We start from the raw sequence: 57,671 nt of genomic DNA on the forward strand, positions 1-57,671 counted from the left end.
TTAAGCATCTACAAGGCGACGTTAAAGTATGGAAACCAGGTATGACAGCAATGGTTAGCTCTAACCAAGGTCGTCATCAGGTTACTATTGTTAAGGTTGGTCGTTTTAACGCAGATTGTGATTTAAACCACCCATTTGCGGGCAAAACACTCACGTTTGACGTTGAAGTTGTATCTGTACGTGAAGCAACAAGTGAAGAAGTTTCTCACGGACATGTGCACGCTGAAGGCGGCTGTGGTCACTCTCACTAGTTAGCGATAAAGGAAGTAAGTATGTCTAAAGTTGCAGTAGTTACAGGTGGTACAAAAGGAATTGGTCTAGCCGTTGTAAAGCGTTTTCTAAGTAATGGCTATAAAGTACATAACCTTGATATAGAGCCAAGCGAAACTGGTATATTTCATCAGTGTGATGTAAGTGATGTATCGGCGGTACAAAGCTGTATCAACGCTATCTGTGAACAAAGCAAACGTATTGATGTACTTGTTTCTAATGCTGGAAAACACTTAAGCGCAAATATAGAAAGCACCGACGAGCAAACTCTCGATGCACTTTTTGCGCTTAATGTTAAAGGCGCCTATGCCGCAGTACAAAGCGTATTGCCAAGCATGAAAGCGCAAAATAGCGGCGCTATTATATTAGTCGCATCCGATCAAGCAATTATAGGTAAGCAAAACTCTTTTGCGTATAACCTAACAAAACATGCTCTTGCCTCAATGGCCAAAACAACGGCGCTTGATTACGCGAGCTTTAATATTAGAGTAAATGCGGTATGCCCTGGCACAATAGAAACCCCGCTATTTCATAACGCGATAGATGCGTACTGCGCAAACAGTGGCGCAAATAAAGCTGAAATAGTTGCCGAGGAAGCAAGTCTTCAACCGCTCAACCGATTAGGTCAAGCCGATGAGGTTGCTGCCCTTGTAAGCTTTTTAGCAAGTGATGATGCCAGCTTTATTACTGGCAGCCTACAAAGTATTGACGGTGGTTACACTGCCCAATGAGCATGCAAATTATTGACCCTCATGTGCATTTTTTTAATCTTGCCGAGGGGCAATATACTTGGCTACAAGGCGAAAACCCACCAGCATGGCCTAACCTAGAAAAAATTAAACAACCAATAAGTGCAAAGCAACTTGTTAAAAGTACTGATTTTGAACTTGCGGGTATTGTGCACATTGAGGCTGGGTTTGATAATCAATCACCTATAAACGAGTTAAACTGGCTAAGCTCGCATTTAAAAAACCTTTCATTTAAGGCTATTAGTTACAACCAAATTGATGCGCCCGCAGAGCAATTTAATCACGCGCTGAATGCACTGGCTCATTCAAGCTTTTGTGGTATAAGAGATATAACCGAAGAAGATGATGCAGTGAGACTAAAAAGCCCTCATTGTATTAATAACCTTAATTTATTGGCTACAAATAAACTGCATTTTGAAGCTCAATTTGATATTGAAAATAGCGAAATAACCAAACAAATAGCTTACTACGCTAAGCAGCTACCGCAGCTTCAAATTATAATTAATCATGCAGGACTGCCAAGTAATTTAAATGACTGGCAACAAGGTGTTGAGTTACTTGCTCAGCACGACAACATAGCAATTAAATTCTCTGGTTTTGAATTACTTAGGCTCACCAGTGAGCAACAAGCCGCGTGTTTTAATTTTCTTTTTAATCACTTTGGCCAGCAGCGTATTATGTTTGCTAGCAACTTTCCTGTGTGCCAAATAAATACAAGCTACAACACCCTATGGCACTCCCATAAGGCGTTATGCTCAAACGATAAGACATGGCATGACCTTAGCTATGCAAACGCTAAGCACTACTACCAAGTTTAAGTAAAACTAGTTATATTAAACTCTCTTTTTATAATAATACGGCCAATTTATGAAAATGTACTTTTTACTAATCGTTGTATTTTCTGCGTTTTTTCTCAATGGCTGCATATCTCAAAATCCAGACCCTACACCTAAGCTGCAACATGCTCTACTGGCAAAGCCAAATAAAACAGCCGTTAGCAAAGCAATTAAAACACTTGTACATATACAAGAAACTCAATTAGCTGAGAATGTATTTACTACCAGCAGCACAGTAACCCTTAGCAATGTGGATGGTAATAATATTATCGACACGCAAAGTCGCAATACACCCGATCAGTTTGAATTGATGATTAAAGGCAAGCAATGCTATATACGCCACCTTGATAGTAAAGCCACTATTGAGCTTAAAGACGTAGAATGTAGAATTAACGAGTTATAACAAGCTAAAACTTTACCAAACAAGTAAAAGCCGGTAAGTGACTAATCACTTACCGGCTTTTTAATGCATGACCTAAAGTTAGGTTAAAAGGCTATTATTTTATTTCTACGCGTTGAGAACGCATAACAATCTCATCATTTAATTCAATACCCAACCCTGGCTCTTCTGACACTTCAAAGAAACCATTTTTAGGTTGTGGGTCTTGTAAACATAACTCGCGGTTCCACTTTTTAATCGCATAAGTGTGGTGCTCATGAATCAAAAAGTTAGGGATAGCCGTTTCTAAGTGCAGTGATGCTGCTGTTGCAACAGGCCCGCCACATACGTGAGCTTGAATACGCACATCAAAGATATCTGCGTAATCACATACTTTTTTAGTTTCGGTAAAGCCACCACATAAACCAATATCAGGTTGCAGAACATCAATACTTTGATCTTCTAAGTACGGGCGCACACCCCAGCGATTATACAAACGTTCACCACCAGCAATTGGCACATTAACTTTATCTGCTACTTTTGCATGTAATGAGTGGTTTAGGTAGTTAACTGGCTCTTCAAAGTACATACAGTCAAATTCTTCTGCAATTTCACCCAACTGAATGGCTGTTGTCACGCCTGGTAAACTGTGGCATTCAAAAATAATGTCTACTTCGTCGCCTACTGCTTCGCGAATAGCTTGCATGCGCGCACGGTATAGCTTCATTTCAGTACGTGAAATTATTTTTGTACGATCGTAATAAGTATTGCCGTCTTTATCGTACTGAATTGGATCTACTTTTACTGCATCGTAACCTTCGGCCATCGCCTTTAAAGCCGCTTCTGCATATTCTTGCGGTTGTACTAGCGCTTTAAATTCGCTATCCCAGTCAAACTGTAATTGCGATGCGTAAGTGCGTAGTTTGTCGTTAACTTTACCGCCTAATAACTGGTATACAGGTAAACCAAGCGCTTTACCTTTTATATCCCAAAGTGCGGTATCAATTGCGCTCATTGCAGCATATACAACAGGTCCGCCGCCTAAACCCCAAAAGCTCTCACGTAACATACGAGACCATAGTTTTTCTGTTTGAAATGGGTCGTGGCCGATTAAAAAGGCGTCGGCCATTTCTTTAATCATAGCCGCTGCAGCACTGTGACCTAAATCGTATGCAAGGCCCGCTTCGCCAACACCACTAATACCTTCGTCAGTATGAATTCGTACAAACACAGGTGTCCAAGAAGGTCTATCAGGACAGTGAATATCAAATACTTCAACGCGATTTACTTTCATTAAAATTCCTTATTAACCGCTATGGGTTATTTTGCAAAACTAGGGTCAAGTCGATACGCTTTACGTAACATCGCAGGCCACGCAAGTTGCCCGCCAGTGCTGCCACTGTGTACTACGTTTGCTTGATTATAAATATTGTCGATTATAGGTTGCGGTACTTCAATCACCTCTTGCGAGCTTGATTGTAGCGCTAGTTGAATTTCACACGCTCGCTGTAAATCATAAAAGCGCATAAACGCATCGCCTACCGTTGGGCCTACCGTTAAGCCACCGTGGTTTACCAATAACATATGGTTAGTGCTGCCCAAATCATCTTGCAGCACTTTTCGCTCGTCGTCGTTTACTGCAAGCCCTTCGTAGCCATGATAAGAAAGCGATGGCAATGAAAACATTGAATATTGGCTAAGCGGTAATAAACCATTTTTTTGTGTAGCGACTGCGATTGTTTCTTTGGTATGAAGGTGAATAACACAATGAGCGTCTTCGCGTACCTCATGAATCGCACTGTGAATAGTAAAACCAGCTGGATTAATACTAAATGGCGTATCGTCAATAATGTTGCCGTCTAAGTCTACCTTTACTAAATTAGAGGCAGTTACTTCATCAAAGGTTAAACCAAACGCATTCACTAAGTAGTGGTCGGTACCAGGCAAACGTGCTGATAAATGCGTATAGATTAAATCCCCCCAACGAAAGTGCTCTACCAGTCTATAACATGCGGCTAAATCAACACGAAGTTGCCACTCTTGTGCTGATACTTTATTTTTTAAATCGAGTTGGGGTAAATCAAACATAATGAGCCTTTTAAAAACGTACATTATTAACCTGTACGAACAGATGTTTAGAAGTCTAAAGCAGTCTCTATTTTATAGCAAACACCAAACAAAACAGCCACACTATTGTGTGGCTGTTTGTAAAACTAAAATACCAATTGCATTAAAATGGTATAACTGCGTAAATTATTTTACGTTAGCTAGGTAATCTGCAATTGCTTCAAACTCTTCATCAGTTACCGTTGCAACCATTGCTTTCATTGCCATGGTCATACCGTTATTACGTGCACCTGACTTAATATCTTTCATTTGCGCTACTAAGTAGTCTTTGTTTTGACCGTTTAGTTTAGGGTACATACCCATAATTGGTGCTTTACCTTCAGCGCCATGACAAGTTTGACAATTCTTAGCGGTATAAAGTGCAGCGCCATCGGCAGCTGCTGCATTAAACGAGAAGCTTGCGGCTAAAGTAATACCCGCGCCTAATAGTAGTGTTTTCATCTTGCTCATTGTATTTACTCTTCTTTTTTGACGGTTAGAAAAACTGTTCTATTGATTGTAGTAAACAATCAAATAAAAAGCATACGTACGAAACGACGCTAGACGATCAACTTAACCAAAAACCGCTAACTCGTTTCTATCTCACTTTTATATACTTTAGCAAATAAAAATGAGCTTACCCTTAATAACTATTACCACACTATATCATCTGGTACTTCAAAGTCTGCGTATGGGTCATCTTCATCTTTTGGTTTGTTTTCTGGCTCTACATGAAAAACAATATACTTTTCGTCAACTTCAGCCACTTTGCGTGCTGGTTCGTCGTCTAATACGTAAAATTGCCCTTCTAGTACACAAATAGCTAAACGACCGCCCGATAACGCTTTTTGCGTTTTCTCGTTCACGTCGATATTTTTTACTTTGTTTTGATAAGTAAAATTAAATGTGCGCTCACCACGAATAGCATCTTGGTTGTGGTGTTCTAAAATTTGTTTAACACGCGCTTCTTGTTCGCGCTGCTTTAAGCTCACTTGGCGTGTTTGGTTAAGCTCTTCAGCTTTTTTTTGCTGCTCTAGCTTGGTTTGTTGAATATGCTTTTGCAGATCACTTGGGTTGCTAGTAGCCCCTTTCTTTTGCTTTTTTTGTTGCTTACGCTTTTCTGATTTAGCAACTTTAGCATTATGCGATGTTGTTAATCCTGCTTGAAGCAATTGGTCTTGTAATGAACCCATGACTTTGTTCCACTAAAAACTAATATTATCGCTATTTTAATCACCAACGAGTTCAAATAACAGCGCTATCGACATTAATCTAGCAAACTAGTTAAAACAAACCATGATATAGCGCAATGACTATGGTTTTAATTATGAATTAAAACCAATTTTTAATACAATACCAGACAACCAATCAGCAAATGCACAAGCCATATAATGCGTTTACCTCATCTACTCGTTTGCTCGGTATTTATATTTTTTGTGCTTTATGCACCGCAACCCCTACTTAGCCTTTTTGCGAGCGAATTTAATGTAGCACCTGCGGTAGCTGGCAGCTTAATGACTGCAACTATGCTGCCCTTAGCCATTGCCCCGCTCGTTTATGGTTTATTTTTAGCAAAAATAAATCCACTACTTATATTACGTATTGCAATGGTGCTTTTAGGCCTTAGCTGCTTACTTTTTATTTATGTACCTAGCTTTGAGCTTTTATTATTAGTCAGATTTTTACAGGGTTTAACGCTCCCCGCAGCTTTAACAGCAATGACTAGCTATATAGGCATGAGTTATAGCGCTGATACACTTCAAAAAAATATGACCCTATATATTGGTAGCAGTATAGTTGGTGGTTACTTTGGACGTGTGCTTGCCGCTTTGTTTAGCGACTTATGGAATTGGCAGAGCTTTTATTACGTAATTGCTTTTATGCTTCTTTGCTTAGCTTTGACAGTTAAGCATTCCCGCTTTACAAACCCAGCTAAACAGTCGCAGCTCTCCCCACTCGATTACATTAAACAACTTAAAGAAGGCGCTGTACTTAAAGTTTACGGCGCCGTTTTTTGTATGTTTTTTTGTTTCGCTGCACTGCTTAATTACTTACCGTTTATATTACAAAACACGTTTTTAATTACCAATACTCGTGACATAGGTTTAGTTTACAGTGGTTATTTAATTGGTGCCCTCGCCTCTATTGCTGCACCTTGGTTACTTAAAAAAGTCCCTTCGCCTTGGCACTTATTAACTGCGGTATTTAGTTTTTATAGTGTGAGTATTATTTTATTAATGAGCCATCAGCTTAGCTTATTTTTAATCGCATTTACTTTGTTTTGTGGTGCTATGTTTGTGATTCATTCAACTGCCGCACCGCTCGTTAATAAAATAAGTAAAGCCCCACCAAGTGTAACCAATGGCGGATATGTATCGTTTTATTACAGTGGTGGCGCATTGGGGTCGTTATTACCCGGTGTGGTATACCAACATCATGGGCAAACAGCGTTTATGTTTACGCTGCTTGCGGTTTGCTTATGTGGTTTATCGTTAATTATGTGGGCTTATTTTGAGGGTAAAAATACAACGCGCGGTTGATGCTTTGTGTAATTAAAAAATGTTTCTAAATCAGCTTTACTAAGCAACCATGTTTGGGTGTTTTCAAACGGATGACAATGAAACAAATCACCGTGCCAAATATCTTGGTCAACCCATAAGCTCACTTCGTTTTGCTTATCATTTAAAAGAGCCAACATAGATACACACCCAGGAGCCACTTTTAAATATTTAGCTAGCCGCTCACTCGATGCGAACCCTAAGCGTGAAAGCCCTTGTTGCTTTGATAGTGCCTTTAAGTCGAGCTGCTTATTGTGCGCTGTAATAACTAAAAAGTGTCGCTTGCCTTCGTTATCGCGTAAAAATAGGTTTTTAAGACGAGTACCTGGGCGCTCAATCATAAACTCATCTGCCGCTAAGCTAGTATGTAGCGGCGGATGCTCTATTACATCATAGTTAATATCTAGGTGCGCCAAAAGCTCTGCTAACTTAGTTTTATCAGCCAACATATTACAAACAACGCCCTCTTAGTTGTACACTCAAATCTCGCCATAAAACATCATTAACTTCATGCTTGTTGTCGCAATACTTACGATCTTTTAGCTCCTGATTTAATAATTCAACTGCTTGGTCTTCTAGCTGTAACTTCAGAATGCTCGACTCTTCAAAATGCTCTTTCTCTATATACTGCTTAACCTCACCACGACTTGGTCTCTTATTAGAACCACGGTCAAGGTTAAAGTTTTCACGATGCTTAGCTTTTACCGAAACAACATAAGCAAAAAGCTTATTGCCTTGATCATCTTGCTTTTCGTGAAACTGTTTATTATTTATTTCAAAAGGCGGCTCATCATTTGAGGCACAGCCAGCGAGTAAAACCATAAGCGCTAGAACACATTTTTTCATTGTTTTTTATCGTTTTAGTTTTGAATTAAGCCGAGTCTAACAAAAATTGACGTAAACAGTGAAAATTTACGAAAAAATACTTGACCAAATTTATAAAAAAACTTAAAGTTCGTCCCGCTTGGAACTCAGCAGTCAAGCAGTTACATTATATGTAACTTAGGAATGTGGGGCTATAGCTCAGCTGGGAGAGCGCCTGCCTTGCACGCAGGAGGTCAGCAGTTCGATCCTGCTTAGCTCCACCACTTTCCTACTCCTTTTCAAATTCGTTCTACTCTTCTATTTTTCCACTGTTTTTATTATTTTTTGACACCCTAATATTCTAATTTTTCATTCTATATAATTTTAAATTTATCCATTCAACTTGTGTCTTTACAAGTTCTTAGCTATACATAATGTCACACATTAGTACTTTAGGCTTAACATGGACAACCCTAAGCGTTCAACGCTAAAAAAGCTAGCTGCAATAGGTTTAACAGCTGGTGCAATAACACATGCGCCTTATGTTTTTGCCCGAAAAAAAGTCACATTAAGAGTGCTTGGTACGCATGTAACACTCCAAGAGGCTATCCGCAAGCAAGCGATGAGTGACTTGGGTATTAATATAGAGTTTACTCCCGCAGGCAGCGCTGCTGTTTTGCAAAAGGCATCAATGGACCCTAGCTCCTTTGATTTATACGAACAATGGTCAGACAGCATTAATGTGCTTTGGGATGCAGGTTCCATTCAGCCAATAGAAAAAAAACGACTCACCTACTTTAACGAGATAAATCCACTTACTAAAACGGGAAAACTAACCGAAACTGCAAGTATTGGTGCAGGTGATTCCCCCTATAAATTATTAAATGTTCAACCCGATGGCACATTAAGCGCACAAGAAAGCGATCATCTTAGCTTTTTACCTTATGTGCATAATGTTGACTCTTTTGGTTACAACACCGACTTTATTAAGCCCGGTATAGCATACGAAACAGAAAGCTGGAGTTGGCTGCTTGATGACGAGAACAGAGGTAAAGTAGCTATTGTAAATGCGCCTACCATTGGATTATTTGACCTAGCCCTAGCAGCACAAAGTAAAGGGCTTATAAAATTTAACAATATAGGTGCAATGACCCGCCCAGAACTTGATAGATTGTTTAGTATATTACTCGACTTTAAACGCCAAGGTCACTTTAGTGGCTATTGGAACTCGGTTCCTGAGTCGATTGAATTTATGAAAAGTAAACGAGCCCATATAGAAAGCATGTTTTCGCCTGCAGTTTCTGCATTAAACAGCCAAAATATTAATGTACGATTTGCCGCGCCAAAAGAAGGCTACCGAGGCTGGCATGGTGTTATGTGTTTATCGTCACAAATACAAAGTAGCGCAAAAGATGCAGCTTACGATTATATGAATTGGTGGCTTTCAGGCTGGCCTGGTGCATTTATTGCTCGCCAAGGTTATTACATTAGTAACCCGCAGCGCTCTAAACTACTCCTATCTCAGTCTGAATGGGATTACTGGTACGGTGGAAAAGCAACAAACATAGATTTATTAAATACCAATGGCGACGTAGCAGTAAAAGCAGGTGGGCAACGTAATGGCGGTAGTTACCATAAACGCTTTAGTAATGTAGCAGTGTGGAATACAGTTATGCCAACCTATGACTACAGCCTGCAAAAATGGTATGAGTTGATTAGCCGATAATGATAATAAACTCAATTAAATCAAAAATAATATTAGCTCTGTGTTCGCTGATTGGATTACTTCTTTTACAGAGCTATTTGTTTAACTATTCGCAAACGTCTTTACTTAACTTGCAAAAATCGCAACATAACGCGCTTATTCAAAGTGAAGCTGTAACTAACTTAGAAAACGATATTATTTCCCTGCAAGGGCATGCAGTTTCATTTATTGACAATGCAAATGAAAATACGATTACCAAATTTAATTTTTACTTAAATAAGGCAAATCTAAATCTCGAGCAGCTAAAAACAAACACTCAAAACCAGACCCCTGAGTATCAAAACTCACTAATACGCCTTGGCGAGTATTTAAGTAATTACCAAGATACATTTGGCCAAGTTGTCGTAAACAGACAAAAACGCGAACACCTTTACATTACTCAGTTCAAACAACCTATTGATGACTTACAAGTAACAATTAGTGATTTAGAAGGGTCTTCAAACAATGATAATAAAGTTATTTTTAACGATGTTTTACTCACAATAAGTAATTTAAAACATGCAATTATAAGCTACCTCTATAAACCTAATTTTGATGAAGCACAAAATGTAAAACAAAACTTAAATCACTTACATAAAAAACTAACGAGCACCTCTGTAATAAATGAATCCCTCTCCAATAAAACAACAAGCTTAAAACAAGCTTATAACCAACTTGTATTACTCACCCGTAGCTACACTTTTTCTGTAAATGTAGTGCTTACAGGCATAGAAAACGAATTGCTGTATTTAACTAATGAAATTAAAAACATAGAAAAAAATAAACTAATCAAAACAGAAGAGCTACTAAGTAGCCACTTAACAAAAAATACAGAACAGGCAAATATATTTGCCGTTTTAATTATGTTAATCATTTTATTTTTAAGCTATTTTATTTTTAGATCGGTTATAAAACCAATTACTCAGCTCACTTTATTACTTAAAGATATGAATAGCGAAAAGCCAGTAACTATTTCAAATAACAGCCAAAATCAAACTGAAATAGCATCGGTAATAAAAGCAGCTAACGCTTTATATTTAAAAAATAAGCAAACCAAAGAGCTACTCAATGAAACCCGCGTATTAAATTCCCAAATGGAAGCAATGAATGCCGACCTGACGAGTGCCATGGAGCAAACCGATAAAGCCAATAAAACAAAAATAGATTTTGTAGCCAATATGAGTCATGAACTTCGCACCCCAATGAATGGCATATTAGGTATGTTGCAACTTTTACAAAGCAGCGAGCTTCCCTCAAGGCAAAAACACTACGCAGATAAAGCTTTTTCAAGTGCTCAAAATTTATTGCAGATTTTAAACAATATTCTGGATTTTTCTAAGCTAGAATCGGAAAAAGTTCAGTTAGAGCAAATCCCTTTTACCTTACATACTATAGTTTCTAACGTTCAAAATTTATTCTCAACAAATGCCAAGCAAAAAGGTTTGTTATTAAACTTTACTTTACACGTTGATGCAGGGCTTGAACTTATTGGCGACCCAATGCACTTAAGCCAAATAATAAATAACTGTGTAGGTAACGCAATTAAGTTTACTGAGCATGGTGAAATATCATTAATTATAGAAGCGACATCTCAACACGAAAAAACAATAAACCTTCGCTTTAGTATAAAAGACACGGGTATTGGGATGACTGAAGAGCAATCAAAAATTATATTCCAGTCTTTCTCGCAAGGTGATTCAAGCACAACAAGAAAGTATGGTGGGACCGGTTTAGGACTCACTATAAGCAAACAATTAACTAAATTGCTGGGCGGAGATATACAAGTAAGGAGCACGATTAATCAAGGTAGCGAGTTTTTCTTTACTCTACCCTTTACTTTATCTGAGCAACAAAAGCTTAAAAAACACGCCTTATTAATTAGCCCTGATAATGAGCAAATTAAAAAATTAATGGACTTACTAAGTGGTATAGACATAACGACAGAAACAACAAAAGAACCATTAAGAGCCATTGCAAAAATGTCTCAGCCTAGTAGCCCATTTAGTATTGTAATAATGTCGATAGAAAAAAAAGAGCTCAACGATAACTTTATTTTACAACAACTGTACGCTCAAAATAAAAACGTTAATGAAAAATTGACACTTATTTTATTAATTACCGATGAAGAGTCTCCAGAACCAATTGCAAAAAATGAAAATATAAACATTATAATTATTGGTAATAAAAATAGTGAAGTAGAAATTTTAAGAGCACTCGCACCAAATAATTTTAAAGAAAAGCAATTAAAGCCCCATCCTAAATTCTCGGGTTTTAATGCATTAGTTGTTGACGACAATAAAATTAATCAAGAAATAGCTTCCGCTCTTTTAGCCAGATTAGATATGACCGTGATCATTGCTGATAATGGACATGATGCATTAGATAAAATAGAGACAAATGACATCGATATTATTTTTATGGATGTTCAAATGCCAGTTATGGACGGACTAGAAGCAACAAGCATATTAAGAGAGCGAGGCTACAAAACTCCTATAATTGCTATTACGGCAGCCGCAGACCCTAATGATAAAAAAGCAGCATTTAGAGCCGGTATGGATGACTTTTTAGTAAAACCGATTATTTTTGATGCACTTTACAAAAGTATAGAAAAGCATCTGCAAAGTAGTGAACCTCTGAGCACTATAAACCTGCCATTAGCAAAAGAAAACCTAGAAAACAATGACAAATTGTTAACTAAATTATTTACTCAGTTTGTCAACGATTACAATGACTTTTCGACTAAAGCTGATATATTAATCAAAAATAGAGAGTTAGAAAGCTTAATTCGACTAGTACATACACTCAAAGGACTGGCCGGCACATTAGGCTTTGAGCTACTGCAACACAGCGCGCAAAGTGTTGAGAAAAGCTTAATAGATAAGAAAAGTATTAACTTATCTCATTTTAATGAACAATTAACACTTACACTTTTTGCTGTAAAACAATTTTTGATAGCTGACAGCTTTAAAAAAGAACATATACAGCAACATCAACTAGAAAACGAAGACTCGGTTATTGATAATATATACTCATTAGCATTAACGGCTCGCCCCGTACCTAGCAGTTTGGTTAGACAGCTAGAAATGAATCAATATGAGAGAGGCCACTCCCTATTTAAGCTCAAAGAAGCAATTGATCATTTTAACTACGCGTTAGTAATTGAGCTTATTGATATGTATAGAAACGATAATAAAAATTAGGCATAACCACTAACCTGAACTAGATTTAATATTGTAAAGAACGCAGAGAAGGACAGATAGTGCATTCAAATTACCTCGCAAACAGTAATGGATTAACCACAGAACAAAAGCATAAACCTTTAATTCTTATTGTTGATGACGAACCTAGTAATTTACACGTATTAGTAGAAGGACTTTTAACTGACTACGATGTACGTATTTCTACTAGTGGTGAGCAGGCTTTGATCTTTATTGAGTCAACTCGGCCTGACTTGATTTTATTAGACATAATGATGCCAGGCATGGACGGCTACGAAGTATGTAATATACTCAAAGCGAAACAAAATACCAAAGGGATCCCTGTCATATTTGTAACAGCGCTTACCGAGGAAGAGTCTGAAGAAAAAGGCTTCGCGATGGGCGCAATTGACTACATACACAAACCTTACAAGCTAGCGCTCGTTAGAGCACGCATTCGCACTCATATTACCGCTCAAGGCATGCTAGATAGGCTTATAGAAAAAAACTTTGACCTGCACGACAAGCTACTCGAAATAGAGTCTCTTGCGAAAGAGCTTAGCCAGCGAGAAGAAGAATTAAAAGAACTCTCATCAAAACAAAAATTATTTTATCAAGCCCTAACGGGAACCGCTGATGGTGTTGTTATTGCCGATAGTAATGGCAAAATTATAGCCGTAAACCCTTCATTTTGCCGTATAACCGGTTACTGTGAATCAGACTCACTGCAAATGCAGTTGCACGATATTAAACAAAACAACCACCCTAGTATTAGCTTTGACCAAGTATGGGAACATGCGAATCAAGCAGGCTATTGGAGTGGTGAGCTTGTAACCAGACGAAAAAATGGCGAACTTTATCCAGAGCTACTAACTCTCAGTTTGGTTAAAGGCGATCAAGATACTAACGTGCACTATATTGGTGTATTTAGTGATATTTCGAGCGTTAAAGTAACCCAAGAAAGAATTGACTACCTAACATGGCACGATGACCTTACAGGTTTACCAAACCGAAATGGTTTTTTAAAGCAGTTAGAGCAGCAACTTCAGGTTTGCAGTACCGAAAATAGTTATGCCTATATCTATATTATTGACATAGACAGCTTCCACTCAATCAATGATGGATTAGGATTACTCGCTGGCGATAACATATTAAAAGAATTAACTAAACGAATCCATACTCACGTGAGTAAAAAAGATGTTATTGCTCGCTTAGGTAGTGATGAATTTGCAGTACTATGTACAGTTGAAAAAGGTGTGGGCAGAGCTAGAGCTCAAGCAATGGCTGAAAATAAAGCCCAAGAGCTACTTGCAAGTGTAAACCATCCATTTGTCGTTGCTGAACAAGACGTTAGCTTAACAGTAAGTATAGGCACCTATATTTTTCCACGAGAAGATCAATGGGAAAGTGCTATTGAGACTATTCGTAACTGTGAAGCGGCCTGTTACAAGGCAAAAGAGAAAGGCGGCAATAGAGTTACCTTTTTTGATACTTCATTTGGCGAGCAAGCAAAACGCCGTTTTGAAATAGAACAAGATTTACGTAAAGCTATTTTAAATAATGAGCTATCGCTATATTTACAATCCCAATTTGATCGAAACCAAACTCTTAAGGGCGCTGAGGTTTTATTAAGATGGGAGCACCCTCAAAAAGGCTTTATTAGCCCTGGTGAGTTTATATCTATAGCGGAAGAGTCAGACATAATTTATGATTTAGATTGCTGGGTAACTTCAAATGCACTTGAAATACTAACGCAACTTGGTAAAACCCACCCTGAGTTAAACTTATCAATTAATATAAGTGGCAGGCACTTTCATGAAGCGCGTTTTTTAAACTTTATTAGCCAACAGATACAGCAACATAACATTAATCCTCAACAACTCACTATTGAGATAATTGAAGGTACGTTACTTAATCATATGGAAGCGGCTATTGAAGCTGTTCACTTTCTCAAGAAGCTAGGTATTAGAGTATCAATTGATGACTTTGGTACTGGATATTCGAGCTTAACCTACCTAAAACAATTACCAATACAAGAACTTAAAATTGATCGTTCTTTTGTTTTAGAGGCTCCTACCGATAACAACGATAAACTAATTATTGATATGATTGTAAGCTTAGGTCGTTTATTTGAACTCGAGATAGTTGCTGAAGGCGTAGAGAACCAGTCCCACTTTGATTTACTACAGGAGTATCCTGAGGTTATTCTGCAAGGCTATTATTTGCATAGACCAGAACCTGCAAGTGATTGGTTAAAAAAGTTAAAGTAACTGTAGCGTGATTTATAAACTAAAAAGCCGAGCATAAATATGCTCGGCTTTTTATGGACTTGATTTTTGCGGTTACTCGCGAACTTGGCCAACTCCATTAACTAAATACTTTTCTGTCGTTAGTGATTCGAGGCCCATAGGACCGTATGCATGTAGCTTGGAAGTAGCTATTCCAATCTCTGCACCTAGGCCCAATTGTGAGCCATCAGAAAAACGAGACGATGCGTTAACCATTACTACAGAAGCATCAACACTACGTTGGAATAACTCTGCAGCAGCTTCATTTTTAGTACAAATTACTTCTGTATGGTTTGATCCAAACTGTGCAATGTGTTCAACCGCTGCCGTAAAGTTTGGTACAACGCGAATAGCGATTTCTAGGTCTAGATATTCTTCACCAAATTCGTTATCAGCTAGGACTGTTGCGTTATCAAAGTATTTAGCTGCAAAGCTGTCAGCATTTATTTTTACACCTTCTTGGCGTAATACAACTGCACACAAATTTAAAAACTCATCTGCCACATCTTGATGCACAACTAAACCTTCTAGTGCATTACAAACACCGGTACGCTGGGTTTTACCGTTAAGCAGTAAGTTAAGCGCAATTTCTAGGTCGGCATCTTTATCTACATATAGATGACAAACGCCTTTGTAATGCTGAATTACTGGGATCGTACTGTTTTCAGTAACAAAGTTAATTAAACCCTCGCCGCCGCGTGGAATGATTAAATCAATGCTTTCGCGTTGCTGCATCAGTTCCATTAACAGCGCACGGTCTGGATCTGGAATCACTGAAATAAGTGATACCGGTAAGTTGTACTTCTCAAGTACGCTGTGCATTACACTTGCGATAGCTTGTGAACTTCTAAGTGCTTCTTTGCCGCCACGTAAAATTACGCCATTACCTGACTTAAAACATAATGCACCAGCGTCTGCTGTCACATTCGGGCGTGCTTCGTAAATCATACATACAACGCCAAGAGGTACGCGCATTTTGCGAATTTTAATACCATTTGGGCGCTCAGTAATATCACGCAGCTGACCAACAGGATCATCAAGGCTTACGATTACTTCAATTCCTTCAGCCATTGCTTCAATACGCTCATCGTTTAACGTTAAGCGGTCGATCATTGAGGCAGCTAAGTTATTGTCGCGTGCTGCGCTTAAATCACTTTCATTTTCTTTTATTATAAATGCTTTTTGCTCTCTTAGTACCGCTGCCATTTCAACTAGTACTTTGTTTTTAGTCTCGGTATCGAGTAAAGCAAGTGTATGTGCAGCTTTAGCTGCCTGACGTGAAATGTCCGTAATTAAACTCATGACTTCTCCAATAATGCGATATGTTTTTCAGATATAACTGGTCCAATTGAATCCTGCATTTTTTCGCTGAATTCACTCTGTTCGTTGTCTGCAATAAAGTTTAACAAACAGCTACTATAATTTGCGGTCGCTTTAGCTAAACGCGTACCGTCTTCACTACGTACTAAAATGGTATCACCCACGGCAAATTCACCGTGAACTTCCATGATTTCGTCACCACGAATACATCCACTTTCACCTTCAAGAGATTCATCAAATGATCCATCAACAACAACTTCACCTTGCTCATTTGCTGTATGTGTCATCCAATGAATAGAGTCCTGCATCGGTTTTTCGTACGGTAAAAATACACTACCTGGGTTTTCTCCAGCTAGCAGTTTTGTAAATGTTTCTTCTTTAAAGCCATTTATAATATAAGTCGCTATACCATGTGACGTTGCTTTTTCTGCCGCTTCTATTTTAGTTTTCATACCACCAGTACCTACCGCACTTGTAGCACATCCTGCCATAGCATAAATAGATTCATCAATTGATTTTATTTCAGGCAGTAACACCGCATCATCATGTAAGTTAGGGTTTTTATCATATAGCCCATCAACGTCTGAGAATATTAATAAAGCATCGGCATCGGCAGCTGCTGCGACCATTGCTGATAAGTTATCGTTGTCCCCTACTCGTAAATCGTCGGTGGTTACTGCATCGTTTTCATTAATGATAGGAAGTACACCATGTTCAAGTAAAGTGAACACGGTTTCACGGATGCTCTGGTAACGCTCGCGGTCACGTAAATCGCCATGCGTTAATAATAGCTGCGCAGATGGAAAGTCAAAAAAGCGGTCCCACATGGCAATCATTTCTGTTTGACCTGCTGCCGCCATTGCTTTTTTCATTACCACAGAGCGTGGTTTGTCTGATGGGAATAAATGCGCGCCAGCCGCTACAGAACCCGATGATACTAAAATCACCTCGATTCCACGGGCACGACAACGAACAATGAACTGTGCGATGGTTAATATGTAACGCGAACGGCAGCCATCTTGATCTGGTGCAATTAATGCACTACCTACTTTAAGTACGATACGTCGCCAATTTAACTTTTGCATAAATGCTCAACTTTCCATTTTATCTGCGCTCACCTTAATTAGACGAGCTAAAACTAAGTAGCTAGGTTTAAAACATAGCTTCGAATTTGTCTTTCATTTAGGCAACACTTTTTTACACACACGCGAAAACCATATCTAAAACAATAAGCTTAGATTTAAGGTTAAGTATAAAGTAGCAACAACCCAATAATATCGAGCAGCACTAATCAAAAAATTTAAAAGTGTTGTTTATGCATCGCTGTAAAAAGCTGTGTGTGGCTTTTTTATTAACAACATACATAGAGCCTCTAAAGTCTGATACACCAACAGATAGGGTGAAGACCAAAGGACCGAGATTTAACCGCCACGATGGGGGTTAAACATTGAAAGTAATAGTTCAACTCAAACCTTTATTTACTTAAATAATTAAATAAACTTGTTTAGCAAAACCATACCAAGAGTTCGGCAAATGAAATTATGTAGTGTTCGAATACTAGTAACACCACTAATGCATGATTATAAAGATTAAAAATGACGTTAAGATTAACAAACCACTTTTACTTCCAATAAACTTCATTAGATAACTAATTATTAGAACACGAAGCATATTACACTAAATACCCCTTAAAAATCAAGGTTAAAATTCGAGCGAAGCTAATTCCTCCTCGTTTGTGGTGTTAGATTGTTATTAAAATTCAACCAATTAAACAATTAATACAGCCTAAAATAAGGCGGCTTAACACGCGTAAAATAATTTAAGCCTACTAATCTTCTATAAGCAGCTAAAATTGATTAGTAATATTTTAATTTCCCGTGTATACCCCTGTATTAATAATTAACAAAAGTTATACTTTCTAAACAAACCGTCATAAATAAGGAATTCTTAATCTATGTCAGCAATTTACATAGCCGGTATCGCACTTTGCTCTGTGCTTGCCCAATGGGTCGCGTGGGCTTTTAGAGTGCCCGCTATTCTTTTCTTATTGCTTACTGGTCTTTTACTTGGGCCATTTAGTGGTGTTTTAGACCCTGATGCATTGTTAGGTGATTTACTGTTTCCAGTTGTATCACTAAGTGTTGCCATCATTTTATTTGAAGGATCCTTAACTCTGCATTTCAGAGAGCTAAAAGGAATCGGAAAAGTTGTAAGAAACCTTTGCTCCATCGGCATGCTTACTACCTGTATTATTATTAGCCTCAGCGCCTATTGGTTGCTTGAACTTAATTGGCGTGTAGCTGCGGTATTAGGTGCAGTGCTAGTTGTAACAGGCCCTACTGTTATAGCACCGCTATTAAACTCAATGCGCCCAACACAAGACATTGACCGCATACTTCGATGGGAAGGTATTGTAATAGACCCGATCGGCGCATTATTCGCTGTATTAGTATTTGAAGCCGTAATGCTGGTAGGCCAAGGCGAAGTATTTAGCCACACTATTATTGCTTTAGTTAAAACCCTAGGTGTTGGATTAAGTATTGGTGTTGCTGCTGGTTGGTTAACAACACTATTAATGCGCCGCGAGTGGCTACCATTTGAATTACATAAGTTTGGTATATTGGCATTGGTACTCATTAGTTTTTCTGTATCAAACTATTTAAGCCATGAATCAGGCCTATTAGCAGTGACTGTATTTGGTATTTGGCTTGCTAACCAAGACGATTTAGAAATAGATTCTGTACTTGAGTTCAAAGAAGACTTGTCGATGATATTAATATCAACGCTGTTTATTTTACTTGCAGCACGCTTACAGCTCTCTGATTTAATGATGCTCGACAGCGATGTATTTATATTTTTAGCTATCGTGCTTTTTGTTGCTCGGCCACTGTGTATTGCTATTTCGACCTTTGGTACTGACTTACCAATGAAGTCTCGTTTGGTACTTGCCTGGATAGCTCCACGCGGTATAGTCGCCGCAGCCGTTGGGTCGGTATTTGCGCTTAGCATGATGGAGTCTGGTGTTGCGGATGCTGAAAAAATGGTACCTCTTATATTTACAGTAATTATAATTACCGTTGTACTACAGAGCTTAACCGCCATTCCTGTCGCCAAGCTATTAGGTGTACGCCAGCCATCGCCAAATACAATATTAATTATTGGTGCAAACCATGTATCGCGTGCAATCGGCCGAGGCTTACAAGAGCAAAACATTCCGGTTCATCTGTCAGATCCTGCATGGGAAAACTGCAGAATGGCACGTATGGATGGTTTAGCTTGTTATTATGGTAACCCGCAATCAGAGCATGCTGAACGCTACTTACCTCTAACAACGATTCGTAGTGTATTAGCATTATCGCCAAATCGTCATCATAATGCGTTAGGTGTTCAATACTTTTCGCATTTACTTAATGAGAAAAATGTATTTTCGCTACGCTCATCAACGTCGCATGCAAAAGCAAATAAAGACAGCGCAACGTTTTTATCTAGACAAATACTGTTTGGAGACGAAGGCTCGTATGCACGTTTAAGCAGTATTATAGCTAAAGGCGGTAAGGTTAGCTCAACACGTATCTCGGATGAGTTTAGCTGGGAACAATACTTAGAAATGAACCCTGAGGCTATCCCTTTATTTATTCTCAAAGGTGATAAAGACAGTGATGACGATACACCAATTAAGCTAAGACCGTTTACAATCAACATGGAAAAACCGCCGCAAGAAGGCGAACGCGTTGTTGCATTGCAGCCGCCTAAAATGTCAGTTTTAAAAGACCCGCAAACAAAGGCTAAAGAAGACAGCTAAATACTTTTACGGTCTGTAAAAACTAAAAAACCCTAACTTAAAAAGTTAGGGTTTTGTTTTTAAAAGCCATTAAATAGGAAGGCGAGCTCGAGCAACCACACTATCTGGCATTTTTTGCGCTAACTTAGTCAGCGCTCGCTCAATTTTTTTATGAGTCGCTTTATCTGCCACCATAGAATTAAATAGCCAACGATAGGCATCTTCAAAATCACGCGGGCTGCCATAGCCATCATTAAATAATTTAACTAAACGTAGTTGTGCTTTTAAATTGCCTTGCGACGAGGCTTCACGCAAATACGTAATTGCCATTGCTTTATCTTGCTGAACTAAGCGACCAGTGTCGTAGTATCGTCCCAATTGCTCTAGCGCTGCAGCTAAGCCTTGCTCAGCTGCTTTTCGCATGTAATACACCCCTAACTCTACATTGCGATCAACGCACACGTTATAAGCCAGCATATCGCCGTATAAAAATTGATAAGACGGCAATGCCATTTTATTGGCTCGTGCTTCTATATCTTGCACCAACTGGCAATCATCTGCCTTTACGCGCGCTAAATGCGTATTTTTATTTATTAACGCAATTAGCTCTGATTCTGTATACAGCGGCACAGCAGCAGGGCTTTCTGTAGCTAAGCTGTTGGTTGCTATAAATAAAGACAGCGGTATTAACGAAAGCCTTAGTACGCAATTACGATTAAATAAACGCATGTTCACCACTTATATAAATAAACTTATTAAATAATATACAAAGATCGTTCCAAGGTGAATTTTAGACACAAAAAAAGCTGCACGGAGCAGCTTTTTTTAATCTAATGGTAATTACGCAAACGGATTGCGAAGCACCATAGTTTCTACACGGTCAGGACCTGTAGAAATAATATCAATTGGAACACCCGTAATTTCTTCAATACGTTTGATGTAGTCAATCGCAGCTTTTGGTAAACCGTCAAGACTAGTTACACCAACAGTGTTTTCTGACCAACCTGGCATTTCTTCGTATACTGGTGTTACTTTATCGTAACCTTCAGCCGCTAATGGTGTTACGTTAGTAACTGTGCCATCTTCAAGCTTGTAACCAGTACAGATTTTAAGTGTTTCTAAGCCATCTAAAACATCAAGCTTAGTTAAACAAAAACCTGAAATACTGTTGATTTGAACTGCACGGCGCATAGCCACTGCATCTAACCAACCAGTACGACGAAGTCGACCTGTTGTAGCGCCAAACTCATGGCCTTTATCACCTAGGTGCTTACCAACTGGATCTTGTTTATCAAGACCGTCGTAAAGCTCTGTAGGGAAAGGACCTGAACCAACACGTGTCGTGTACGCTTTAATAATACCTAAAACGTAATCAAGGTTTAATGGACCAAAACCTGCACCAGTAGCAACGCCACCAGCGGTAGTGTTTGAAGATGTTACATAAGGGTAAGTACCGTGATCTATATCAAGTAACGTACCTTGTGCACCTTCAAATAAAATGTTTTCGCCTGCTAAACGCGTTTGATCTAAAAGCTCAGTTACATCTACAACCATTGCTTTTAAGATATCAGCAACAGCCATTGCATCATCAAACGTTTTTTGGAAATCTACAGCATCTACTTTGTAGTAGTTAACTAAAGTGAAGTTGTGGTACTCAAGCACTTCTTTTAATTTAGCTGCAAATACTTCAGGATTAAATAAATCGCCTACGCGTAAACCACGACGTGCTACTTTATCTTCGTACGCAGGACCGATTCCACGGCCAGTTGTACCAATAGGCTTATCGCCACGAGCTGTTTCGCGGGCTACATCTAATGCAACATGGAAAGGCAAGATTAGCGGACATGCTTCACTTATTAAAAGACGCTCGCGTACTGGTACGCCGCGCTCTTCAAGCATGCCAATTTCTCTCATTAGCGCTTCTGGTGATAAAACTACACCATTACCAATCACACATTTAACATTGTCACGTAATACACCCGATGGAATAAGGTGTAGAACCGTCTTTTCACCTTCGATAACTAAAGTATGACCCGCATTGTGGCCACCTTGATAACGAACTACTAAAGATGCTTTGTCTGTAAGGAGATCAACTACCTTACCCTTTCCTTCGTCACCCCATTGGGTGCCTAATACAACAACGTTTTTACCCATCGTAAATTCACTTAGAGAAAATTAGGACGAGATTTTACCAGAAAACTAAAGTAAAGATCACCCCTGTTCAGCTTATTTTTTCTGCGGGCAATTGTTATATCCAAATATTGACCAATAACCACATAAATAACAGTGATTTAACGCACTAGTTTGTATTTAACAAAAAGCCCCGCAAATGCGAGGCTTTTTAACTTTTAAATAATTAACGTAAAGTCTATTGAGCTTTAGCGCCTTTCATATATTGGAAGAAGTCGCTATCTGGTGAAAGCACCATAACATCTTGCTTATCTTTAAAAGTCTTTTTGTAAGCTTCCAGCGAACGTACAAAACTAAAGAACTCAGGGTCTTTGTTATACGCATTAGCATAAATGCCTGCAGCATCAGCATCGCCTTGACCACGTACAGAACGTGCATTACGCTCAGCATCAGCAAGCATTACAGTTACTCGACGGTCAACTCCCGCACGAATAGTCTCTGCTTTTTCCTGACCTTCAGAACGGTGCTCTTTTGCAACCGCAGTACGCTCAGCGCGCATACGTTGGTAAATAGAGCTACTCACTTCTTGTGGTAAGTTGATTTGCTTAACACGTACGTCTAGTACTTCAATACCTAGCTCACGTGCACTTTCAGAAGCTTGTACTAACGCTTCTTCCATCAACTCGCTACGCTCACCTGATACAATTTCGCGAATTGTACGTGTACCAAAGTTTGTACGAAGACCATTGTTTACTTTTTGCTTAAGTAGCGTTTCAGCATATTGCTTATCGCCACGAGCACGTAAGTAAAAGGCACTAAAGTCATTAACGCGCCATTTTACAAACGAATCAACAATTAAGTCTTTTTTCTCGCTAGTAACAAAGCGATCTGGCGCACCATCTAGCGTTTGAATACGTGCATCAATACGACGTACTTGGCTAAAAAATGGTACTTTAAATTGTAGGCCTGGGCCATATACAATCGCTTTATCGTCGCTATCTTTTTGTACTTTACTGAATAACATTACAATTGCTTTTTGCCCTTCAGGTACAACAAATACCGATGAGAAAGACATAACAATGGCAGCTAATAGTATTACTAAACTAAAGTTTTTCATTATGATTATCTCCCATCATTGAAGCGGTCGTTGTTAAAGCGGTCATTGCCACTATTAACAGAGCTATTGCGCGACGTATTAACTTTATTACGTAAGTCTTGAATATCACTTGAACTTGGAAGTGCAACTCGTGTTGCGGTTCCTTGCTTGTCCATGATTTTATCAAGAGGTAAATACATCATGTTATTGCCGCCTTTAACATCAACCAATATTTTAGAACTACTCCCTAACACTTCTTCCATTGCATCAATGTATAAGCGCTCACGAGTAACTTCTTTAGCTGCTTGATATTCAGGTAAAAGCTTTTCAAAGCGAGCTACCTCACCTTGTGCTTCCAATGTAATGCGCTCTTGATAACCTTCCGCTTCTTGAGTCATACGCGTTACTTGACCACGAGCACGCGGTTCAATTTCACGAGCATATGCTTCTGCTTCACGGATGAAACGTTCTTCATCTTCTTGTGCAGCAATTGCATCATCAAATGCATCTTTAACTTCAGTTGGTGGACGAGAGTCTTTAAAGTTCACGTCAGTAACAATTAAACCTAAGTTATATGGTTCGATAATCTTATTAAGCTCATCCCATGTATTTTGACGAACAACCTCACGGCCATTAGTTAATACTTGGTCCATTTTTGCATGGCCCACAACATAACGCAGTGCACTGTCTAGCGCTTCTTCTAAGCTACTATCAGCGTTAGTTACGCTAAATTCATAAAGGTATGGGTCAATAACACGGTATTGCACCTGAAACTCAACGCTCACTACGTTTTCGTCTTCAGTAAGCATAAAACCAGAAGCCGATAATGAACGAACAGCTTCAATATCTACTGGGATTACCGTTTCGATGAAAGTCATTTTCCAGCGCAAACCAGGATCAGCAATTCGGTCATATTTACCAAATTGTAGAACCACACCACGCTCGGCTTCTTTAACCGTATAAATACCACTTAACGCCCATACAATAACGGCGATAATAAGTATGAATGAAATACCGGCTCCGCCAAGTCCACCGCCGCTACCATTGCCGGATTTTTTCCCGCCAAATAAGCCGCTGAACTTGTTACTAAACTTGCGGAACACCTCGTCTAAATCAGGTGGGCCTTGATCACGTCCGCCTTTATTATTCCACGGATCTTTGTCATTGCCATTATTACCCGGTTCATTCCAGGCCATAGCTATACTCCATTGTTATCTAAATAAATTAGGAAATTGTGTTAAATCTAACAAATCTACCGCGTTTCTCATACAAAAACCGACATTAAAACGTCAATTTTTAATTACGGTTGATAAAACCAGCAATTTCAGGACCAAATTCTTTAATTAAACGATTCCACTCAACCATTGGCATTCTAACATCTAACAGCCAATTACCTTGCTCATCAAATTGCTCTTCATGCACTGCATTTAAACTGAACAATGCAGCTCTTAAGCGACCATACAATGGCGTAAGAAATAATGTTTCGTTAAACATCTTCTTAGCTAGTAACTCACTGATAGCCTCGCTAAGTAATTCACACCCTTCACCAGTCTGAGCGCTAAGCCATACTCTTATAGGTTGACCTTCGTCATCTCGATCAATACGTGGGCTTACGTTATCCAGCGCATCAATTTTATTATAAATTAATAGCTGTGGTACTTCATCGGCCTCAATTTCTTTAAGCACCGATTGTACTTGTTCAATATTTTCTTGCAGACGTGAGTCTGCGGCATCAATTACATGTAACTGCAAATCAGCTTCGCGAGTTTCAGTAAGCGTTGCTTTAAAAGCAGCAACTAAGTCATGTGGTAGGTGACGAATAAAGCCCACTGTATCAGCTAAGATAACAGGGCCAACATCACCTAACTCAAGCTTACGTAGAGTCGGGTCAAGCGTGGCAAACAACTGATCGGCCGCGTATACATCTGAATTTGTAATTCGATTAAATAATGTAGATTTACCCGCATTGGTATAACCAACTAATGAAACTGTAGGTATTTCGTTGCGAGTACGAGCTCGCCTACCTTGTTCACGTTGCACTGCAACTTTAGCTAAACGTGCACGAATATTTTGAATACGGGCACGAAGTAATCTTCTGTCAGTTTCAAGTTGAGTTTCACCAGGACCACGTAAACCAATCCCGCCTTTTTGACGTTCAAGGTGAGTCCAGCCTCGAATTAATCGAGTCGACATATGGCGAAGTTGAGCCAATTCAACTTGCAGCTTACCCTCGTGGGTACGTGCGCGTTGGGCAAAAATATCAAGAATTAGCGTCGTTCTATCAAGCACACGACATTGACAAACGCGCTCTAAATTACGCTCTTGTGATGGCCTGAGTTGATGATTAAAAATTACGACATCTGCTTTGTGGATTTTGACAATCTCAGCTATTTCTTCTGCTTTACCGGTACCGACGAATAGTTTCGGATGTGGTGCTTGACGGCTGCCTTGCACAACCGCCAAACTACTAACACCAGCAGAAGATACCAACATTTCTAATTCATGAAGATCTTCACGATCTCCTTCTTTAGGCAAGTCGATATGAACTAAAATTGCCTGTTCGCCGGATTCATAGCGGTCAAACAAACATTATGCTCCTAATTAAAAGTTTCCAGCTTCTGCCTCTTCAGTGTCTTCACTCCCTTGAACTGCTTGGAAGTTAACTGCGCGAGCAGGGACAACTGTAGAAATTGCATGCTTATAAACCATTTGATTTACGGTGTTCTCTAGTAAAATAACAAATTGGTCAAATGACTGAATTTTGCCTTGTAATTTTATGCCATTTACCAAAAAGATTGATACTGGAATGCGCTCACGTCGTAGTGCATTCAAAAATGGGTCTTGTAACGATTGGCCTTTTGCCATGTTATTGTTCCTTCGTTCTAGGTGTTATTATAATTAAGTGGCTGAACTTATTTGATAAAAAACAATATTCAACTACTACTAGCTTAGCGAACTTACTACACGATGCAAGTTTTCTTCGTCGCCTGTTGTTAACCAAGTAACATCAGGCCAACTACGAAGCCACGTTAACTGCCGTTTTGCCAGCTGACGTGTTGCTGCGATGCCACGAAAAACCATTTCATCATGGTTTGTTTCACCCGCAAGGTAATCCCACATTTGTCTATAACCAACACAACGAATAGAAGGCATATTGGGGTGTAAATCCTTACGTAGATATAGGGTCGAAACTTCATTTTCAAACCCCTGATCAATCATTATTTTAAACCTTTCTTCAATTCGGCGGTGTAATTCACTGCGTTCTTGCGGTGCAATCGCAAATTGATGAAAAGTATAAGGTAAAGCCGGCTGTTTTTGCATTTGCAACTCAGTCATGGTCTTACCAGTTAACCTGTAAACCTCTAAAGCTCGATTAATTCTTTGTGAATCATTTTCACTTATTTTTTCGGCTGCTTTTGGGTCAACTTTAACTAATTCTTTATATAAATGAGGCCAGCCAAATTCTTTCGCTTGCGCTTCTAACTCTGCTCTTATCTCTGTATCTGCTTCAGGTAAAGGCGATAAACCATCAATTAAAGATTTGAAGTACAGCATTGTACCTCCAACCAATACAGGCACTTTACCTTGTCTGTGAAATTCGTCAATTTTTTGCACTGCATCGCGCCTAAAATCTGCAACTGAATACGTTTCACTCGGGTCAAGTAGATCAATTAAATGATGCGGAGCTTTGGCTAATTCTTCCGCATCAGGTTTTGCTGTACCAATGTCCATACCTTTATACACTAGCGCTGAATCTACGCTGATTATTTCTGTATTTAAATGCTCGCACAGCGAGATTGCCAATGCTGTTTTACCTGCTGCAGTTGGACCCATTAAAAATATAACTGGTAAATTACTCAACACTGATACCTTAATCTAATTGCGTTAAATAGTGATTTAGCTCTATTTTAACTGCTTTTTTACGCAAGCGTTCAATAGTTTGTGGATTATTTTGTAAGCGCATTTGTTGCGCTAAAAATATATTGCTTAAATAAAATCGGGTCGGCACGCATTTCATTTGCCATTCTAACCAATTCTCTATATTTTCAAGTTTTGCTTTACACGCATCAAGTAGCTCACCTACCGCTGCACTTACATCAAGTAAATATAAACACGCTGGCAATTTTTTAACCATTACAAATTGTTTTTCTATTACAAGTTCAAAACCAAGTAAGGTAAACCACGATTGCTGGGATTCTATAAGTAAGCAATCTTCTTTTTCTAAGTTTACTCGCACTGGTAACAAAAGGGCTTTCCCTTCTAAACTTCCGAACTCTTTAATTTGATTATGCCAATCATCAACTAATGCATATTTAAAATGTGAGCAATACAATTGCTGCTCTTCACTATAGACACACACTCCTTCACTAACACTTATAATAGAAACAGCTTTTAAGACATTATCCACAGATACGGACTGGTGTAGTGCAGCAGATATATTGGCTGCATTATCAAAATGCGCGGCGTGTTGCTCACTCACTCCTTGATAAAACGCATTTACGTCATGATGGCTCGTACTTGGTGCAGCACGGTATGCACCGCCAACACTTCTAGTACCAGAGGACGAACTTGAGCTACCAGCACTTCCAGAGTAAGAGGGCTGTAATTGCGATTTAGGGTAATCAAACACTCCTTCGCTTTCTATATTATTAGCACTGCTATGCGTTGACTCAATGAACGCTGGCGTGAATTCTGCTTCTATGCTCGCTGATTCGTTAGTGAATTCGCCTTGCAATGGCACTACTACCTGCTTAATAGCTTGCAATATAAAATCATGAATTAACCGCCCTTGATGAAAACGCACTTCATGCTTAGCAGGGTGAACATTGACATCAACCTGTCGTGGGTCAATATCAATATAAATGACAAAACCGGGTAATTCTTGTGTTCCACTTACTTCTTCAAATGCCTGGCGTATAGCATGCAAAATAAGCTTATCGCGCATCATGCGATTATTCACATAAGTGTACTGAGTCGTATTCGCTGAGCCTACAGGTAGCACCCAACCATGCAGCTGTAGGCCGCCCTCTCCTGATTGAATATGCAAACCTTGCTCAGCAAAGGACTTACCTGCAACTTGTGCTACGCGTGTTATAGCCTGAGAGGGATCAGTTTTGGCACGATACTGCCTTACTACTTTTTCGTTGTGAGTTAGTGTAATAGAGACATCAAAGCGACTAAGCGCAATACGCTTTATCAACTCATCAATATGGCTAAATTCAGTTTTTTCGGTGCGTAAAAATTTACGACGTGCTGGAGTATTAAAAAATAAATCTTTTACTTCAATGGTTGTGCCATCGGGATGCGCTACAGGTTTTACTTGAACGGCCATGTCGCGGCCTTCTGCAAAAGCTTGCCAAGCTGCTTCTTGCTCTTTTGGTTTTGAGCTCAGCGTTAAACGCGACACAGAACTAATTGACGCAAGTGCTTCCCCTCTAAAGCCAAGTGAGCAAATGTTTTCAAGGTCATCAAGTGATTTTAATTTACTTGTCGCGTGGCGAGAAAGTGCGAGCGTTAGCTCATCTTTACTTATCCCTGCGCCATTATCACGAATACGAATAAGTTTGTGGCCGCCGCGCTCAATATCAATTTGAATACGCGTTGCGCCAGCATCTAAGCTATTTTCAACAAGCTCTTTTACTACCGACGCTGGGCGCTCAACCACTTCGCCTGCGGCAATTTGGTTGGCTAAACGCGCGGGTAATATTTCAATATTCATGAGACTTCCTAGCAAACATTGCGCTAATAATAATGACTAACTTTGAGGTATATCGAGCTCTTGCCCAATAAATAAGGTATTAGAACTAAGCTTATTAACTTGTTTTAATTTATTGACTGTAACGCCATAGCGACTCGCTAACATACTTAAAGATTCACCGGGGCGTACTTTATGCTTTGTTGGATATTGCGACTTTAATTTAGCAAATAAAGAATCATCCGGCGGATTTTTCAAATAATAATTTTTAATTGAAGTAAATATCGCTTTAGCTAAACGCTCTTGATGATTAGGGCTTTTAAGTAGCTTTTCTTCTCGCGGGTTAGATATAAACCCTGTTTCTACCAAAATAGATGGAATATCTGGTGATTTTAGTACTGCAAGGCTCGCATGCTGAGGATCTTTTTTATGCAGTTTGGCAACCTTACGAAGCTCTTTAACCACTTCGTCAGCTACATTTAAGCCAGTTTTCATAGAGTGGTCCATCGACATATCAAGCAACGCTTGTGCTAGATATTTTTCATTGGCGGCATCTTTCATTACATCAGCAGCGCCACCTAAAAGCTCGGAGTGTTTTTCTTTATCTTCTATCCATTTACCTATTTCTGAATTAGCACGTCTCAATGATAAAACCCACACAGAGGCACCATTTGGTCCAGGGCTTGTAAATGCATCAGCATGAATAGAAACAAAAAAATCTGCCTTTTTTTCACGGGCTCGATTAGTACGGGTATTTAATTTTACAAAATAGTCACCGCTTCGTACCATGCGCGAAATCATGCCACGTTCGCCATCAATCATGCGCTCTAAACGTTTCGCAATTTGCAGTGTAACTGTTTTTTCGTAGGTGCCTGATGGCCCAATTGAACCAGGATCTTCGCCGCCATGCCCCGCATCAATTGCAATAACAATGTCGCGCTCTTGGCTTAGTTGACGGTTTTTAGCAGCTGTTTGAGCAGGAGAAACAACTGTAGTAGCTTGGCTTTTATTGTATAAATCAACAACAAGTCTATTTTTATAAGGGCCTGTAGGTGCGAGGGCAAATACCACTGGCTTTATTGGCGCACTTAATTCAAATACTAAACGTACGCTTTGGTTATTTTTAGGTTTTGAGTAACGTAATTTGCTTACTATTTGATGTTTCGGGGGCACACCTGGCAATGTTTTTAACTCGCTAGTATTTTCTAAATCAATCACTAGGCGGCTAGGGTTTTTAAGCATGAAATAGCTAAAGTCGGGCTTATCATTTAAATCAAATACCACGCGCGTACTATCTGGAGACGGCCATACACGCACACTATTGATTGTGTTTTTAGCCCATAGCGGCAAGCTTATGGTGATAACCATAAGATAAATAAAAAGTTTAACTACACCTCGGCTCATTGGATAATTACTGCCTTAACTATATTATTATTGATTATTTAGTTTTTCGACAATTGCTATACCGCGCTCACTCGCACTATTTATAACAATTTTACGTTCGTTACCCACATAGCTTAGAGTAATATCTAAATCAGGCACAGGAATAAATTCACCACCCTTTTCAGGCCATTCAACAACACAAATTGCGTCTGCTGAGAAATAATCGCGTATTCCCATGTATTCGAGTTCTTCAGGATCACCTAAGCGGTATAAGTCAAAATGATAAACATTTGCACGCTCAAGCTCATAAGGTTCTACTAGTGTATAGGTCGGGCTTTTAACCTTACCTGTATGGCCAAAGCCTTGCAATACACCTCGTGTAAACGTTGTTTTACCAGCACCTAAATCACCATGTAAATAAATAACCGCACCTTGCTCTATAATATCAGCAACGCGATTACCCATTGTAACCGTGGCAATCTCATCAGTTAAATGAAATTCAAAACTACGCGTCATTATTACCTCAAAAATTCATTCAAAAGCGCATATTTGCTAATCATACCAGAATATTCATTTAAGGCGATAAATTGAGGTTTTAGACATAAAAAAACCAGACAAGCGAATGATTAAGTTATATTTGAATATCTATTTTCGATACCTTAAAACTGTAACATTGAAATAAAGTAAGAGAAAAGTAACGCTACGGCTTATATGCCTATAGCAAGTATTAAAGTTACTGAGATATGTAAGCTTATAATCAAACTTTTATGATTCAGCCACTAGTTCTGATACTAAAAAATATATAGCAACAACGGAGTTGATGACACAAACCAGAAAACTACCCTGCATGCTTTTGTATTTCTGATAAAAAGATAATACCAATTCGCTTAATTAAGTGATCTATTTTGAGGCTGGAAAAACGTGTTGATAGCTAGGCAGAAATTCGCTATTTAGTTGTTCTAAATGAGCATTTTTTAAAGCAGGTAGCGACACGTTTAGCCCCACAAAATGATTAAGTATTATTGCGGATTGGTATAAGTCCTAAATGTGTAAACACGTTTCAAGACAAGGCAGTTCCAGAAAACAAAAAGCCCCGGCTAATGCCAGGGCTTTTTTACAAAACTAACTTAATTAAAAATTAAGCTTGTTTTGGACTAGAAATAACGTCTACTAAAGTCCAAGATTTATTCTTAGAAATTGGTGCGCATTCACGGATAGTAACTACGTCACCCGCTTTTGCTGTGTTATTTTCGTCATGTACGTGTAACTTAGTCGTACGTTTAATGAATTTCCCATAGATTGGGTGCTTCACATAACGTGCGATAGCGATAGTGAAAGATTTTTCCATCTTGTCGCTGATTACACGGCCTTGAAGAGTACGAATTTTATCGCTCATTATTGACCTGCCTTCTGGTTAATAACTGTTTTTACACGCGCGATATCGCGGCGTACTGTTCTTAGCGTGTGTGTCTGAGCTAACTGACCAGTGCTAGCTTGCATGCGCATATTAAATTGCTCACGAAGTAGTCCTAGAAGTTCAGCATTAAGCTCTTCTACGCTTTTATCTTTTAGTTCGCTAGCTTTCATCACATTACCGTCCGAGTTACGAAAGTTGTTTTGAATGGCAGTTTACGAGCAGCAAGGTCAAACGCTTCACGAGCAAGCTCTTCTGAAACACCTTCCATTTCGTAAAGTACTTTACCAGGCTGAATTTCAGCAACCCAATATTCAACAGAACCTTTACCTTTACCCATACGAACTTCAAGAGGTTTTTCTGTAATCGGTTTGTCAGGGAAGACACGAATCCAGATTTTACCTTGACGTTTCACGTGACGCGTCATAGCACGACGAGCTGCTTCGATTTGACGAGCAGTCATACGGCCACGGCCAGTTGCTTTCAATCCGAAAGTACCGAAGCTTACTTTGTTACCGTTTTGCGCTAAACCGCGGTTGCGGCCTTTGTGCATTTTACGGAATTTTGTACGTTTTGGCTGTAACATTACTCGCTACCTCTACTTAGCACTTTTCTTGGCTTTCTTTGGTGCGCGTTTAGCTGGCTTCTCTTGCTCTTGTACTAGTGGTAAACCACCAATAACTTCGCCTTTGAAGATCCAAACTTTAACACCAATGATACCATAAGTGGTTAAGGCTTCAGAAGTTGCGTAATCGATATCAGCACGAAGAGTATGTAGAGGTACACGACCTTCACGATACCATTCTGAACGTGCGATTTCAGCGCCGCCAAGACGACCGCTAACTTCAACTTTAATCCCTTTAGAACCGATGCGCATTGCATTTTGTACCGAACGCTTCATAGCGCGACGGAACATAACACGACGTTCTAGTTGAGAGGCAATGCCGTCTGCTACTAGTTGTGCATCTAGTTCTGGTTTACGTACTTCAGAGATATTAATCTGAGCAGGTACACCAGCGATTTTAGTTACCGCTTGACGTAATTTTTCTACGTCTTCGCCTTTTTTACCGATAACAACACCCGGACGAGCCGTGTGAATTGTTACTCGGATTGATTTTGCTGGACGCTCAATAACGATTTTAGACACAGAAGCCGTTTTTAATTCCTTAGTAAGGAATGTACGAACTTTGTGATCGCCAAAAAGCTGTGCAGAGAAATCTTTTGAACTCGCGTACCAGGTAGAAACCCAAGGTTTAGATATACCTAGGCGAATACCAGTAGGATGAACTTTTTGTCCCATTACTTATACTCCTAGCTATCTGAAACCATAACAGTGATATGGCTTGTACGCTTAAGGATGCGATCTGCGCGTCCTTTAGCACGAGGCATAATACGTTTCATTGTAGGACCATCGTCCACAAAGATCGTTGTTATACGAAGCTCATCAATGTCAGCACCTTCGTTATGCTCTGCGTTAGCAATAGCAGACTCAAGTACTTTCTTAACTAATACAGCCGCTTTCTTAGGGCTGTACGCCAGGATTTCTAGTGCGCGATCTACAGGTAACCCGCGGATCTGATCTGCAACTAGACGTGCTTTTTGCGCCGAACCAGAGGCGAATTTATGTTTAGCTAATGCTTGCATTTATCTTCCCCTCTTATCGTTTCTTCGCTTTCTTATCCGCAGCATGGCCACGGTAAGTGCGAGTTGGTGCAAATTCACCTAGTTTGTGACCGATCATTTCGTCAGAAACGAAAACTGGTACGTGCTGGCGACCATTATGGACAGCAATGGTCAATCCGATCATGTTAGGTATGATCATTGAACGACGGCTCCAAGTTTTAATTGGCTTTTTCTCACCGCTTTCCAAAGCTTTCTCTACCTTCTTCAGCAAGTGTAGGTCTATAAAAGGACCCTTCTTGAGAGAGCGTGGCATGGCTATTCCTCAATATTACTTAGTACGACGACGTACTATAAATTTATCCGTACGCTTGTTCTTACGCGTCTTCGCACCTTTAGTCGGCTTACCCCATGGAGACACAGGATGACGACCACCAGATGTACGACCTTCACCACCACCGTGTGGGTGATCTACCGGGTTCATGGCAACACCACGAACTGTCGGACGAATACCACGCCAGCGATTTGCACCTGCTTTACCAAGTGAACGAAGCATATGCTCAGCATTGCCTACTTCACCTAGTGTCGCACGACAATCAGATTCAACTTTACGAACTTCGCCTGAACGAAGACGTAATGTTACATACTGACCATCACGAGCAAGGATTTGAACGTATGCACCAGCAGAACGTGCGATTTGAGCACCTTTACCTGGTTTTAATTCTACGTTGTGAACAGTCGAACCTACAGGCATATTACGCATTGGTAATGCATTACCAGGTTTGATTGGTGCATCAACACCAGACTGGATTGCATCGCCAGCTTTTAAGCCTTTTGGTGCGATAATGTAACGACGCTCACCGTCTGCATATAATACAAGAGCGATGTTTGCGCTACGATTTGGATCGTATTCTAAACGTTCAACAGTGGCTGGAATACCATCTTTAGTACGTTTAAAATCGATTAAACGGTAATGTTGTTTATGACCACCACCGATATGACGAACCGTAATACGACCATTGTTATTACGACCACCTGATTTAGAGTTTTTCTCTAAAAGTGGTGCGTATGGCTTACCCTTATGTAGATCAGAGTTAACCACTTTAACTAGGTGACGACGGCCCGCAGAAGTAGGCTTACACTTTTGAAGTGCCATAATTCTATCCCCTTATTACTCGGCGCCGCCGACAAAGTCTAGCTCGCTGCCTTCTTTAAGAGTAACGTAAGCTTTTTTCCAGTCGCTACGACGACCGAAACGTGCGCCAGTACGTTTTGTTTTACCCTTAACGTTAAGTGTGCGAACACCCGTTACTTCTACTTCAAAAAGCTTCTCAACTGCTACTTTAATTTCAGCTTTAGTTGCGTCATTTACTACTTTAAAAACAATAGTATTGTTTTCTTCAGCAGCAATTGTGCTTTTTTCAGAGATATGTGGAGCAAGGATCACTTTTAAAAGACGTTCTTCGCGAATCATGCTAGCGCCTCCTCAAGTTGCTTAACAGCAGCGGCTGTAATAAGTACCTTATCGAAAGCAATTAAGCTTACAGGATCGATACCAGCTACATCACGTGTGTCAACCTTATAAAGGTTACGTGCCGATAAGAAAAGATTTTCATCTACTTCTTCAGTCACGATAAGAACATCTTTAAGCTCAAGTTCTTTAAGCTTAGCAACTAGTTCTTTAGTTTTTGGTGCTGCTAGAGCAAAACTTTCAACAACGATTAAACGCTCTTGACGAACTAATTCAGATAAGATGCTTTTAATCGCACCACGGTACATTTTACGGTTTACTTTTTGGCTGTGGTCTTGTGGTTTAGCTGCAAAGCTAACGCCACCTGAACGCCAAATTGGGCTACGGATTGTACCGGCACGTGCACGGCCAGTACCTTTTTGAGCCCATGGTTTTTTACCACCACCGCTTACTTCAGAACGTGTCTTCTGAGCACGAGTACCTTGACGAGCACCTGCTGCGTATGCAACAACTACTTGGTGTACTAATGCTTCGTTAAACTCACGTCCAAAAGTAGCTTCAGAAACTTCAAGACCGCCAGAAGCGTCTTTAATTGCTAATTCCATCACTAAATCTCCAGGACTTATGCTTTAACAGCTGGTTTAACGATAACGTCACCGCCAATAGCTCCAGGTACTGCACCCTTAACTAAAAGCAAATTACGCTCAGCGTCAACGCGAACTAGTTCTAAGTTTTGAGTCGTTACACGCTCAGCACCCATATGACCGGCCATTTTCTTACCTTTAAACACCTTACCAGGTGATTGGTTTTGACCGATTGAACCAGGAGCACGGTGAGATAGAGAGTTACCATGTGTAGCGTCTTGCATGCTGAAATTCCAGCGCTTAACACCACCTTGGAAACCTTTACCTTTAGAAGTACCGGTTACGTCAACCTTGTTGATTTCGTTGAATAATTCAACAGTAAGCTCAGCGCCTACTTCAAAATCGCCTTCACCACCGTTAAGGCGGAATTCCCACAGACCGCGACCCGCTTCAACACCAGCTTTAGCGAAATGACCCGCTTTAGCTTTGTTTACACGACTTGCTTTTTTAGTGCCTGCGGTTACTTGAAGCGCGTTATAACCGTCTGTTGCGTCAGATTTGATCTGAGCAATGCGGTTAGGTGTCGCTTCAATAACTGTCACAGGGATAGATACACCATCTTCAGTGAAGATTCGTGTCATACCCACTTTACGACCGACTAGACCTAATGCCATTTTCCTAAAACCTCTCTAATCTTTCGATTAACCCAGGCTGATTTGAACATCAACACCAGCAGCAAGATCTAAACGCATAAGCGCGTCTACAGTCTTGTCAGTTGGTTCTACGATGTCTATCAGACGTTTATGGGTGCGGATCTCGTACTGATCACGCGCATCTTTATTAACGTGCGGTGAAGTTAGTACAGTAAAACGTTCAAAGCGTGTAGGTAGTGGGATTGGACCACGTACTTGTGCGCCAGTGCGTTTCGCAGTTTCCACGATTTCTGCCGTTGATTGGTCAATCAAACGGTGGTCAAAAGCTTTTAGGCGAATACGAATGCGTTGATTTGACATTCTTAACCTCAATATAAAGAGCATATAAAAGAGCATAAAAAAACGACCGAAACAATCTTAAAACTTAAGATGTCGGCTGTTTGATTATATCTACGTTGAGTTCCAAATCGGAACTCCTGTTTATTAGCTTGAAATCCAAGCTTAATTTATCCTTTCTAATTCCCAGAGGAATTTTGAAAGCCTGCGTATTATAGAGGTATTGGTGATAAATGCAACAACTATTTAGAAACAATGTAATGAACACTAATTTGATTAAATATGCGTCCATACATGTTCAATCGCTATACTTGAACTAATGCTTTTGATGCTAGTCAACAAACAACTAAACATCTTAATTGCGCAAACTAAGGGATTTTTAGATATTATGGTATCCTGTTGCGCTAATTTTGCCCTTAATACTCTCAATATGGTGAGTCGATGCGTATTTTTAATTATTGTTTAAATGTTATGTCTGCTGGATTTAGCCGCTTATTTGTGAAAAGCAAAGTGCTACCAGAAAATCCTATTAAACAGTATGAGCTAAACCCTGAGTACCCTACATTTTATATAGTGCGTTTAAATTCACGTTTTGATTTAGCCGCGCTGGCGCATGTTTGTAAAAAGAATGGCCTACCAAGCCCAACAGAAGAGCAAGTGCTAGGGACTCAGAATTTAGACCGTTTTATTGGTATTAAAAATCCACCACCACTGTTTGGTGATGAAGCAAAACCAACCAATGCTTTAGCCCAAGGCAAGCAAATTATTGAGTACTTAATAAAAAGCGGTCAGCAAAACGTACAAGTGGTGCCTGTTACTATTTTATGGGGGCGCGACCCAGGTAAAGAAAAGCCAGGACTACGTACTTTAATTACACACTCTCTTACTCCAAGCTGGTTTAGAAAGTTTTTTGTGGTGTTATTTTCAGGGCGCGATAACTTTATTCGCTTTAGCCAACCACTCGACTTATCACTTTTGGTCAATGAAAAAGCCGACGTAAGTGAGTTACCTCATAAATTATTACGCGTAGCGCGTGTTCACTTTAAGCGCCAAAAGCTAGCTGCTACAGGCCCTAAAATGCCATCTCGTGAGCAATTATTTAATTCATTATTAGCGTCACCTACTATAAAAAAAGCAATTCAAGATGAAGCTAACGCTAAAAACATTAGCCAAACAGAAGCTCGTCAAAATGCACTTAAGCTACTTGATGAAATAGCCGCTAATTACTCTGAAGCAATGATACGTGTGGCCGAAAGGTTTTTAACTTGGTTATGGAATAAGCTTTATAATGGTATTGATATTAAACACGCCGAACAAATTCATGAACTAACAGATAAAGGACATGAAATAATTTATATGCCTTGTCATCGCAGCCATATGGATTACTTACTGCTTACTTACTCTATTTATCATTTAGGTTTAGTACCTCCGCATATAGCTGCTGGTATAAATCTTAACTTTTTCCCTGCCGGAGGCATATTTAGACGCTCTGGTGCGTTTTTTATTCGCCGTTCATTTGCAGGTAATAAACTTTATTCTGCCATATTCAAAGAGTATTTAAGCCAACTGTTTATTAAAGGTTACTCTGTTAAGTTTTACACGGAGGGCGGTCGAAGCCGGACTGGACGCTTACTTCCGCCTAAAACGGGTATGCTATCTATGACATTACAAGCAATGCTACGCGGAATAGACAGACCAATATCTATTGTTCCTGTGTACATTGGCTACGAGCACGTCATGGAAATTAACACCTACCTTAAAGAGCTGGATGGTAAAGATAAAAAAGGCGAATCTATATTTGGTATTTTTAAGGCAATCAAAAACCTTAAAAACTACGGTCGTGGTAACTTAAACTTTGGCGATCCAATCTCTATTAACCAATACTTAAACGATAACCAACCTGATTGGCGTGATTCAATACACCCAACTGACGTGCAAAAGCCACAATGGTTAGCACCACAAGTAACTAAACTTGCCGACCAAGTAATGGTTAAAATTAATAATGCAGCGGCGCTTAATGCGGTTAACTTACTAGCGATGATATTGCTGGTTAACGATAAACAAGCATTGAGTAAACCAAAGCTATTAGCTCAGCTTGATTTTTATCTGCGCTTACAGCGTGATGCAAGCTACAGTAACAAAGTAACTACACCAGACGAAACACCAGAGCAATTACTAACGCATGCATTAAAGCTTAATAAGTTTGAAGTTATCAGTGATGAGTTTGGCGAAATTATTACGATTAGCGATAAAGAAAAAGTACTGTTTAATTACTACCGAAACAATATTTTGCACTTGTTTGCAGTACCAAGCTTAATTGCACTACATCTATTTAAACAACACAGCACTACGATTGCTCAATGCCAACAACTTGTAAAAACATTTTATCCGCTATTTGCTAAAGAATGGTATTTACAACCTCTTGATGAAAACTACATAACGCGTATTTTAGCTAACTTTGCTGATCAAAATTTAATTGAGTTTGATGGCGATAACATTCATATAACGAACAGTAATGACTGCCTAGCTAAGCTTGAAATGCTTGGACGAGCACTTAGCTTTACTCTACAACGTTACGCTATTGTAATTGGTTTTATTCAAACAAGTGATGGCATTGAAAAAGCAGAACTTGAAAGAGAAAGCCAAGTACTCGCACAACGTTTAGGTACACTGCACGGCATAAAAACACCTGAGTTTTTTGACAAAAAAGTACTTGTTAGTTTTATCGAAAACTTACGTGGTGAGTCATTAATAACAGAGGGTGATAAGGGCTTAGTAGGTAGCACACAACTATGTGAAACCTACGCACACCTTAAAACATTACTGCCAGCACGCGTCTGGCAGTCAATCAGCGATATAGTTCAAGATCAGTGTAACTAGCAATGCATTTACAGAAGGGGTTAGCGTTGACGCATAACCCCTTCTTGCATTGTTGAGGCAATCAAGTTGCCTTGGCGGTCAAAAAACTGCCCCCGTACCAAACCACACCCATTACTCGCACTTGGACTATCAATTGAATACAAAATCCAATCATCCATTCTAAATGGACGATGAAACCACATTGCATGATCAATAGTAGCTACTTGCATATTTGGCTGCATAAACGATACACCATGAGGTTGCAATGCAGTTGGTAAAAACTCAAAATCAGACGCATACGCTAATAAGTAATTATGGATACGCTGATCGTCCGGCATTTCACCATTAGCTTTAAACCAAATATGCTTTACCGGCTCCATAACTTCTGGTTTAAACGGGTTATGAAAAGTAACCGGTCGCATTTCAATTGGCATTTCACGGGTAAACTTATTACGGATAACCTCTGGGATATGCGAAGCATTATCTTGGTAAAACTCAAGCGATGAACGTAATTCTTCAGGTGCGGGAACATCAGGCATTGTCGCTTGATGCGATAACCCACTCTCTTCACCTTGGAATGACGCGGTCATATAAAAAATAGGTTTACCGTACTGAATTGCTTTGACTCGGCGCGTACTAAAGCTCTTTCCATCACGAATAGTTTCAACGTCATAAACAATGGGTTTAGCCGGATCGCCTGGGCGTAAAAAGTAAGAATGTAATGAATGAACTATTCGCCCTTCAGGTAGAGTTTCTTTGGCAGCAGAAAGCGCCTGCCCCATTACTTGACCACCAAATACAGCACCAAAGCCTAAATCTTGGCTTTGTCCTCGATATAAACCTTGCTCAATTTCTTCAAGTGTTAACAACGACAATAAATCATCTAATACTTGGCTCATTATTTCTTCCTCATTACCCTAGTGTCCAAATGATACTATACAATAGTGGGAAGTAAATATTTGTTAGGAATACTGTTATGGCTTACTGGCTATTTAAAACTGAACCCGATGCGTTTTCATTAGATGACTTAAAAAACGCACCAAAACAAACGACTCTTTGGGAAGGTGTGCGTAATTACCAAGCACGAAATTTTATGCGTGACGACGTCAAAGTCGGTGATTCAGTAATGATTTATCATTCAAGCTGTAAACACGTGGGCGTAGCGGGCATTGCCGAGGTTACCAAAGAAGCCTACCCAGACCCCACTCAATTTGATTTAAGCAGCGACTATTACGATGCAAAAGCCACCAGCGACAAACCACGTTGGGTGGTTGTTGAGGTTACTTATCAAAGCCATTTAAAAAAATTAATTAGCCTTAAAGATATTAAAGCCAATGACAATATTACTGAAATCGCACTTAAAAAGGGCGGACGTCTATCAATAATGCCTGTTACTAAAAATGACTGGGATGAAATAATCAAAATGGCGCAGTAATACCCTATCGGTTTGACCTAATTTCATTGAGTTTGATATGATCTATGCTGACTTATAGCTGGAGGATTAATGAAATTACTGTATTGGTTAGATGAATGGTTAACTCTCCCGCGCAATGAGCAACAAACTCGATTACCCATGACGGGTAATGATTTACTCGGCGATGTATTTGTTAAGTATGATTTTGTTGACGTTAATAAACCCCTGCTTTTTACCTTCTCCCCTGCTGGCACTAACGTGCAAGAGCAAGATCTTCACCCTGATTTTGCACCATGGGGTTATCACTTAGCTCAAAAACAAAACGTAAACGTAATCGCTTTTCAGCATTTAGGTAAAAGTAATTGGTTTCGTAATCGTAATTTAATCTTTTTTCTCGAGCAATTATCAACATTACTTACGCCGTTTAATTGTCGACTTGGCTATGGTTTAAGTCGTGGCGGATTTGCTGTTGGCGCTTTTGCTAAACTATTAAAGCTAAATCAGGTGTTGTTCTTCCATCCGGTAAGTACTAAAAATAAAGAATTAGTACCGTGGGATGACCGCTCTAGTACCGATATAGCTCAGCAGTTTGATTGGCAGCAAGATTATCACGATCTAGATTTAGGAGATGCCCAAGGCTATATTATTTACGATCCTACTAATCGTATAGACCGAATGCACGCTAAGCGCTATAAGCAGTTAACTCACTTACGAGTATTTGGTATGGGACATGGCACACACGCCACATATTTGAATAAGTTTGGGTTTTATAAGCAAGTAGCCGTTGATTTCATTCAACATCAGCAAATCGATATTGCACAGTTTCGCATGCAAACCAAAACCTTACGCTTAAAAGAGGATTATTATCAAAGCCTCAATTCGGCTAATGCAAGCTCACCGCATCGTTTAGCATTATTGAGTACAGCGCATAAAATTTTAGCTGATGAAAAAGAAGTGCATGTACAAGAGCATCAGGCAAAAATTGATATTCAGCCATTAATAGATGTGGCGCTTAAGCACCAAGATGAACATCCTAATGATGCCATTCAGTTATTAGAAGTTGCTCAACAACTTGTACCTGACGATCCTTTAATTGAGCATAAAATTAAGCAACTAGAAGAGTAGTTACGCCAGTAAAAGCGGCTGTAAAGGCCAACTACTCTATTTGGCCTTTTTCTTTTTGTGCCCATACTTGGGCACAATGGCAAAGTACATCATTAACCCTAACCAAGAAAATATAATTATTCCCATTAGCCAGCCATTCTTTTCATGACCCTGTGTACGCCTACTGTTGAGTACAATAACGACAGGTAATATATAAGCACTTAAAACAACAATTAAAAATACAACTTCATTCATTATTTTTCTAGGCTCGACCAGTCTACTTCACTACTTAATACTCGATCTACCGATATATAGTGCAGAATATCGCCTTCACTTACTTTGTAATCTAATGGTGGGTTTAAATCCATATTTTGCGCACTTAAATTATGAGCAACACCCAACAGTATTGCATCATGCTCAAGCTTAAAATGATGAAACAAAGTACCAAACTCCATATCTTTGCAGCCGCTTGGTATTTTCAAACTAAATTGTGTATCACCATGCAAAGTAGATAGCAGCTCCTCTTGCACACGGCTCGAACCTGGATCTTGCATTGAGCGTACGAGTATCTCAGCTGATTTTGCACTACTACACTCTACATTTTGGCAATGCTCTAACATCATCTCAACTTTGGTTTCATCCAAAAAGTGAGCACTTATATGACAATCATCTTTTACTAAGCGACTAATGCGCAGGGCTGTTGTAAATGTCTGATCGTCATCTTGACCATCAATAATCACTTTATCAGCACTACGAATAGCTACCCGCTCTAGTTCAGCTAAATTAGTAAAACTCGTTAAACGTGCAAAATCAACGCTTTCGTTAGCTAAAAAAGGATGATCTATTTGCTCTGTTACCGCGAGTAAAATACGACGGTCAGTACGTTTCGTATCTGCCAAAATGTAATCAATCATCTTTTTTGTACGAGTGTCGTGCCAACCAAAAATAATAATATGGTGGTTACTGTGGGCAAAGTTTTTATCACCAGTCATAGCGCGCCTAATTAAGTAAGTAACAGTTTGTCCTGCTTTTCCTAGCAAAACACCAAATAAAGCTAAACCAAATGGAATTTGTATTAATGCAACCACCCAACGACCAAGATCAGTAGTTGGACTAAAGTCACCATATCCCACTGTTGATGTTGTTACTGTGTAATAGTAAAAAAAGGTAGTAAGCGAGGTTAACGCTTTCTCATTCGCTATAAATAGTAAGCTCCATGTTAATAGCATATGAGTCAAAATAGCTAATGCCACTGCTTGCCAACTCAACTGATCTATATGAGCGCGAACAAGTAACGCTAGCCTTTTAAATATCACCGGCATAATACAAAGTCTTCGTTAGTAAATTATCTATAAACAGTACGTTACTGTAAGCGATGCTTTTAAGCAATGTTTAAGCTTTTAACCGCAAATATTAGACTAAATGCTGTTTGCCAATGGTGATTTTTCATGATTAATTAGCGTTAAAATAATAACCAAAACAGTTGTGCTTATGCTTAATAAAATAGCCCGCCCTTTTACTAAAATTGTAGAGCGTTATCTTCCCGACCCCTTTATATTTGTAATTTTACTTACAATAATTACCCTTGTCAGTGCGAGCTTATTTACAACCGCAACTAACATTGAAGTATTACAAGCGTGGGGAGGTGGGTTTTGGAACTTATTAAGTTTTGCTATGCAAATGCTACTAGTGTTAATTACAGGCTATATGTTGGCAAGTACGCCACCTATAAGTAAGTTATTAGAAAAACTAGCAACATTTGCAAGCACCGCACCCAAAGCAATTATATTGGTAACGCTTATTTCGCTTTTAGCGAGCTGGATAAATTGGGGATTTGGCTTAGTTATTGGTGCCCTTTTTGCCAAAGCAATTGCTAAACATACTCGTGTTGATTATCGATTATTAGTAGCCAGCGCTTACTCAGGTTTTGTTGTATGGCATGGCGGATTAGCGGGTTCGATTCCTTTAACCATCGCAACCGATGGTCACTTTTCAGAGGCCAGCATTGGTATTATTAGTACAGAGCACACTTTATTTGCGGGCTTTAATATAGCCATATTAGTTGGTTTATTCATTATTATGCCGCTCGTTAATCGCTATATGCTGCCAAGCCAGCAAGAAAGCGTATATATCGACCCAGCTCTTTTACAAGAGACAACACCTAAGCCCACAACAATAACCAGACCTGCCCAACATTTGGAACAAAGCAAACTACTCGGTATGACAATTGGCTTATTAGGTTTGGCATATTTAGGTTATTACTTTTTTATTGCTGGCGGAAACTTAAACCTTAATAGCGTTATTGCCGTATTTTTGTTTTTAGCTATTACGCTGCATCAAACACCCCATAATTTACTTAACAGTCTGCAACAAGCAATTCCAAGCGGGGCTGGCATTGTTATTCAATTTCCTTTTTATGCCGGCATCATGGCGGTAATGGTTGATAGTGGATTAGCACAACAGATATCACGTGGCTTTATTGCCGTTGCAGATGCTGATAGCTTGCCATTTTTTAGTTTTTTAAGTGCAGGACTCGTTAATATGTTTGTACCCTCTGGCGGTGGCCAATGGGCTGTACAAGCACCTATTGTAATACCCGCAGCACAAGAGCTAGGTGCCGATATATCTCGCGTTGCAATGGCTGTTGCGTGGGGTGATGCGTGGACTAACCTAATTCAACCTTTTTGGGCATTACCAGTCCTTGCTATCGCAGGCTTAAGAGCAAAAGATATTATGGGGTTTTGTGTTGTGCAGTTGTTTGTAACTGGGGTTTTTATATCGCTGGTATTGAGCTTTTATTAACTGCAAGCATAATAAAAAGGCGTGATTTTATTTCGCGCTTGCTAGCTGCAAACCAAAAAGAACTAAGCAAGAAAATAAAGCTAACTGGTAAGTAATTTAATATCACCAAATAATTTCACCTAGTGCTAATAAATTACAGATCATGTGAGCGATAATGCAATACCACAGATTACCCGATAAATGACGAATTAACCCCACCAAGCAAGAAAATACAAACAGAGAAATAAAAATTTCAACTTGATCATACTGCCCATGTATCAATGTAAACACAATACTTGAGATAATAATTGCGCCACTGACTCCTAAAGCGGTTTTTTTCAGCCTATAGAATGCCACTCCTCGAAAAATCACCTCCTCATATATAGGCCCAATAAGTACTACTGCTAAAAGCAGCATAATTTTGGCTAAAAGCGAATTTGTTTGTGCTTCAACTTCTAACATAAAATCTGGCAAGGCGACTTCCATAAAACCAAAAAGCCATTGTTCCAATAAAACGTAAGCCGCTGTTAATAACATTGTGATGATTAAAGGAAAAAGAGCCACTTTTTTTATTGCTAAGCGCCCAATAACTTCGCTTTTATTTTGCGCATCAAGAGTAGGCTTTAAAAATGGCAGTGTAAGTACAGCAGTGAGGAAGGTAGATATAAAAACTAAGCCGGGATTCGAATCTAGTTGCTCTAAATGTGTAAGGTCATTTAACAATAATGCCCCACCACCCGATAAAAAAATAATCAAGTATGAGGCCATTGGGAGCACCAGTACAAAAAAGGCTAACCAATAAAGCGTGTACAATAAAGATTCCCCTGTGCTTTGATTTACTTGTTGTTTTATCGCATCATCCATAATTTTATCAGCTCACGGCTTATTGTTATTTTTCATTCTGAGGGATAGTACCATATCAATTCCCCCATTAAGAAACAAATCAAAACTAACATCTTGCTATCGCCACACAAGCTAAAATAAACACAATTAATTTTATTCAGAGTGGTTGGGCAAGCGTAATTGCCCCTGTTAAACGCCCACTTTACTGAGCGACAGCTTCCTTTCTAAACAACAAATGCACAAAAACCTTAAAAGCAACGTACAAAAAACAGCATAGTGAGCGAGATTTGAGCTACCATGCTGTTATTATTGCTAGCTCGATAAAATAGTCATCGGCAGGCTCAATATTGGATTTTCTGAATCGGCAAAGTGCATCATTACAGCTACATGCCCAGCTACTACAACTGCATACATAACCGCTGAAAAGCCTTGGCCATATTTATCTAGCGGCATTAAGTGTGAGTAGTGACGGCCTCGCCATTCAAATACAATTTCCAGCGCACCAACAAACAAAAAGAATACCAGTAACATTAAGCCAAAGGTGTAGCTCAGCCATAAGCCAAATAGTACGCCTAATAAGCATACGCTTAAACCAATCCATGAACGCATTGAAAAGCTAATACTTTTTAATACATGCCCGCCATCAAGCGGCAAAATTGGTAACAAGTTAAATAAATTTAATAACGCACTAAGAACCGCCACACCTGCAAATATTTCCATCTCGGTGGCGTAATATAAAACGACACCCAACACCGAGGTAATTAAACCAAATGCAGGCCCCATCAGTGATATAACGACATCTTGCCAACGGGTTGTTATTTTATCGTCACTTACAGCTAGCCCACCAACAAACGGGATTAAGTAAATACCTTTGGTTTTTATGCCAAAGTATTTCATTGCTCGCACATGGCCGTATTCGTGTACGACTAAGCAACCAATTAGCATTAGTGCAAATTCAATACTAAATAACCACGCATAGCCTGCAACAGAAGCCCCGGCAAGCACTACTTTAATTACCTTAGCACTTTTAAAAAGCTTAAAACCTAATGCAGCTAGCCCTAAAAAGCCTTTTTTAGGTGACCCATTTGTAGGTGCTGGTAACGCAAGTTGTGTTGCAAATTGATCATCTACAAAGAGCGAAATGCTTTGCTCTTTCACCGCCGCTGTATCAATACCTATTACTTTGTTGTCGTAAGTAAATTGAAAATAGTTTTCACGAGGGTTATCAAATGTAATGGCTTGTTGCGCGTGAAATACCTGCACAATTTTTTGCCCAGACACCATAAGCGAAAATGGTTGCTCGGCTAAAGTAAGATCTATTCTTATCATAATTAAGACCGTTTAAAATAATGGCGCTAGTATACCTAATCAGCTTAAAAACACGAGTGAAGGTGCTAGGTAACTATTTTCAAAATAAAAGTATTTGATACTGACAAAATAAAAAAACACTACTACTTTTATAGTAACTCCAAGCGATACATTGAAAGGGATAACAGTGGACAAAATAGTGCCTAATATTTTAGTTGTTGACGATTCAAAAGCAATTTTGATCGTTATGGAAGCTATACTTAACGAATTGGGTATGTCTAACACTATAACTACGTGCCTGAATGCAAAAGAAGCTCTTGAAAAAGTTAAAGAGGATATCAACTACTTTGATGCTATTTTTACTGATCTCAATATGCCCGAAATGGACGGCATGGAACTAATCCGCCACTTAGGAGAGTTACATTATCAAGGCGGTATTATAATTGTTTCTGAAATGGACCATAAAGTTATTAGCTTAGCTGCCAATCTCGCGAAACAACATAACGCTCACCTCATTGGTAATATTTCAAAGCCAGTGCAACTGTCTCAGGTTAGTAGGTTACTTATTAAAGTGGCGCAATTAAACAGCCACACTTTATTAAAAGAGTCAGCCATTTCAAAAGATGAGCTTATTGATGCATTAAAAAACGATGAAATAACGCCTTTTTACCAACCAAAAATAAACGCTGATAACAATAAAATTGAAAGCGTTGAAGTCTTAGCACGTATTTTATCAAGTAAAGACGGCAATATTATTTTACCTAACCGTTTTATAAACACTGCCGAACAACACAACTTAATTAATCAAATTACATTTTCTCTTTTTGAAAAGGCCACCAGCGAATTCAAAAATATGAAAGCGCAACTAGGTCATGATTTTAAAATGGCATTTAATTTATCGCCAACTCAGCTCGACGACTTAAACTGCCCTAATAAATTACTGCTCATTTTAGAATTAAACCAACTCACGCCTAGTAACATAATTATAGAAATAACAGAACAACATGCACTCTCAAGCCTAATGCAATTAGAAACACTAAACAGATTAAGAATGCATGGCTTTGGTATATCGCTAGACGACTTTGGTGTTGGTTTTACTAATATGAATCAGCTTCGAAATCTTCCTTTTACTGAAATTAAAATAGACCGTTCACTTATTAGCCATATAGAAACAGATTTATTTTCTCAAGTGGTCGTAAGTTCGTTATTTAATATTACGAGTAAAGATAATTTAGACTTAGTAGCAGAAGGTGTTGAACGACCAGAAGAGCTCGTTTATTTAAGGCATTATAGAAGAAAACTAGCCATACAAGGTTTTTTATTTAGCCGCCCTAAACCACAAGACGAATTTATATCTTGGGCTAAAGATTGGCTGAAAACTGATGGCAGCCCCGCTTAAAGAGGTATTAATATTTAATAGGGGCTGGTTAACTAATTATCACCCCGAGTGTGTTTATCTTCTTCACTGACTATATGCGCACTACTTGCTAAACGTTTGTGCCAACGCTGCCTTGCTACTGCGCGCATATTAGTAGATTGGTCACGCTCATCTACAATCTCTAGCCCCATTAAAGCTTCAATCATATCCTCTAGCGTTACAATACCTTGCACGTCACCGTACTCATCTACAACTAGGCATATATGCGTGCGCTTTGTTAAAAGAGTTTGCAGTAACGACGATACGTTCTGAGAAGTTGGTACGGTATAAATAGGCTTAATCAATTTGCTAATTTTGTAATCGGTGCCTAAGCGGTGAAATGCCAGCATAATATCGTTTTTATGCACAAACCCAACGATATCATCGGCATCTTTATCAAATACCAACACTCTAGAAAACGATGACGATCCATGTTCATTTAAATACTGATTAACTGTTAAATCTTTATGGATTTTGAAAATAACAGTTCGCGGCGTCATTAAATCACATAATTTTGCATGCTTAAAATGCAACAAATTACGGATAATATCAGATTCATCTTGGTGTAATGCTCCCGACTCCGTGCCTATATCTGCCATTGCCTCTATCTCTTGACGAATATAGTAAGCCTCATCGTGCTTTGGACCCATTAAATTTGTTAGCTTTTGAGCAAACCATACAAAAGGCTTTAGCGATATAACTAAAAAACGCAAAGCGTAGGTAACACTTGGGGTTAAAGCTCGCCAGTAATTAGCCCCCAAGGTTTTAGGTATAATTTCAGAAAGAATTAATACGAGGAATGTCATGATGGCTGATGCAATACCTACAGCCGCATCGGAAAAAACGACAGCCGCTTGTGCACCAACTCCCGCTGCACCTGCAGTATGGGCAACTGTATTTAAAGTTAAAATAGCAGCTAAAGGCTGATCTATATTGTTTTTAAGCTTTTCGAGCTGTTTAGCAAGCTCAGGGTGTTTTTTTCTAAGTGATGCAACATAGCTGGGCGAAATACTTAATAACACAGCCTCCATCACAGAACATAAAAACGAAATAACAATCGCCACTACCATATAAACTATCAGTAAAGTCACTTTCTCTCCTCTATATTGGATATGTGAGCATGGTATCAATACATGCTATATTTGGCCAAACTTCCAATAATAATAGGCATAATAATGAAATTTAGCGCACCATGGTGTCATCAAAATAAGCTATTTAAGTACGCAGCGACTCTTTTGACACTTAGCAGCTTAAGCTTTGCTGCAATAGCTGCACCATTGGATAAATCAAAAATTCAGTTTATCGGCCCACTTGCCGAAGACATGCAGTTAAAGCCTTTTCAAACACCTCATGGCAATGCCATTATTAATAACCTATTGCCGCAGCTGCAAGCAGACTCAGATAGTTTTTCTGTATTTGGGAAAAAACAAAACTGGCAGCCGTTTAATAAAATCAATGCGCTCACTTTAGGTGGGTTACAGGCACTAAAATTTAATATTGAAACAACCCGCTTTACACAAGGTACGCTTACCTTAAAAGGGATTGAGCAAGGTCAGTTATTTATTAATGGCGAACTACAAACAGGCGATAAAAATAGCTATAAGTTAGCTTTAAATAACAGTACTCACTCTATTTTAATAGTAGCCCAACAAGTAGCTAACTGGCACGATGTAACGCTTGATTTTGCACCTAAAAGCGACGTTGATAAAATTACGCTTAGCGCCTCACAAACAAAACGCTTATCTGCAAAACAATTGTTTGATGCCCCTACGATCAGCCAATTATCACTCGCACCTAATGCCAAGCAGTACGTTACTACCACTCGCACTTATAGCGATAAAACACAAAATCAAGCAAATACAGTTACTGTACTTAAAGATTCAGACAATCAAACGCTTTATCGCTTTGAAGCAGGCCAACCAAGTAACATTATTTGGAGTCCAGATAACCAATATTTAGTGTATTTGTTAAATGGTGAGCTTAAACAACTTAACCGTAAAAACTTCTCAATAAAAACATTAGCAAACGATTTAGAAGGAGCTAATAGCTTTACCTTTTATAACAACACCAGCCTTTTGTTTAGCTGGTCTAAATCACCCGAGAGCACTAACAGCTTAACTAAGCACTATAAAGGTCTACAAGATCGCTGGTCGTATGCACGCTCCACCAGCCAAATTTATATGCTTGATACTAAAAGTGGTTTAACAAAAACACTTAGCCAAGGTCCTCTTTCTTACAGCCTTGAAGATTCAAATAGTAACCGTGGCAAAATATTAATGAGCCGCCCAGTAATGGCAATGCAGGCATCAACACACCCAGAAACAGAGTTAGTTGAACTCGATTTAAAATCAAATAAGCTTTCATCGCTTGGTAAATTTAAAACGTTTAATTTAGCTAAATATGCAAATAAAGACATTTATGTAGTTGCAGGCCCCGACTTTAAAAATGGCGCAGGCAGAGCACTACCAAAAGCTATGCTTGCTAATAACTACGACGGGCAACTTTATCTACTTACTGAAGGCGGTAAAAACGTAAAAGCACTTAGTAAACAGTTCGACCCCGCTATTGGCCAACTGCAAGTTTTAGAAAACGGCGATGCGCTCATTAAAGTAACAGAGCAAGACACTCAACCACTTTACCTATTTGATTTAAGTAAACAGCGCTTTAAAAAGTTAAATACAGGATTGGATATTGTTGAACAATTTAGTTACTCATACGACCGTAATACCGAAATTTTACTAAGTGGTACCAACGCTTTAGCTCCACAACAACTAAAGCGCCTTAACGTAAGTAAAAATAAAACAGATTTAATATGGGATTCAAAACCAAGTAGCTATGCAAATACACGACTCCCTACATTAGAAGAGTTTAATTTTAAAAATAAACATGGTGTCGAAATAACGGGTCGTGTGTACATTCCTAGCAACTTAGATAAAACTAAAAAGCACCCTGCGCTCGTGTATTACTACGGCGGTACTTCACCCGTTACGCGTGGTTTTACAGGTCGTTACCCGTTTAACTTATGGGCAGAAAATGGCTACGTTGTTTATGTAGTGCAACCTACTGGCGCAACAGGGTTTGGACAAAAGTTTTCAGCGCAGCATGTTAATGCCTGGGGCGACTACACCGCAGATGATATTATCGAAGGCACACAAGCCTTTTTAAATAAATACAACTATGTTGATAGTAAAAAAGTAGGTAACTTAGGGGCATCGTACGGTGGCTTCATGACCATGTTATTGGCAACTAAAACCGATATATTTAGTGCTTCAATAGCTCATGCGGGTATTTCTAATATTACCTCGTATTGGGGTGAAGGTTGGTGGGGCTACTTATATTCTGGCGAAGCATCAAAAAATAGCTTCCCGTGGAATAACCCTGAGCTTTACAGCCAACATAGCCCTGTATTTCATGCCGACAAAGTAACAACACCTATGCTACTTCTTCATGGTGATAGCGATACCAATGTACCTGTTGGCGAAAGCTTAACAATGTACACTGCACTTAAACTGCTTAATAAGGACGTAGAGTTAATCGAATACAAAGGCGCCGACCATCAAATTTTTGCACGCGACAAACGATTTGATTGGTGGAACACTATGCTCGCATACTTTGATAAAAAGCTAAAAAACGAGCCTCAATGGTGGGACTCGATGTATAAAAATGACTGAGCCTGAACCTTTAAAATAACGACTTAATACAGATTTATTAATAGTAGAATTAATTATTTAGCACCTTTTAATTAGTCTAAAGGTGCTAACCTCATCCTCTAATAACGTCTTATACACCTTTGAAATATTAAGTTACTTAAAACTAATAAACCCCCTTCTCAGCATTTACCTAATGGTGCTACCATACAGAGCTATAAGCATTCAAAATAAAGTACTATGGCTATTAATGTTTTATTGGTTGAAGACGATGAACTACTCGTTAAACGCATCCAAAATCACTTTGCAGATACCGAATTTACAATAGAGGTAGACCCCACTGGCGCTGATGCACTTAACATTGTAAGGCAGCGGGTAAACCTGCGCGGTGCTATATCATTAGCCATAATTGACATTGTCTTACCAAAGCGCGACGGGCTTCAGCTCGCAAAAGAATTAAACACACTGACCGATATTGGCGTTATTGTATTATCGAGTCGTGACTCCCAAGCCGATCGTATTGCAGGTCTTGCACAAGGTGCTGATGACTATATTTGTAAGCCCGTCGATTTACTTGAGTTAGAACTTCGCATGCGCGCGCTCTATAAGCGTGTTGCAGTTAACCTAGAAGACGACGAAAGCGAAGAGTTTATAGAATATGCTGACTTTAAGCTTCATCCTGATAACCGCACATTAATTACTGCTGCGGGCGTTGAGTCACGCTTAACTGAAGCCGAACATAAAGTGCTTATTTGCTTAATTAGTAATGCAGGTAAAGCCACATCCCGTGAAAAAATATCAGAAGAAATAGGCCAGCCCGATTGGAGCCCAAACGATCGTACTGTTGATGTGCTTATTGGTCGTTTACGTAAAAAATTAAATGACGAAAAAGATCAAAAACGCATCGTTACCGTACGCGGTAAAGGCTATATGCTTTCTATTTAATACTTAGTTAATTGCGCAATAAGGCGCTCAAATGCGCGGTAATTAAGTGCTTCTTTAAGCTCATTTAAACTAATGTTTTCAGCGCCTTTTAAATCACTAATAGTCCGCGCCACCTTAATTACTCTATGGTAAGAGCGTGGCGATAAAGACAACTTCTCGCTTGCTCTAGCTAAAAATTGCAACTCTGCAGGCGCAAGTTCACAGTGCACACTCATTTCTTTATTATTAAGTCTCGCATTAACCTTACCTTGGCGTTTTAGCTGCACATAATAAGCAGCCTCAACTCTTGCTCTAACCTCAGCACTGGTTTCCTCCGGCTGAGTGCTTTGTAATTCAACACTCGTTAACCGAGGAAGCTCTATTTGTAAATCAATACGGTCAATAAAAGGCCCCGATACGCGCGATAAATAACGCATAACTTGATCGGGAGTTGCTCGCTTATCAGTATGGCTCCCTGTTGGACTTGGGTTTAATGCGGTTATAAGCTGAAACTGCGCTGGGAACTCCATTTGCCTAGCTGCACGTGAAATAGTTACTGTGCCGGTCTCCATTGGTTCACGCAGTGAATCAAGCACCTTACGCTCGAATTCCGGTAACTCATCTAAGAAGAGCACACCGTTGTGTGCCAGCGAAATTTCACCAGGCTTGGGATTTGAAGAGCCCCCCACCAAAGCAACAGCTGAGCACGTATGATGCGGATTACGAAATGGCCGCTGTCGCCAATTAGTTAAATCTATGGATTGTCCAATAATAGAGTAAAGCGCAGCTGTTGAAATAGCTTCATCGTCCGACATAGTAGGCATTATAGTTGCCATTCGCTGGGCCAGCATTGATTTACCAGTGCCAGGAGGGCCTAAAAATAATAAATTATGCCCGCCAGCTGCGGCTATTTCTAATACTCGCTTGGCACCAGGCTGACCTTTCACATCGCTTAAATCGAGTAAAAAATCAGGGGCTTGAGTGCAGTCGGGGTACTCTATATTTAATGGCAAGGGTTGTTGATTAAGTAGGTCGCCCCATACTTCTTGAATAGAGCTTACGGCTTTGCGTTTAACGCCATTAACTAAGCTTGCTAGGCTGTCGTTTGCAAGAGGTAAAAAGCAGCAGCGATCTTGCTCTTTAGCAGCAAGTACCGAAGGTAAAATAGCGTTTACACCACGCACTTCACCATTAAGAGCGAGCTCACCATAAAACTCGTACTTATGAATATCAGGACACACTATTTGCCCAGAGGCGACTAAAATACCCACCGCAATAGCCAGATCAAACCGCCCACCATCTTTTGGTAAGTCGGCTGGGGCTAAATTTACGGTTATTCGTTGATCGGGAAAACCAAATTGTGAGTTTTCGAGTGCGCTACGCACCCTGTCTTTCGACTCTTTAACAGACGCTTCGGGCAGACCTACAATATGAAAAGCAGGTAAACCATTTCCTAGGTGAACTTCTACAATAACTTCAGGGGCATTTATGCCCACTTGAGCACGAGAAAATATACGAGCTAACGACATTCCTTATCCTAGTAAATGGTGTGATTACACCAGTTTAGTCAGGATATTTAAAAACGTGTAATGTGATTTGCCATTTTATAGCGGCTAAACGAAGTAATAAGGTCATTAACATGCCTAATACCATCGCCATTTCGGTTGCTAACGAAAAACTAATGCCAAGCGTATAAACAGTACCACCCGCTATACAGGTAATAGCGTAAAGCTCACCCTTTAATAGCATAGGGATCTCGCGTGCAAGCACATCTCGAATTAATCCACCAAAGCAGCCTGTAATTACAGCCATAATTACCGCAGTCATATCGGGCATACCAACAAGCTGTGCTTTTTGCGCCCCCATTACTGCAAAAAAAGCTAACCCGAACGCATCCGCTGTTTGTAAAATATAATGAGGTATCGGCTTTTGTTTATTTATAAGGCGTGTTGTAACAAATACTGAAGCGAGTATGGCAAAAAAGTAACTTTGATCGTGTAACCAAAACACAGGAACATCTAAAATTAGATCTCGCACTGTACCACCACCAATAGCAGTTACTGTCGCTAAAACTACGACCCCAAAGCCATCCATTTTTTTCTCGTACGCTAGCAAAGTGCCTGATACAGCAAACACCGCAATGCCTATTAAATCAAACCAGTGGTAAAGTTCAGTCATATTTGTAACAACCTAAAAATATTTGTGCCGTTTTAACACAAACCAAACAAGGTTTTAAGTAATAACGATTTATTTTAAGAAGTTTATAACATTTTAAAGTGTATCTCAGGGGGGCGGGAGCTTGCGCTTATGAGAAGTGAATGCCTCATGCAGTGAAGATGATCTCACCACTCTCATCAAATTTTAGACATAAAAAAACACGCTTTAAGCGTGTCGTTTCATTCTTATTTATTTCAGTGGTTGCGGGAGCCGGATTTGAACCGACGACCTTCGGGTTATGAGCCCGACGAGCTACCAGACTGCTCCATCCCGCGCCTGAAATTTGTAGACTTATTTAAAGTTGCTTACATTACAACTTGGCTTCCAATTAAAGAATTGGTTGCGGGAGCCGGATTTGAACCGACGACCTTCGGGTTATGAGCCCGACGAGCTACCAGACTGCTCCATCCCGCGCCTGTATATTTTAAGTCTATCGACTACTTTATTTTATCTCTTAAGTTAGAGTTTACAGTAACCTCAATCCCTAAGGAAATTGGTTGCGGGAGCCGGATTTGAACCGACGACCTTCGGGTTATGAGCCCGACGAGCTACCAGACTGCTCCATCCCGCGCCTGTAATTTCTTTAAAGCATTTTCGTAATATTTACTTGCCTGCCTTGAAGAGAGCGCTACTATATAGGAATAAACATTTAATGCAAGACCTAAACTAATTAAAGTTGTTCAACCGAACAAAAAGCAATCAAATTACTACTCTGCGATCAATCTTTGATGTGGATTAATCATTTTTTGCCATTCCCAGTCGGGATGTCCCATCACTATAAAGTCAGGGTTCTCAGTACTCTCTCGTTGGTTGTACGTTAGCGGATTAAATTCTGCATCCGTAATACAACCACCGGCTTCTTCAACAATAACTTGTGAAGCACCTGTATCCCACTCTCCCGTTGGACCAATTCTTAAAAAACAATCTGCTTTGCCCTCTGCAACAGTACAGGCTTTTAAAGAACACGAACCAATAGCAATCGTTGTAAACTGACTATTTAAATACTGACTCACCGCTTCTATTTTTTGGCGGCGGCTCACTGCAAGCGTCAAGCTCTCTGGCGGCGCTACAGATATTTGCTTATCAATTGAGTTTTCACGTTTAAAGGCACCATTTTTAGCAGTAGCAAAATAAGTCACACCTTTTGCAGGCCAATGAATAACGCCAAGCACAGGGTGATTATTTTCAATCAATGCAATGTTTACTGCAAAGTCGCCACTTTCTAAAATAAATTCGCCTGTACCATCCATCGGATCGAGCAACCAATAACGCTGCCAATCTTGTCTGTCGGCGAGTGCTGGTATAGGTGTTTCTTCCGACATAATTGGGATATCGGGTGCAAGTGCTTTTAATCCAGCAACCAGTACGTCATTTGCTGCTAAATCAGCTTTGGTAACAGGCGTATTATCTGATTTCTCTTGTTGGCCAATATCGCCTTTTTTATAAATGGCCATAATTGCATCGCCAGCACGCTCAGCTAATTCAATGCACGGTTCGATTAATTTATTCATCGGCAGCTCCAGACGCTAAATACTTATCTAATAATAGCAAAGCTGCAACACTGCGTGCTTCGGTAAAATCTTCTTGGTCTAATAATGACTGCCACTGAGTTAATGGCCACTTAACAACAACTAGCGGCTCTGGTTCGTCACCAATAAGGGTTTGAGGGTATAATTGCTTAGCAAATAAAATATGCATAGTGGCATTAAAGTAACTCGGCGCCATTGTTACTGTTCTTAATGGTTTAAAATACTCAGCACCAAAGCCAATTTCTTCTTTAAGTTCTCTGTTAGCAGCTTGCCCTGGGGTTTCGCCCGGATCAATTAAGCCTTTAGGAAAACCTAACTGGTAATTGTTTGTACCCGCACAGTATTCACGTACAAGTAGTAACTCATTATCTGCACTTAACGGAACAATCATCACTGCTCCCCGGCCACCGCCGCGAATTCGCTCATACTGGCGCTCTTCGTTATTAGAAAACTTTAACTCTAAAGACTCCACAGTAAACAGGCGACTTTTAGCAACAACATTGTTACTGAGGATTTGTGGTGGTGTTGGGTGCTTTTTCTGTGTCATTGGCGTTAATTTGCTATCATGGCAGTTAGTTCAATAATAAACCTTATAAGTTGAAATTCCTATGTTAAATTGGTCAAAAATCGATACCGTTTTGCTCGACATGGATGGAACATTACTCGATTTACATTACGACAGTCATTTTTGGCTTAACGTTATCCCTGCGCAACACGCATTAGCTAGAGGCATTAGCCTAGATGCAGCTAAAGCAGATATTTTAAAACGCTATCAAGCTGTGAGCGGTCAAATACAGTGGTATTGTTTAAATTATTGGGAGCAGCAATTAAACTTGCCTATAATGGAGCTTAAACGAGAGTCTCAGCATTTAATTAAAATGCGCGAAGACGTACCTCATTTTTTAACCGAGCTTAAAAAAGCAGGCAAAGAGTTAATTTTACTTACCAACGCCCACCCTGAGAGTGTCATGCTGAAATTTGAGCATACAGCGATTGATAACTACCTAGATGGTGTAGTGTCTACTCATGAATATGGAGTAAGTAAAGAGCAGCAAAGTTTGTGGCACCAAGTACAAAAAGACTTAGGGTTTAATAAGCAGCGCACTTTGTTTGTAGATGACAGTGTGCCGGTATTAAATGCCGCACGAGAATACGGCATCGAGCACTTACTTGCAGTTGCTAACCCTGATAGCCAACAACCACATAACGAAATA

General features: G+C 39.5%; 56 protein-coding genes and 4 tRNA genes (2 of these 60 cut by a window edge). 18 read left to right on the forward strand and 42 right to left on the reverse strand.

Annotation, left to right across the window (positions count from 1 at the left end; translation table 11 throughout):
• The 4 genes in view from H5090_RS09020 to H5090_RS09035 are tightly spaced (at most 49 nt apart) and all read left to right on the forward strand, a layout consistent with a single transcriptional unit that may run on beyond the window.
• On the forward strand, positions 1-251 hold the 3' portion of the coding sequence (locus H5090_RS09020) for a peptidylprolyl isomerase (RefSeq protein ID WP_002957860.1). It extends 238 nt beyond the left edge of the window; only the last 251 of its 489 coding nucleotides appear in the window; the start codon falls outside the window, past its left edge; its stop codon occupies positions 249-251.
• 21 nt (positions 252-272) lie between these two features.
• The gene (locus tag H5090_RS09025; RefSeq protein WP_182695515.1) at positions 273-1,001 is read left to right on the forward strand and encodes an SDR family NAD(P)-dependent oxidoreductase; all 729 of its coding nucleotides are present in this window, start codon (positions 273-275) and stop codon (positions 999-1,001) included.
• Positions 998-1,837: an amidohydrolase gene (locus tag H5090_RS09030; RefSeq protein ID WP_182695516.1), complete on the forward strand. Its 840-nt coding sequence runs from the start codon at positions 998-1,000 to the stop codon at positions 1,835-1,837. The genes H5090_RS09025 and H5090_RS09030 overlap by 4 nt, the downstream gene beginning before the upstream one ends.
• Before the next feature lie 49 nt (positions 1,838-1,886).
• Positions 1,887-2,258: a hypothetical protein gene (locus H5090_RS09035; protein ID WP_024595815.1), complete on the forward strand. Its 372-nt coding sequence runs from the start codon at positions 1,887-1,889 to the stop codon at positions 2,256-2,258.
• Positions 2,259-2,352: 94 nt separating this feature from the next.
• Here H5090_RS09035 and H5090_RS09040 read toward each other — a convergent pair whose 3' ends face one another.
• The 4 genes from H5090_RS09040 to H5090_RS09055 form a co-directional block, all read right to left on the reverse strand.
• Positions 2,353-3,528: a mandelate racemase/muconate lactonizing enzyme family protein gene (locus tag H5090_RS09040; RefSeq protein ID WP_007375956.1), complete on the reverse strand. Its 1,176-nt coding sequence runs from the start codon at positions 3,526-3,528 to the stop codon at positions 2,353-2,355.
• Between the two features lie 26 nt (positions 3,529-3,554).
• Positions 3,555-4,322, reverse strand: a complete 768-nt coding sequence (locus tag H5090_RS09045; RefSeq protein WP_010554363.1) for a class II aldolase/adducin family protein — start codon at positions 4,320-4,322, stop codon at positions 3,555-3,557.
• 165 nt (positions 4,323-4,487) lie between these two features.
• Positions 4,488-4,811 carry a c-type cytochrome gene (locus H5090_RS09050; RefSeq protein ID WP_002957866.1) on the reverse strand — a complete coding sequence of 108 codons (324 nt, stop codon included), beginning with the start codon at positions 4,809-4,811 and terminating at the stop codon, positions 4,488-4,490.
• A 182-nt stretch (positions 4,812-4,993) separates the two neighbouring features.
• Entirely contained in the window at positions 4,994-5,533 is a 540-nt protein-coding gene (locus tag H5090_RS09055) for a DUF2058 domain-containing protein (protein ID WP_002957867.1), read from the reverse strand.
• A gap of 198 nt (positions 5,534-5,731) precedes the next feature.
• On the opposite strand from H5090_RS09055, the gene H5090_RS09060 reads away from it, so the two are divergent.
• A complete protein-coding gene (locus H5090_RS09060) occupies positions 5,732-6,880 on the forward strand; it encodes an MFS transporter (protein WP_165723902.1) in 1,149 nt (382 codons plus the stop codon).
• Here H5090_RS09060 and H5090_RS09065 read toward each other — a convergent pair.
• Together H5090_RS09065 and H5090_RS09070 are read right to left on the reverse strand one after the other, a co-directional pair.
• Complete coding sequence (locus H5090_RS09065; RefSeq protein WP_154903604.1) at positions 6,847-7,347, reverse strand: prolyl-tRNA synthetase associated domain-containing protein; 501 nt, start codon at positions 7,345-7,347, stop codon at positions 6,847-6,849. The genes H5090_RS09060 and H5090_RS09065 overlap by 34 nt on opposite strands.
• 1 nt (position 7,348) lies before the next feature.
• The gene (locus tag H5090_RS09070) at positions 7,349-7,744 is read right to left on the reverse strand and encodes a hypothetical protein (protein WP_182694033.1); all 396 of its coding nucleotides are present in this window, start codon (positions 7,742-7,744) and stop codon (positions 7,349-7,351) included.
• 166 nt (positions 7,745-7,910) lie between these two features.
• On the opposite strand from H5090_RS09070, the gene H5090_RS09075 reads away from it, so the two are divergent.
• The 4 genes from H5090_RS09075 (at position 7,911) to H5090_RS09090 (ending at position 14,913) form a co-directional block, all read left to right on the forward strand.
• Positions 7,911-7,986: transfer RNA gene (locus tag H5090_RS09075), tRNA-Ala, on the forward strand.
• Positions 7,987-8,165: 179 nt separating this feature from the next.
• A complete protein-coding gene (locus H5090_RS09080) occupies positions 8,166-9,428 on the forward strand; it encodes a PotD/PotF family extracellular solute-binding protein (RefSeq protein ID WP_182695517.1) in 1,263 nt (420 codons plus the stop codon).
• Complete coding sequence (locus H5090_RS09085) at positions 9,428-12,646, forward strand: hybrid sensor histidine kinase/response regulator (RefSeq protein WP_182695518.1); 3,219 nt, start codon at positions 9,428-9,430, stop codon at positions 12,644-12,646. Before H5090_RS09080 ends, H5090_RS09085 begins: the two co-directional genes overlap by 1 nt.
• Positions 12,647-12,705: 59 nt before the next feature.
• Complete coding sequence (locus H5090_RS09090) at positions 12,706-14,913, forward strand: EAL domain-containing protein (RefSeq protein WP_182695519.1); 2,208 nt, start codon at positions 12,706-12,708, stop codon at positions 14,911-14,913.
• 72 nt (positions 14,914-14,985) lie between these two features.
• Here the strand turns inward: H5090_RS09090 and H5090_RS09095 are convergent, their stop codons facing one another.
• On the reverse strand, positions 14,986-16,233 hold the full coding sequence (locus H5090_RS09095) for a glutamate-5-semialdehyde dehydrogenase (protein ID WP_182695520.1): 1,248 nt from the start codon (positions 16,231-16,233) through the stop codon (positions 14,986-14,988).
• On the reverse strand, positions 16,230-17,336 hold the full coding sequence (gene proB / locus H5090_RS09100; RefSeq protein WP_002957876.1) for a glutamate 5-kinase: 1,107 nt from the start codon (positions 17,334-17,336) through the stop codon (positions 16,230-16,232). The genes H5090_RS09095 and proB overlap by 4 nt, the downstream gene beginning before the upstream one ends.
• An 869-nt stretch (positions 17,337-18,205) precedes the next feature.
• Between proB and H5090_RS09105 the strand changes: the two genes are divergently transcribed.
• Positions 18,206-20,053, forward strand: a complete 1,848-nt coding sequence (locus H5090_RS09105) for a sodium:proton antiporter (RefSeq protein ID WP_002957877.1) — start codon at positions 18,206-18,208, stop codon at positions 20,051-20,053.
• 69 nt (positions 20,054-20,122) lie between these two features.
• Here the strand turns inward: H5090_RS09105 and H5090_RS09110 are convergent, their stop codons facing one another.
• The 21 genes from H5090_RS09110 to rpsJ all read right to left on the reverse strand — a co-directional run bounded on the left by H5090_RS09110 (position 20,123) and on the right by rpsJ (position 36,438).
• Positions 20,123-20,761, reverse strand: a complete 639-nt coding sequence (locus H5090_RS09110) for a tetratricopeptide repeat protein (protein WP_024597265.1) — start codon at positions 20,759-20,761, stop codon at positions 20,123-20,125.
• A gap of 111 nt (positions 20,762-20,872) precedes the next feature.
• The gene (locus H5090_RS09115; protein ID WP_024597266.1) at positions 20,873-22,186 is read right to left on the reverse strand and encodes an adenylosuccinate synthase; all 1,314 of its coding nucleotides are present in this window, start codon (positions 22,184-22,186) and stop codon (positions 20,873-20,875) included.
• Positions 22,187-22,400: 214 nt separating this feature from the next.
• Positions 22,401-23,279: a protease modulator HflC gene (hflC, locus tag H5090_RS09120; RefSeq protein WP_002957880.1), complete on the reverse strand. Its 879-nt coding sequence runs from the start codon at positions 23,277-23,279 to the stop codon at positions 22,401-22,403.
• Between the two features lie 5 nt (positions 23,280-23,284).
• Positions 23,285-24,454, reverse strand: coding sequence for an FtsH protease activity modulator HflK (gene hflK / locus H5090_RS09125; RefSeq protein ID WP_002957881.1), 1,170 nt, complete (start codon positions 24,452-24,454; stop codon positions 23,285-23,287).
• Positions 24,455-24,554: 100 nt separating this feature from the next.
• Positions 24,555-25,844 carry a ribosome rescue GTPase HflX gene (gene hflX, locus H5090_RS09130; RefSeq protein ID WP_024597267.1) on the reverse strand — a complete coding sequence of 430 codons (1,290 nt, stop codon included), beginning with the start codon at positions 25,842-25,844 and terminating at the stop codon, positions 24,555-24,557.
• 15 nt (positions 25,845-25,859) lie between these two features.
• Entirely contained in the window at positions 25,860-26,123 is a 264-nt protein-coding gene (gene hfq, locus H5090_RS09135; RefSeq protein WP_024597268.1) for an RNA chaperone Hfq, read from the reverse strand.
• 78 nt (positions 26,124-26,201) lie between these two features.
• Positions 26,202-27,119: a tRNA (adenosine(37)-N6)-dimethylallyltransferase MiaA gene (miaA, locus tag H5090_RS09140; RefSeq protein ID WP_002957884.1), complete on the reverse strand. Its 918-nt coding sequence runs from the start codon at positions 27,117-27,119 to the stop codon at positions 26,202-26,204.
• A gap of 10 nt (positions 27,120-27,129) precedes the next feature.
• Entirely contained in the window at positions 27,130-28,977 is a 1,848-nt protein-coding gene (gene mutL, locus H5090_RS09145; protein ID WP_182695521.1) for a DNA mismatch repair endonuclease MutL, read from the reverse strand.
• A 36-nt stretch (positions 28,978-29,013) separates the two neighbouring features.
• Positions 29,014-30,357: an N-acetylmuramoyl-L-alanine amidase gene (locus H5090_RS09150; protein WP_182695522.1), complete on the reverse strand. Its 1,344-nt coding sequence runs from the start codon at positions 30,355-30,357 to the stop codon at positions 29,014-29,016.
• A 27-nt stretch (positions 30,358-30,384) separates the two neighbouring features.
• Complete coding sequence (gene tsaE / locus H5090_RS09155; RefSeq protein WP_182695523.1) at positions 30,385-30,852, reverse strand: tRNA (adenosine(37)-N6)-threonylcarbamoyltransferase complex ATPase subunit type 1 TsaE; 468 nt, start codon at positions 30,850-30,852, stop codon at positions 30,385-30,387.
• A gap of 622 nt (positions 30,853-31,474) precedes the next feature.
• Positions 31,475-31,732 (reverse strand): 30S ribosomal protein S17, encoded by a 258-nt coding sequence (gene rpsQ / locus H5090_RS09160; protein WP_002957888.1) that lies wholly within the window; start codon positions 31,730-31,732, stop codon positions 31,475-31,477.
• Positions 31,732-31,923 carry a 50S ribosomal protein L29 gene (rpmC, locus tag H5090_RS09165; RefSeq protein WP_002957889.1) on the reverse strand — a complete coding sequence of 64 codons (192 nt, stop codon included), beginning with the start codon at positions 31,921-31,923 and terminating at the stop codon, positions 31,732-31,734. The genes rpsQ and rpmC overlap by 1 nt, the downstream gene beginning before the upstream one ends.
• Positions 31,923-32,336 (reverse strand): 50S ribosomal protein L16, encoded by a 414-nt coding sequence (rplP, locus tag H5090_RS09170; protein ID WP_002957890.1) that lies wholly within the window; start codon positions 32,334-32,336, stop codon positions 31,923-31,925. The genes rpmC and rplP overlap by 1 nt, the downstream gene beginning before the upstream one ends.
• 12 nt (positions 32,337-32,348) lie before the next feature.
• The gene (rpsC, locus tag H5090_RS09175; protein WP_002957891.1) at positions 32,349-33,050 is read right to left on the reverse strand and encodes a 30S ribosomal protein S3; all 702 of its coding nucleotides are present in this window, start codon (positions 33,048-33,050) and stop codon (positions 32,349-32,351) included.
• Between the two features lie 11 nt (positions 33,051-33,061).
• Positions 33,062-33,394, reverse strand: coding sequence for a 50S ribosomal protein L22 (gene rplV, locus H5090_RS09180; protein WP_002957892.1), 333 nt, complete (start codon positions 33,392-33,394; stop codon positions 33,062-33,064).
• A 13-nt stretch (positions 33,395-33,407) separates the two neighbouring features.
• On the reverse strand, positions 33,408-33,686 hold the full coding sequence (gene rpsS, locus H5090_RS09185) for a 30S ribosomal protein S19 (RefSeq protein ID WP_004588689.1): 279 nt from the start codon (positions 33,684-33,686) through the stop codon (positions 33,408-33,410).
• A gap of 15 nt (positions 33,687-33,701) precedes the next feature.
• A complete protein-coding gene (gene rplB, locus H5090_RS09190) occupies positions 33,702-34,526 on the reverse strand; it encodes a 50S ribosomal protein L2 (protein ID WP_002957895.1) in 825 nt (274 codons plus the stop codon).
• A 15-nt stretch (positions 34,527-34,541) separates the two neighbouring features.
• A complete protein-coding gene (gene rplW / locus H5090_RS09195) occupies positions 34,542-34,844 on the reverse strand; it encodes a 50S ribosomal protein L23 (RefSeq protein WP_002957896.1) in 303 nt (100 codons plus the stop codon).
• Complete coding sequence (gene rplD, locus H5090_RS09200) at positions 34,841-35,446, reverse strand: 50S ribosomal protein L4 (protein ID WP_002957897.1); 606 nt, start codon at positions 35,444-35,446, stop codon at positions 34,841-34,843. Before rplD ends, rplW begins: the two co-directional genes overlap by 4 nt.
• A 17-nt stretch (positions 35,447-35,463) precedes the next feature.
• The gene (gene rplC / locus H5090_RS09205; protein ID WP_002957898.1) at positions 35,464-36,099 is read right to left on the reverse strand and encodes a 50S ribosomal protein L3; all 636 of its coding nucleotides are present in this window, start codon (positions 36,097-36,099) and stop codon (positions 35,464-35,466) included.
• 27 nt (positions 36,100-36,126) lie between these two features.
• A complete protein-coding gene (gene rpsJ / locus H5090_RS09210; RefSeq protein ID WP_002957900.1) occupies positions 36,127-36,438 on the reverse strand; it encodes a 30S ribosomal protein S10 in 312 nt (103 codons plus the stop codon).
• A 417-nt stretch (positions 36,439-36,855) separates the two neighbouring features.
• Between rpsJ and plsB the strand changes: the two genes are divergently transcribed.
• Entirely contained in the window at positions 36,856-39,294 is a 2,439-nt protein-coding gene (gene plsB, locus H5090_RS09215) for a glycerol-3-phosphate 1-O-acyltransferase PlsB (RefSeq protein WP_002957901.1), read from the forward strand.
• 20 nt (positions 39,295-39,314) lie between these two features.
• On the opposite strand, the gene tesB is transcribed toward plsB, so the two are convergent.
• Positions 39,315-40,172, reverse strand: a complete 858-nt coding sequence (gene tesB / locus H5090_RS09220) for an acyl-CoA thioesterase II (protein ID WP_182695524.1) — start codon at positions 40,170-40,172, stop codon at positions 39,315-39,317.
• Positions 40,173-40,249: 77 nt separating this feature from the next.
• On the opposite strand from tesB, the gene H5090_RS09225 reads away from it, so the two are divergent.
• Positions 40,250-40,708, forward strand: coding sequence for an EVE domain-containing protein (locus H5090_RS09225; protein WP_024597276.1), 459 nt, complete (start codon positions 40,250-40,252; stop codon positions 40,706-40,708).
• Positions 40,709-40,777: 69 nt separating this feature from the next.
• On the forward strand, positions 40,778-41,812 hold the full coding sequence (locus H5090_RS09230; RefSeq protein ID WP_182695525.1) for a cytosolic protein: 1,035 nt from the start codon (positions 40,778-40,780) through the stop codon (positions 41,810-41,812).
• Positions 41,813-41,848: 36 nt separating this feature from the next.
• Here H5090_RS09230 and H5090_RS09235 read toward each other — a convergent pair whose 3' ends face one another.
• Both H5090_RS09235 and H5090_RS09240 read right to left on the reverse strand, forming a co-directional pair.
• Positions 41,849-42,046, reverse strand: coding sequence for a PLDc N-terminal domain-containing protein (locus H5090_RS09235; protein WP_149603303.1), 198 nt, complete (start codon positions 42,044-42,046; stop codon positions 41,849-41,851).
• Complete coding sequence (locus tag H5090_RS09240; RefSeq protein ID WP_182695526.1) at positions 42,046-43,113, reverse strand: potassium channel family protein; 1,068 nt, start codon at positions 43,111-43,113, stop codon at positions 42,046-42,048. The genes H5090_RS09235 and H5090_RS09240 overlap by 1 nt, the downstream gene beginning before the upstream one ends.
• A 169-nt stretch (positions 43,114-43,282) precedes the next feature.
• On the opposite strand from H5090_RS09240, the gene H5090_RS09245 reads away from it, so the two are divergent.
• Positions 43,283-44,593 carry a short-chain fatty acid transporter gene (locus tag H5090_RS09245; RefSeq protein ID WP_182695527.1) on the forward strand — a complete coding sequence of 437 codons (1,311 nt, stop codon included), beginning with the start codon at positions 43,283-43,285 and terminating at the stop codon, positions 44,591-44,593.
• Positions 44,594-44,695: 102 nt separating this feature from the next.
• Here the strand turns inward: H5090_RS09245 and H5090_RS09250 are convergent, their stop codons facing one another.
• Together H5090_RS09250 and H5090_RS09255 are read right to left on the reverse strand one after the other, a co-directional pair.
• Complete coding sequence (locus H5090_RS09250) at positions 44,696-45,436, reverse strand: CPBP family intramembrane glutamic endopeptidase (protein WP_182695528.1); 741 nt, start codon at positions 45,434-45,436, stop codon at positions 44,696-44,698.
• A gap of 291 nt (positions 45,437-45,727) precedes the next feature.
• A complete protein-coding gene (locus H5090_RS09255) occupies positions 45,728-46,744 on the reverse strand; it encodes a metalloprotease (RefSeq protein WP_182695529.1) in 1,017 nt (338 codons plus the stop codon).
• A gap of 166 nt (positions 46,745-46,910) precedes the next feature.
• Here H5090_RS09255 and H5090_RS09260 point away from each other — a divergent pair, with 166 nt between their 5' ends.
• On the forward strand, positions 46,911-48,122 hold the full coding sequence (locus H5090_RS09260; protein ID WP_182695530.1) for an EAL domain-containing protein: 1,212 nt from the start codon (positions 46,911-46,913) through the stop codon (positions 48,120-48,122).
• Positions 48,123-48,154: 32 nt separating this feature from the next.
• Here H5090_RS09260 and H5090_RS09265 read toward each other — a convergent pair whose 3' ends face one another.
• Positions 48,155-49,231, reverse strand: coding sequence for a hemolysin family protein (locus tag H5090_RS09265; RefSeq protein WP_002957910.1), 1,077 nt, complete (start codon positions 49,229-49,231; stop codon positions 48,155-48,157).
• An 84-nt stretch (positions 49,232-49,315) separates the two neighbouring features.
• On the opposite strand from H5090_RS09265, the gene H5090_RS09270 reads away from it, so the two are divergent.
• Positions 49,316-51,811, forward strand: coding sequence for a S9 family peptidase (locus H5090_RS09270; protein WP_182695531.1), 2,496 nt, complete (start codon positions 49,316-49,318; stop codon positions 51,809-51,811).
• Positions 51,812-52,027: 216 nt separating this feature from the next.
• On the forward strand, positions 52,028-52,732 hold the full coding sequence (locus tag H5090_RS09275; RefSeq protein WP_002957913.1) for a response regulator transcription factor: 705 nt from the start codon (positions 52,028-52,030) through the stop codon (positions 52,730-52,732).
• Here the strand turns inward: H5090_RS09275 and H5090_RS09280 are convergent.
• The 7 genes from H5090_RS09280 to nudE all read right to left on the reverse strand — a co-directional run bounded on the left by H5090_RS09280 (position 52,729) and on the right by nudE (position 57,004).
• Positions 52,729-54,240, reverse strand: coding sequence for a YifB family Mg chelatase-like AAA ATPase (locus H5090_RS09280; protein WP_182695532.1), 1,512 nt, complete (start codon positions 54,238-54,240; stop codon positions 52,729-52,731). The genes H5090_RS09275 and H5090_RS09280 overlap by 4 nt on opposite strands.
• 34 nt (positions 54,241-54,274) lie before the next feature.
• Positions 54,275-54,889, reverse strand: a complete 615-nt coding sequence (locus tag H5090_RS09285; protein WP_002957915.1) for a trimeric intracellular cation channel family protein — start codon at positions 54,887-54,889, stop codon at positions 54,275-54,277.
• Between the two features lie 237 nt (positions 54,890-55,126).
• Positions 55,127-55,203, reverse strand: a tRNA-Met gene (locus H5090_RS09290).
• Between the two features lie 62 nt (positions 55,204-55,265).
• Positions 55,266-55,342 (reverse strand) — tRNA-Met (locus tag H5090_RS09295).
• Positions 55,343-55,422: 80 nt separating this feature from the next.
• Positions 55,423-55,499: transfer RNA gene (locus H5090_RS09300), tRNA-Met, on the reverse strand.
• A 136-nt stretch (positions 55,500-55,635) separates the two neighbouring features.
• Positions 55,636-56,439, reverse strand: a complete 804-nt coding sequence (cysQ, locus tag H5090_RS09305; RefSeq protein ID WP_182695533.1) for a 3'(2'),5'-bisphosphate nucleotidase CysQ — start codon at positions 56,437-56,439, stop codon at positions 55,636-55,638.
• Positions 56,432-57,004 carry an ADP compounds hydrolase NudE gene (gene nudE, locus H5090_RS09310; RefSeq protein ID WP_182695534.1) on the reverse strand — a complete coding sequence of 191 codons (573 nt, stop codon included), beginning with the start codon at positions 57,002-57,004 and terminating at the stop codon, positions 56,432-56,434. Before nudE ends, cysQ begins: the two co-directional genes overlap by 8 nt.
• A gap of 61 nt (positions 57,005-57,065) precedes the next feature.
• Between nudE and yrfG the strand changes: the two genes are divergently transcribed.
• A protein-coding gene (yrfG, locus tag H5090_RS09315; RefSeq protein WP_182695535.1) for a GMP/IMP nucleotidase crosses the window boundary here: on the forward strand, positions 57,066-57,671 show its 5' portion. 42 nt of this gene lie beyond the right edge of the window; 606 of the gene's 648 nt are visible here — the first part of the coding sequence; the start codon lies at positions 57,066-57,068; its stop codon lies beyond the right edge, outside the window.

It is taken from the genome of Pseudoalteromonas sp. SR43-5, assembly GCF_014163835.1.
Lineage (GTDB): Bacteria > Pseudomonadota > Gammaproteobacteria > Enterobacterales > Alteromonadaceae > Pseudoalteromonas > Pseudoalteromonas distincta.

Excerpts from the sequence above, each read along its gene's own strand:
- H5090_RS09115 (WP_024597266.1), bottom strand. The coding sequence starts at position 22,186 with ATGGGTAAAAACGTTGTTGTATTAGGCACCCAATGGGGTGACGAAGGA.
- H5090_RS09235 (WP_149603303.1), bottom strand. The coding sequence starts at position 42,046 with ATGAATGAAGTTGTATTTTTAATTGTTGTTTTAAGTGCTTATATATTA.
- H5090_RS09030 (WP_182695516.1), top strand. The coding sequence starts at position 998 with ATGAGCATGCAAATTATTGACCCTCATGTGCATTTTTTTAATCTTGCC.
- H5090_RS09025 (WP_182695515.1), top strand. The coding sequence starts at position 273 with ATGTCTAAAGTTGCAGTAGTTACAGGTGGTACAAAAGGAATTGGTCTA.
- H5090_RS09080 (WP_182695517.1), top strand. The coding sequence starts at position 8,166 with ATGGACAACCCTAAGCGTTCAACGCTAAAAAAGCTAGCTGCAATAGGT.
- proB (WP_002957876.1), bottom strand. The coding sequence starts at position 17,336 with ATGCAAAAGTTAAATTGGCGACGTATCGTACTTAAAGTAGGTAGTGCA.
- H5090_RS09070 (WP_182694033.1), bottom strand. The coding sequence starts at position 7,744 with ATGAAAAAATGTGTTCTAGCGCTTATGGTTTTACTCGCTGGCTGTGCC.
- tsaE (WP_182695523.1), bottom strand. The coding sequence starts at position 30,852 with ATGACGCGTAGTTTTGAATTTCATTTAACTGATGAGATTGCCACGGTT.
- H5090_RS09110 (WP_024597265.1), bottom strand. The coding sequence starts at position 20,761 with ATGCGTTTATTTAATCGTAATTGCGTACTAAGGCTTTCGTTAATACCG.
- rpsS (WP_004588689.1), bottom strand. The coding sequence starts at position 33,686 with ATGCCACGCTCTCTCAAGAAGGGTCCTTTTATAGACCTACACTTGCTG.
- H5090_RS09105 (WP_002957877.1), top strand. The coding sequence starts at position 18,206 with ATGTCAGCAATTTACATAGCCGGTATCGCACTTTGCTCTGTGCTTGCC.
- rplW (WP_002957896.1), bottom strand. The coding sequence starts at position 34,844 with ATGATTCGCGAAGAACGTCTTTTAAAAGTGATCCTTGCTCCACATATC.
- mutL (WP_182695521.1), bottom strand. The coding sequence starts at position 28,977 with ATGAATATTGAAATATTACCCGCGCGTTTAGCCAACCAAATTGCCGCA.
- H5090_RS09280 (WP_182695532.1), bottom strand. The coding sequence starts at position 54,240 with ATGTCGTTAGCTCGTATATTTTCTCGTGCTCAAGTGGGCATAAATGCC.
- H5090_RS09065 (WP_154903604.1), bottom strand. The coding sequence starts at position 7,347 with ATGTTGGCTGATAAAACTAAGTTAGCAGAGCTTTTGGCGCACCTAGAT.
- H5090_RS09285 (WP_002957915.1), bottom strand. The coding sequence starts at position 54,889 with ATGACTGAACTTTACCACTGGTTTGATTTAATAGGCATTGCGGTGTTT.
- H5090_RS09240 (WP_182695526.1), bottom strand. The coding sequence starts at position 43,113 with ATGCCGGTGATATTTAAAAGGCTAGCGTTACTTGTTCGCGCTCATATA.
- H5090_RS09045 (WP_010554363.1), bottom strand. The coding sequence starts at position 4,322 with ATGTTTGATTTACCCCAACTCGATTTAAAAAATAAAGTATCAGCACAA.
- rpsQ (WP_002957888.1), bottom strand. The coding sequence starts at position 31,732 with ATGAGCGATAAAATTCGTACTCTTCAAGGCCGTGTAATCAGCGACAAG.
- cysQ (WP_182695533.1), bottom strand. The coding sequence starts at position 56,439 with ATGAATAAATTAATCGAACCGTGCATTGAATTAGCTGAGCGTGCTGGC.
- rpmC (WP_002957889.1), bottom strand. The coding sequence starts at position 31,923 with ATGAAAGCTAGCGAACTAAAAGATAAAAGCGTAGAAGAGCTTAATGCT.
- H5090_RS09095 (WP_182695520.1), bottom strand. The coding sequence starts at position 16,233 with ATGAGTTTAATTACGGACATTTCACGTCAGGCAGCTAAAGCTGCACAT.
- H5090_RS09050 (WP_002957866.1), bottom strand. The coding sequence starts at position 4,811 with ATGAGCAAGATGAAAACACTACTATTAGGCGCGGGTATTACTTTAGCC.
- rplV (WP_002957892.1), bottom strand. The coding sequence starts at position 33,394 with ATGCAAGCATTAGCTAAACATAAATTCGCCTCTGGTTCGGCGCAAAAA.
- H5090_RS09270 (WP_182695531.1), top strand. The coding sequence starts at position 49,316 with ATGAAATTTAGCGCACCATGGTGTCATCAAAATAAGCTATTTAAGTAC.
- H5090_RS09275 (WP_002957913.1), top strand. The coding sequence starts at position 52,028 with ATGGCTATTAATGTTTTATTGGTTGAAGACGATGAACTACTCGTTAAA.
- hflC (WP_002957880.1), bottom strand. The coding sequence starts at position 23,279 with ATGAAAAACTTTAGTTTAGTAATACTATTAGCTGCCATTGTTATGTCT.
- H5090_RS09230 (WP_182695525.1), top strand. The coding sequence starts at position 40,778 with ATGAAATTACTGTATTGGTTAGATGAATGGTTAACTCTCCCGCGCAAT.
- tesB (WP_182695524.1), bottom strand. The coding sequence starts at position 40,172 with ATGAGCCAAGTATTAGATGATTTATTGTCGTTGTTAACACTTGAAGAA.
- H5090_RS09040 (WP_007375956.1), bottom strand. The coding sequence starts at position 3,528 with ATGAAAGTAAATCGCGTTGAAGTATTTGATATTCACTGTCCTGATAGA.
- H5090_RS09225 (WP_024597276.1), top strand. The coding sequence starts at position 40,250 with ATGGCTTACTGGCTATTTAAAACTGAACCCGATGCGTTTTCATTAGAT.
- rplD (WP_002957897.1), bottom strand. The coding sequence starts at position 35,446 with ATGGAATTAGCAATTAAAGACGCTTCTGGCGGTCTTGAAGTTTCTGAA.
- hfq (WP_024597268.1), bottom strand. The coding sequence starts at position 26,123 with ATGGCAAAAGGCCAATCGTTACAAGACCCATTTTTGAATGCACTACGA.
- rplP (WP_002957890.1), bottom strand. The coding sequence starts at position 32,336 with ATGTTACAGCCAAAACGTACAAAATTCCGTAAAATGCACAAAGGCCGC.
- H5090_RS09250 (WP_182695528.1), bottom strand. The coding sequence starts at position 45,436 with ATGGATGATGCGATAAAACAACAAGTAAATCAAAGCACAGGGGAATCT.
- rplC (WP_002957898.1), bottom strand. The coding sequence starts at position 36,099 with ATGGCATTAGGTCTAGTCGGTCGTAAAGTGGGTATGACACGAATCTTC.
- H5090_RS09085 (WP_182695518.1), top strand. The coding sequence starts at position 9,428 with ATGATAATAAACTCAATTAAATCAAAAATAATATTAGCTCTGTGTTCG.
- H5090_RS09150 (WP_182695522.1), bottom strand. The coding sequence starts at position 30,357 with ATGAGCCGAGGTGTAGTTAAACTTTTTATTTATCTTATGGTTATCACC.
- H5090_RS09055 (WP_002957867.1), bottom strand. The coding sequence starts at position 5,533 with ATGGGTTCATTACAAGACCAATTGCTTCAAGCAGGATTAACAACATCG.
- H5090_RS09245 (WP_182695527.1), top strand. The coding sequence starts at position 43,283 with ATGCTTAATAAAATAGCCCGCCCTTTTACTAAAATTGTAGAGCGTTAT.
- H5090_RS09060 (WP_165723902.1), top strand. The coding sequence starts at position 5,732 with ATGCGTTTACCTCATCTACTCGTTTGCTCGGTATTTATATTTTTTGTG.
- rpsJ (WP_002957900.1), bottom strand. The coding sequence starts at position 36,438 with ATGTCAAATCAACGCATTCGTATTCGCCTAAAAGCTTTTGACCACCGT.
- H5090_RS09255 (WP_182695529.1), bottom strand. The coding sequence starts at position 46,744 with ATGATAAGAATAGATCTTACTTTAGCCGAGCAACCATTTTCGCTTATG.
- plsB (WP_002957901.1), top strand. The coding sequence starts at position 36,856 with ATGCGTATTTTTAATTATTGTTTAAATGTTATGTCTGCTGGATTTAGC.
- H5090_RS09035 (WP_024595815.1), top strand. The coding sequence starts at position 1,887 with ATGAAAATGTACTTTTTACTAATCGTTGTATTTTCTGCGTTTTTTCTC.
- nudE (WP_182695534.1), bottom strand. The coding sequence starts at position 57,004 with ATGACACAGAAAAAGCACCCAACACCACCACAAATCCTCAGTAACAAT.
- rpsC (WP_002957891.1), bottom strand. The coding sequence starts at position 33,050 with ATGGGACAAAAAGTTCATCCTACTGGTATTCGCCTAGGTATATCTAAA.
- hflK (WP_002957881.1), bottom strand. The coding sequence starts at position 24,454 with ATGGCCTGGAATGAACCGGGTAATAATGGCAATGACAAAGATCCGTGG.
- rplB (WP_002957895.1), bottom strand. The coding sequence starts at position 34,526 with ATGGCACTTCAAAAGTGTAAGCCTACTTCTGCGGGCCGTCGTCACCTA.